This window comes from bacterium (genome assembly GCA_024224155.1).
Taxonomy (GTDB): domain Bacteria; phylum Acidobacteriota; class Thermoanaerobaculia; order Multivoradales; family JAHEKO01; genus CALZIK01.
In genome coordinates this window covers 1-56,928 of the sequence record JAAENP010000015.1, presented here as the reverse complement: position 1 = coordinate 56,928, position 56,928 = coordinate 1, and the positions used below count along the sequence as shown (strand labels likewise).

The window sequence follows — 56,928 nt, the reverse complement described above, 5'->3', positions numbered from 1 at the left end:
CTCCGGGGAGACCCGGCGCGTGCTGATCGGCCGGCCGGTGACGATCTCCGCCATGGCCGCGTCTTCGAGCGCCGCGAGCTGGGTCGCGGAGAGGTCGGGCGCGTCGAGCTCGATGTCACTGGTCTCGGGACCGAGATGGAAGGATCGGGTCGCCCATCCGAACCGGGCCAGGGCGAGGGCCGAGAACAGGTGCTGAGCCGTGTGCTGCTGCATGTGGTCGTAGCGCCGCCGCCAGTCGAGCAGCAGGACCGCGGTCCCGGTCTCGCCGGGAGACGCGAGGTAGTGACGGATCTCGCCTTCGACCTTCTGCACGTCGACCACCGCGATGTCGCCGAGGCGACCGTGGTCGGCGGGCTGCCCGCCTCCCTCGGGGTAGAGCAGCGTGTCGTCGAGCACCGCATAGGGTCGGCCCTCCGCCTCGCCGACGCCGAGAACCTCGACATCCAGCCGCCTGAGGTAGGGGTCCCTCTCGAAGGAGGGGATCGAAGTCATTCGGAGCGCTGGTAGCGGATGCCCCCGCCGAGAATCGTCGTGTCGACTTGCGCCGCCGGAATCTCTTCCTCGGGAATGGTCATGATGTCCCGCGACAGGATCGTGATGTCGGCCAGCTTGCCCGGCTCGATCGAGCCCTTGAGGTCCTCCTCGAAGGCCGCGTAGGCATTGTTCAAGGTGTACGAGCGGAGGGCCTCGTCTCGGGTCATGCGCTGGTCGGGGTAGAAGAGCTCGCCGTTGTTCATCCGGCGGGACACGGTCGAGTGAAAGCTGGCAATGGGGTCAATGTCCTCGACCGGCACGTCGGTGCCGTTGTTGATCACGACGCCGTGGTCGATGAGTGTTCGCCAGACGTAGGCGCCCTCGGCGGCGCGCTGGTCACCGATTCGCTCCGGCACCCAGGGCCCGTCGGAGGTGCAGTGCACACCCTGCATCGAGGCGATCACCCCGAGCTCGGCAAACCGTGGCACGTCGTCGGGGTGGAGGTGCTGGGCGTGCTCGATGCGCCAGCGCAGATCCGCCGGGTTGTCGTTGGCGGCGAAGACCTCTTCGTAGATGTCGAGCACGGCGCGGTTGGCCCGGTCTCCGATGGCATGGGTGTTGACCTGGAAACCGTGCTTGACCGCCACCTCGGCGGTACCCCGAATGTCGTTCTCGGGCTCTAGCACCAGGCCGACGCTTTCGGGCATGTCGCTGTAGGGCTCGAGCAGCCAGGCGCCATGCGCGCCGAGCGCGCCGTCGATTTGACGCTTGATCGAACGGACGGTGAGGAAGTCGTCGCCGTCGACCACCATCCGATAGCCGGGCAGGAGCTCGTCCATCTTCTCGTTGCTCTCCCTTCGCACCATGACGTAGAGGCGTACGGGGAGCTCGTTCTCGGCCTCGAGCTGGTTGAAGAAGTCGATCTCCTCGAACGAGGCGCCGGCGTCGTGGAAGCTGGTGACGCCTTTGGAGAGGGCGTCTCTGCCTGCGAGCTCGACGAACCGGAGCAGCTCGGCCTCGACCTCCTCGTCGCTTCGACCCTCGCGCGAGCGCGAGCGGGCCTCGGCGACCACGCGCTGAGCGGTCTCGCGCAGCAGCCCGGTGAGGTTTCCCGAAGCGTCGCGGACCAGCTCTCCTCCCGGAGGCTTCTCGGAGTCGCGGGTCAGGCCTGCGAGCTTCATCGCTTTGGCGTTGGCGAAGGCGGCGTGACCGCTGGCGTGTCCGAGGAGCACCGGGTTCTGCGGACTCGCCGCGGACAGCGATTGATGGACGGGGGAGCCGTCTATGGCCGGTGAGGGCGGCCGATCCCATTTCTCCTGGTGCCAGCCGCGGCCCGAGATCCACTCGCCGGGCTGCGCTCGTTCGGCGGCTGCGGCTACCATCGCAACGATCTCGTCCCAGGTTCGCGCCCGGGTCAGATCGAGAATGGTCTTGGCGTTGCCCAGGCTCAGGAAATGACCGTGGCCTTCGATGAAGCCGGGTACGGCGCGGCGGCCGTCGAGGTCGATGACCTGCGTCTCGGGACCGATCCAGGGCTCGATGTCCGCGTTGCTTCCCACCGCGACGATCCACGGCCCCCGGGCCGCCACCGCTTGCGCTTCGGGCCGATCTGCGGCCAAGGTCGAGACCACGCCGTTGCGCAGGACCAGGTCGGCCATCTGCTCAGGTCGATCCGACGAAGTGCAGCTCACCGCGACCAGCAGCGGTACCAGGATCCAAGATCCGCCCAGGGCGGAGTTCCGTTTTCGTTCCAGCATGCGGTCTCCTTCGCCGTGAGTCTACTCCGGCTCGGGTGCGACTCGCAGGCTCAGGCTCGCGCCGGCCGAGGAGGCGTTTTAGCGTCTGCGGCTCATGGCGTTTCGGTCTCGTCCGCGTAGACGCGCCAGCCGAGGGCTTCGTTGTCGACGTCCGCAATACGATCGAGGCGCAGGCGTGCGTAGCGGCCTTCGGCGGTCACGGCGACACTGCCGTCCGGCAGGTAGATCTCGGCGCTGCCTTCGAACAGCCGGCGGCGGTCCCGGGTGATGCGTCCACGCGCCGTCAGCGCGACGTCGAGCGGCACCGGCTGGAGAAACCTGGTCGAGAGATCCACGGCGACGCCCCAGACGGTGGCGTCGCCTTCGGCGTTGCCGGCGTTGATCGCCCGGCAAATAGCCTCGTCCAGAATGCCGGCCGCGAGGCCACCGTGGACTCGGCCGGGATAACCCTGGTGATTCGAGCGCGCGGTGAAGCGCACCAGGACCTCGGCTTGGCCGCCCTCGGAAACCGTGTCGTAGAAAGCGGCCTTGATGCCGGCGTCATTGCGAACGCCGCAGACCACGCAGTCGTAGCTGTTGGGTTGCTTTCGCATGGCGTGAATTGTACGGCGCTGCCACGAAGCTGCGACGGATCAGGTCCCCCGGAATTCCGCTGGCTCTGAGAGCAGTGGCCTTCGGGCGATGAAGAGACCGTAGTCCATCGCCTTCACGCGGTAGGCGAGAATGATCCGCCAGAGCGTCACGAAGAAGATCCAGTTCGAGGTTGGCCGTTTGAAGAGGAACTGTCGGTAGGCGGGTTTGGTCAGGACACCGGCTACGACCCGGCGCGCACAGATGTTCCAGGTTCTGCGCACTTGCCGGCGCAGGGACTGGAACTCGACGAGCTCCAAACCGGCGGCCTCGATCATCTGGCGGTACTCGCGTTCGGTGCCCAGGCCCGCCAGCCGACCCTCTCGGCAAATCGGCTCCAGCAGATGACGAACGTGCCAGCCCCTGGGCTCGAGGGCCGACAACCAGGCGGCGACGGCCGCCTTCTTCCCGGGTCGAAGGACTCGGAATATCTCGGCGAAGAACTTACTCTTGTCGTCGACGTGAGCCAGGCATTCGATCGACACGACGGCTGAGAAAGACATCGAGTCGAGGCCGTTGACCTCCCAGTCGCGGAGGAGGAATCGCAGCTTCGAGCCGGCTCGGGCTTGGCTGGTCGCAAAATCGAGCTGGGCCGGTGAGACCGTCAGCCCGACAACGTCGGATCCGTACTCCGTGGCCAGCTGGAGAGCGGTCGCGCCGTAGCCACAGCCCACGTCGCAAACGGTGTCGCCCACGCCGATCTCCGCTTTTTCCGCGATCAGGCGCACCAGCTCCTGAACGGCCTCTTCGGGATGCTCTCGACCCGAGGCCCAGAGGCCATGATGGACATGTCGCCCCCACACGTCTCGGTAGAATCGATCCAGGTCGTCGTAGTGGCCGGCGACATCGGCTACCGAAATCGACCGCGAAGGCCTGATCACGACTCTAGCCGCCGCCTCTCATTCGGCTCGCAGGCGAGCGACCAGGTCGGTGTAGGCGGGGAGCTCGCGCAGGCTTTCGAGATCCGAGTCCTGTTCCATGTACTCGAGGTTCGAGTATCCGGCGGCGACCGCACGCGCCAATGCCGACACCGCCCGCTTCTTCTTTCCCAGCCGCGCCCAGGCCGAGGCCAGGTTGTAGAGCACGAACGACCGCGGGGGTCCGACGCGGGTGGCCAGTTCCAGAACGACCGCGGCGCGCGCGTAGTCTCGGGCTTTGAAGTAGTCCTGCGGCAGGTAGAAGCCCAACTGCGCGGACATGGAGTTCAAGACCCGCCGAGCGGCGAAGCTCTTGGCCGTGTCCGCCTTGGCGGTCTTGAGCAGGCTCGGGATTCGCAACTCCCGCTCGAGCTCGGTGACCTCCATGACCTCTGTTGGGTCCGCCGCAGCGCCAGGTAGGTTGAAAAGACCGAAGGCGCGAGCCATCTGGTAGAGCTGGGCTCGTTCGTACTTGCGCGCCGAGTCCTCGGCGGCCAGGGCTCGGCCCACTTCGGGACTCTCCGCCAGCTCGGCGGCCCGCTCGGCTGCTTCCTCGACGTCCCGCAGACCCTCGAAGGTTCGCGCGACGGCGTCGAAGCGCCGCTGCGCTTTCAAGAGATCGCCCGATCGCTCCAGTGCCCGCGCTTGGTCAAGGTCCTTCGCGTAGAGCTCGGCGACGAGATTGGAGTCCGCCTCGCGGGCTCCCGAGCGCATCGCCTGGATTTCCATCCACTCGACGGCCTCGAGCGCCAACTCGGCCGGCATCCAGGCATGGGGTCCGGGGAAGGACTCGAAGCGATGGGGCGCGCCCAGTCTCTCGGCTGTACGGTCCAGCTCGCGAGTGGGCTCGTAGTTGAACTCCTCGTCGCCAGCGGCGCCGAAGTGAGCGAACGGTACTTCTGTATCGGGCACCGAGGGATTGACAGGCCGCCCACCACTGCTGATGACGCCGGCCACGCCCCCGGTCTGCTGGCCCCAGATCCATGCCAGCATCGCGCCGCCCGAAAAGCCGGTCGCATAGATGCGATCGGTGTCGAAGGCATAGCGCTTGACGTCCGGGCCCATGGCTCTGACGGCTCTGAAGTTGGGGTCCCAGGGCCCATCGCTTCGGGTGTTGTCGGAGCTCATCAGAATCCAGCCGTAGCGCTCGGCCGCGGCGCGAAAGATCTCCGCTGCCATAACGCTCCGACCGCGCGGATCGAAGATGAAGAGAACCGGCCAGCGGCGCTCGGTGGTGTAGCCGCTCGGGAGGTAGAGAGTGTAGGTCTGGGTCGGATCGCTGACGCAGGCGACGTTCTCGGTCAACTTGCCGAGCGCGACCCGGAACGAGTGCTCGTCGCCCTCGGCCGAACGCGTGTCCGATTCCCCGGCGCTGGCGGCGAGCGGTGGCGCCGGCCACGGCAACGCCAGCCACAGAGCGGCGATGACGAGCGCGGCCTTCCTGTTGAACAGAGTGCTCACCGCCATTCTCCTGGTCGTTACGTTATCGTGGCCGGAGTGTTGCGGTTGCAGGACGGACTCGGAGCAAAACCGAGTCGGCGCGCCTCCTGACTACCATGACCGAGCCCCTGGAGAGCTAGCGATCCGCCGAGGCCGTTTCGTGGTCCAGCGAACGAGCGCAACCCGGGGAGAATCCTCGGGAGGGGGTGTCTCGGCCCACTCCAGTCGGACTTTGAGATTCGGCGCCGGTAGCGCGAACCGCCGGGTCGAGAAGCGTTCGCCGTCCTGATCCCAGCCGGTCCCGAGGAAAGCGAGCTCCATGTCGCCGACGTTGACGCTGGTCAAAGCCCGGGTGTTTCTGGGTATGCGGGCTTCGAGCGAGATGGGCTGGCCGGCGCGCAGCCCCCGCGGAAGCCTTCCGACGTAGCCGCCCTTCTTGGGGCGCTCTTTCTGCCAGACGATTGGCTCCGGCGGCGACAACCAGTACCAGGGGTGGAGCAGCAGAACCCGGCTCGGCCCGATGGCCTTGAACCACTCGGGGCGGTGGATCACGATCGCCTTCGCGTCGAGGCGTTGCATGCGCCGCCGATAGAAATCGGCACGCGGCCCTTGCAGACGATCTTCGGCGAAGATCTCGAAATCGACCAGATCGAGCCTCTCTTCCGTGACTTCCGTGAGCGCCGTGACCTCTTGTGCCACCAGGATCTCCTTGTGTCCGGGGCGCTTGGAGCGCAAGTCGAGCGTGCCCTCGCCTGTTTCGTACACTGCCGTTCGCCGGCTGAGAGACGGGCTGAGGCGTCGGACCGTTTCCACGGCTTGATCGAATGTCGTCGTCCCCACGGTCTCCGAATAGATGTAAGCGTTCGCCGGCCAGACCTCGAGCAGCAGCAGTCCTGCGAGCGCGACCCAGAGCGTCGGCCGCCGGGCGGAAGCCGGGATGCGCTCGGCTAGCCAACGCCAGACCTCGTGAAGCAGCCACGCGGCCGCCAGCGAAGTGAAGGGCACGATGACCAGGTAGTTGTTGCCCTTGGGCCAACTCGTCGCAAGGGCGTAGATGACCGAGAATCCGAGCGGGAAGCTCAGGAACAGCGCCAGTTGCGGCAGGCGAAGGTTCGAACTGTCCGCTTGCGAAACACGAATCAACTGAAGGCCCAGTGCCCCGACTCCAACCAGGGCGACGACTCCGAGCCAGGGGCCGTGGAACGACCAATGGAGCAGATTCGACACCTCGGAAACCAGCATCGAGCCGAAGGAATGACCGCCTTCGGCAGAATAGAAGCGATCCTGCATTCGGAGAAAATGGAGGTAGAAGCCGAGGTCTGGATGGAGAAGCAGAAAGACGGCGGTGGCAGCGGCGCCGGCGATCGTTAGCCTCTCGAGCGCCCGGCGCCAGCCATCCCATGCGGCGAGCGCCGCAGCAACGACCGGAATGGAGGCCAGAGCTCCGGTGTACTTGGTCGAGACCGCCAGCCCGACTCCCAGCCCAGCGATGAGGAAGCTCACGCGAGAAGGGCGCTCCAACGCGTCGAGAGCCCAGTAGCTGGTGGCCAGGACAAGCAGTAGCACCAGCGCGTCGGGCTTGAATGTCACGAAGTGACGCAACACCCAGGGGCTGGTTGCGAGCAGAGTGGTTCCCAAGAGAGCTACCCCCGAAGAGAAGACTCGCCGACCGATCAGGAAGGTGAGAATCAGGCTGCCCGTTCCGTAGAGAACCGTGACCCAGCGCGAGACGAGGTAGGCCGAAGCGCTGAAGCGGCCGTCGCTTCGAAAGACCTCCAGCCGCTCGAGCCCAGTCAGCCGATAGAGCGATTGAAGCCCCGCGAGGATCGCCGTCTGCGGCAGGTAGGAGAGGCGTCCATACCAGCCGGTCTCGGGACGGAGTGTCCCTTCCACGAGGACGTTCTTGACATTGCCGACGCTGAAGCGCTCGTCCCAGTAGCGCTTGCTGGTCAATTGGGAGCTGGCCAACCAGGAGCAAGCCACGAGGTTCCACACCACGAGGGCGGTCAAGGCCCACCTGATGCTCCGCCGGCTCATGGGGAAGTCGTCGGCGGCAACTTCACCGCCCCTGGACCGAAGGGGTGGCGTTCTAAGAAAACGGCGCGCATGGATCCATGTTCCCTCGGGAGGCTAGTCTACCGACGAGCCGGTGGCCGCTCCTGCGCTTCCCTCCGGCAGCGGTCTCTGGGCTATTCTCTCGGGCATGCCGGCAAAGAAGGTCTCGAGCAAGGCCGAAGCGACGCTCACTTGGCTTCTGCGCTGTCTGGGCGGGCTGACGCTGCTGGCTCTCGTGCCGATGGTCATGCCCACCGACTGGATGGCGGTAGTCAACGACCGGCTGGGACTCGAGCCGTTGCCCCGTTCGCCACTCACCGAGTACCTGACGCGCTCGCTCTGCGCGATCTATGCGCTGGTGGGTGCGCTGACGCTCTACGTTGCCCGCGATGTCCGGCGCTACGCCGGGTTTGTAGCTTTCGCGGGCCGGTTGACCGTACTGCTGGGAGTCTTCTTGTCGCTGCTCGGCCCCTGGGCCGGACTGCCTGCCGTCTGGGTGTGGTGGGAGGGGCCGCCCACGATAGCGGTCGGGGTGTGGATGTACTGGCTGGCTCGGCGGGTAGGGGATACCTGAGCGAAAAGGGCCTGGCACGACTTCGAGACGCTCGAATCGGCGCAGGCCTTCGTGGAGTCCGCGCGTCTGCGCGAGGTGATGGCCGCCGCCGGCGTCGCCGGTGAACCCGCGATCTGGTTCACGACATCAGCATAGGTGAGTTTCATGGGTCGCTAACGTCCAGGGCCAGGTCGAGCCAGACGAGCCGGTGATCGGACGCTTGCTCGGCCCATTGGGCGCCTTCGGGATCCTCGGCCGGCGTGGGCCAAAAGACGCCGCCTCCGAGAATCTCGAGCTCGACGCTGGGCAGGACGTAGTCGATCCGGGCTCCGTCGCCGAAGACGGAAGTGGAGCGCTCGGGATAGCCAGGTGGGCCAGGTTCTCTCGGTGTTTCGGCGTTGTGGGTCAGACCGCCGGCGCTGGTCACGAATGGGCCGCTGTCCTGGATGCGCGGGTGGCTCAGGAGCTGATCGATCGAAGCTCTACCGTCGTAGATCGAGGTGCGGAAGGGCCCCTCTCTTTCGGTGCCCGGTACCAGCGGTCTTGCGTTGAGGTCGCCGACCACAACGAAGGGCTCTCGCGAGCCGAAGCCGCCGGTCTCGCCGCGATCGTTGGTGAGGGAATCGCCGCCGTCCAGATACTCGGTCCAGAGCTTGATCTCGTCGAAGTTACGCCGGCCGTTCTTGTCTTCGGGCCCATCGAAGCCCTGGGGTGTTGGGTGACTCACGAACAGATGCAGAAGGCTGCCGTCGATCTCGATCGGGACGTCCCAGTGCGACTTACTTGACAGGCGCAAACGCTCGGCGACCTCTGCGGAGAAGTGCTCAGCCGGCATGTGGTGTCCGGGCAGGTCCCTCCAAAGAAACCGTTGAAAGGTCCGAGCTTCCCGATGTCGAATTGGGAATCGGGAGAGCACAGCCATCGAGTACTCGCCGGGATAAGTGCCGTAACCCCAGGAGTCGTTGCCGTGAGTGCGGCCGCCGCGGTCAGCGTCCGTCGCCGCGTGTCCGTCACCGTCCAGGTCCAGCCCGGAAAGGAGTCCCGTGTTGTTGGGAGCCGCGTAGGAGTAGGTCAGTTCGAGAGGCTCCGAGCCACCGGCCAGATAGGCGTCGCGGAACCGTCGAGCGCTCCAATCCAGGCCTTCTGCCGAAGCTCGGTAGTCATGGTCGATCTCGTTCAGAACCAGGATGTCCGGTCGAATCCTCTGAATGATCTCCGCGGCCGCCAGGGCCTGCGGGTCGCGTCCGCGGCCGTCGGCGTCGACGTCGTAGATCTTGTCGGTCTTGAGCTCGCGTATGTTGAAGAGCGCGACCCTGACCCTGGTTGGCTCTCCCGATCGGCGATCGGGCGTCGGGCCGCCCGGAGGCGGTGCGTTGGTGCAGGCCGCGGACAGCACCAACAACACCAGGGCCGTAGAAAGATGCGAGCTCATGATCGGTCTTCGTCGGCGGGCACCGTGCGCTTCCAAAGCTCGGCGAAGAACGTGATCAAAGCGTTGTTGACGGCGTCCGGCGCGTCGATGGTGGACAGGTGCCCGGCGTTGGGAATGACCATGAGCTCGGCTCCGGGGATGCCATCGGCGATGCGACGCGCCCGTTCTGAAGGTTGGGGCCGATCGTCGGCGCCGACGATGACCAGCGTCGGAGTCTCGATGGCGCCGAGGTCCGGCAAGACGTCATCGCGCTTGAAGATGGCCCGTCCGAAGCGAACGATGGCGCGCCGGTCGTTCGCTCGCATTCGCTTCCGCCACAAGTCGACCTCGTCTTGTCGTTTGGGGTCGTTCAGGAACGCGGGGCTGAACATGAGTCCCATGACGCTCCCCATGAGCGGGCCGAAGCCGAACACGCGCAGAATCTGGAACATGGTCTCGTACTTGAGGCGTTTGAGGGCCGGCTCGAGCTCGGCGGAGGTGTCCATGAGCACCAGGCTCCGGAGCAGATGTGGCGAGCGAAGCGCCAGACGCAGACCGACGAACCCACCGGTCGAAAGACCCACGAAGTGACACGGGCCGGCTCCGGTGCGCTCGATGAGCGCCGTCGCGTCGTCGACGAGATCGTCCAGCGAGTAGTCGGTTTCGACGAGCGCGCTCTGGCCGTGCTCGCGATGGTCGAAGGCGATGACTCGATACCGGTCCTCGAGGGCCTCGATCTGGGCGCTGAATTGCCGGTGATCCACCAGATAGCTGTGGGAGAAGACCACGGTTTCGGGGCCTTCGCCGCACTCGTGGTAGGCGAGCTCGGTGCCGTTGACACGGATCTTGTGCATGAAGCGCGCGCAGTCTACCAGCGGCCGCCCGCTGGGCCCGTGGGTCGAGAGAGCATTTAGGGCGCCCAGGCCATGCCGTCGGGCTCACGGCCGGCGCTGAGCAGGCCCCGGACGATCAGGTCCTCGGTGCCGAGCACGACCACGGTGTCGGCCTGGGTCGCCGCGACCCAGGCGGTGTCGCCGTTGGGCGAAACGACCAGGCCGACCGGCACGGGGCTGGCGCCGAAGCGGTCGCCAAACAGCCGCTCTTCGTAACCGTCCACGGTACTCAGGTCGATCGCCTTACGAACCAGCTCCCGGCGCTCGGTCCGGTCGAAGACCACGACCTCTCCGGATCTGGCTGCCGAGACCAGTACCCGCGATCCGTCCGGAGTCACCCGGACTCGGATCGGAAAGCCCGGGCATGGCACGGTGGCGAGAATCTCGAGGCTCTCGGGGTCGATCACCGAGAGAGTGTCCGCGCCGCGGTTGCCGACCCAGACTTCTCGGCCATCGGGAGTTACGTCGATACCCTCGGCGCCCTCGCCGGTGGCGATGTCGGAGAGCTTTGTGCCGGTCTCGAGGTCGATGACGGTCACGGTACCGGAGCCGATGTTGGCGACGAACGCGCGGCTACCGGCAACGGCCACCATGTGAGAGATGTTTTGGCCGGTTTCCACCGCCTGGCGGATGGCTCCGCTCGACGGCTCGACGATGAGCAGATGCCGGCTGCCCTCGGTGGTGACCGCCACGGTTTCGTCCGACAGCCAGACGACTCCATGCGGCCGGGTGTGCTCGCCGAGGCCGATCGTGCGCAGGACTTCCGCGCGCCGGATATCGACCACGGTCAGGCTCGAGCCGGGCTTCTGTCGATCGCCGTAATTGGTGATCACGGCGGTTGTTCCGTCCGGCGAGACCGCGATCTCGTGGGGGGCGTTGCCGGTCGGCAGGGTGGCGCGCTTGGTGCCGCTGACAGGGTCGAGGAGATCGACCGTGGCGTCGGATTTGTTGGCGACCAACAGGGTCTCCGCCGGCAGGCTTCCGGAGGATGCGGTGGCTGTCAGAGCCGCCGCCAGCAAGATTGGCCCGATTCTGTTCTTCATGAAGCCAGTATAGTCACCGGTGAGAACGATGGCAGAGATCAGCCCTGACGATCCAATTCTCGCGAATCTGCTCTCGAGCGAATACGGGATCTCCGGCTCGATCACCGCGCTGGCGGGAGAAAACGACAACTTCCTGGTGGTCGACCCGAGCGGTGAGCGCTTCGTGCTCAAGCTCAATGGCGACCAGCAGTCCACCGCCACCCTGGAGCTCGAGCATCTGGCCGTGGAGACCCTGGCGGCGTCCGATCTGGATCTCGAGCTGCCGCGGATCGTCCCCACGCGCCGGGGCACGATCGAGTCGGCTCACGAGGCCGGCGAGCATGAGATCCGTGGCCGGCTGCTGCGTTTCGTCGCGGGCACGGCGTGGGGCGACGCGGGCCCGGCGTCGAGCGCGCTGCGCCGGGACCTCGGACGCTGCCTGGCCCGGGTCACCTCAGCGCTGGAGCAGGCTCACCCGAGCGGCCCGCGGCGCACGCATCGCTGGGACCTGACCGCGGCCGCCGGGCACCGCCGGGCGGTCGCTCGAGTCGACGACGCGGCCCGCCGCGCCCTGTTGGATCGCGCGTTCGTCCTCTTCAGTGCTTCGGCCAAGCCCTTTCTGGACGAGATGCGACATTCGCTGATTCACGGTGACCTCAACGACGAGAATCTCCTGGTCGCCGCGGGCCGGGTGGTGGGTCTACTCGATTTCGGGGATTGCCTGGTGAACCCGGCGGTCTGCGAGCTCGCGATCGCCCTGGCCTACGCACTGCTCGATGAGCCGCATCCGCTCGAGGCCGGAGCCGAGATCGTGGCGAGCTATCACCGAGAGCGTCCCTTGACGTCCCGTGAGCTCGAGGTTCTGTTTCCCTTGATCTGCGGCCGGCTGGCGGCGTCCCTGTCGATCGCCGCCGAGCGACGGCGAATCGACCCGGAGCGCGCTAGCTGGTTCGCGACCGAGGAAAGAGCATGGCGCGCGCTCGAGCGCTATGCCGAGATCGACCCACTAACGGCCGCCGACGCGCTCTCCGCCGGCACCGGCGTCGAGGTCTTCGCCGATCGGTCTCTGCCGCGAGACGAGATCCTCCGGGGCCGTCGCCGCCGCTTTTCCACTGCCCTTTCGCTTACCTATGCCGAGCCGATCGCCTTCTCGCGCGGTCGCCGACAGTTTCTCTTTGACGAACGCGAGCGACCCTACCTCGATATGTACAACAACGTCTGCCATGTCGGGCACTGCGACCCGCGGGTGGTCGAGGCCGGTTACCGGCAGATGCGGAAGCTCAACACGAATTCCCGCTACTTGTACGACCAGATGGTCGAGTACGCGGATCGTCTGTGCTCGCTGCTGCCGGCGCCGCTCGAGCGCTGCTTCTTCGTCAACTCGGGCTCCGAGGCCAACGAGCTCGCGCTGCGTCTCGCCCGAACCCATACCGGCAGGCGAGACATGCTGGTGGTGGACGGCGCTTATCACGGCCATACCAACACGATGGTCGAGATCAGCCCGTACAAGTTTCTGGGAGACGGTGGCTGCGGGCGACCTGAAGAGTGGGTCCACGTGGTGCCGATCGCCGATGGCTATCGTGGCGAGTTCAAGGGACTCGGACGCGAAACCGGATTGGCCTACGCCCGCCAGATCGAAGAGACGATTCTCTCTCTCGAACGACTCCTTGCCGGCTTCATCACCGAGTCGTTGCTGTCCTGCGGCGGTCAAGTCGTTCCCCCGGAAGGTTACCTGGAGGCCGCGTTCGCTCATGTACGCAACGCCGGAGGCGTTTGTATCGCCGACGAGGTGCAGGTCGGCTTCGGGCGCGTCGGTGCTCACTTCTGGGGCTTCGAGCTGTCGAACGTCGTTCCGGACGTCGTCGTCATGGGGAAGCCGATAGGTAACGGTCACCCTATGGCGGCGGTGATCACCACCCGGGAGATCGCCGATTCGTTTGCCGCGGCCGGCATGGAGTTCTTCACCACCTGCGGTGGCAATCCGGTCTCCTGTGCCATCGGAACCGCGGTCTTGGACGTTATCGAGGACGAAAGGCTCCAGCAGAACGCGCTCGAGGTCGGGACGCATCTCCGAGATTCCCTGCGCGAGCTGCTGGGTCGTCACCGCCTTGTCGGAGACGTTCGAGGAGTCGGTCTCTTCATAGGGATTGAGCTGGTTCTAGACCACGAGACTCTCGAGCCGGCTCCTGAGGAAACCTCCGTTCTGGTCAACCAATTGCGGCAGCGGGGCATCCTGACCGGCGTCGACGGCCCGTTTCACAACGTCGTCAAGATCAAGGGGCCGATGGTGATCGACCACGACGACGCCGACCTGTTCGTCCGGGCGGTCGACGACGTGCTCACGACCATGAGCTTCGCCTAGCTGGAGCCGAAGCTAGAGCGCACGCTGGGAGTAGACCGCGGGTTCTTCGAGACGGACCGCGGTCAGCGCCCCTCCCCACACGCAGCCGGTGTCGAGGGCGAAGAGCCCCGGCTGCACCCGAAGACCGAGAGCGGCCCAGTGGCCACAGACGACGGTGACATCGGCGCTTCGCCGGCCGGGGACCTCGAACCAGGGCATACACCCCTTGGGTGTCGCAATGGCCGGTCCGTCGTGGCTGCAGGATTTCCCCTTGTGGGTGCAAGAGCGCAGCCGGGTGAAGGCCTCCAGTGAGCGGTAGAGCTCGGCGGTCGCTTCGCTCATCTCGCTGGGGTGCACGGTTGGATCGAGTAGTTGGCGCGCCTTGCGCTTGCCCTGGCGGAGGGCAACTTCGACCTGGCGTGCCTGTTTTTCGGCCGCGCGTGCCGTCCAGTGGGGCCACAGACCGCCGTGCACGAGAAGGTAGTCGTTGCGGCGGTAGACCAGGGGCCTTTCGACCAGCCAGCTCAAGAGCTTGTCTCGATGTCGGGACTTCAGAACCTCATTCGAGGTATCCCAGGATCTCGGACGAACCAAGCCCTTTGCCATCGCCAACAGTCGCAGATCGTGATTGCCGAGAACGACTTGAAACCGCTTGCCCATTTCCTTGGATGTACGTCTCGCCCAACGCAGAACTCGAAGCGAGTCCGGTCCGCGATTGACGAGGTCGCCGACCATCCAGAGGCGATCGCGATCCCAATCGATCGGCATGACGGCGAGCAGCCGAGTCAGCTCCCGATAGCAGCCATGCACGTCCCCTATGGCGAAGGTAGCCATCGCGCGCACTATGCCCGATCGCGGGGCGCGTGCCAATCCCCCGAGTCATAAGGAGCGGACCGGCTTGGGTGATGAGCGCGCGGTAAGCTTCGACGGATGGACGGTTCGACAGTTGTCGAGAGTTTTGTTTCGGCCGGGCTCGTGCTCGGGTTGCCGATCGATTCGGACCGGCTTCTCGAGTTCGCGAGTCGGCCGTCAAAGTTCGACCGAAACGATTTCGAGCCGGGTCACTTTACGGTCAGTGCCGTGCTCGCCGACGCGGAGGCGCGGCAGGTCTACCTGATCTATCACGCCAAGCTCGAGCGATGGCTCCAGCCCGGCGGTCACATCGAGGCCACGGACACTTCAATAGCGGCGGCGGCGGTTCGAGAGGCCGAAGAAGAGACCGGTTTCCGCCTAGAGGAGGTGAGCGCGATTCCGGTGGCTCTCAGCATTCATCGCATCCCCGCATGGGGCGACGAGCCGTCGCATTTGCACCTCGATCTTCAGTACCTTTTCCGAACCGACGGCCGTGGAGCTGCCTCGCCGGCTCAGCTGGCCGGACGTTGGTTCGCTCTTGACTCTTCTGAAGCGGCTGGCGCGCTCGAGCACACGCGCCCGCGCGTGCTCGAGCTTCTTCACGGCTGAAGAGCCCGGGCTTCGGATCTCATGGCTCGAGCGGCGAGGATCAACTCGATCGCCGCCTGCGGTTCCCAGCGGTCCAGGTTGACGGTCAAGTCCGCCCGCGTCGGGTCTTCGGCCTGGGCGCGAAAATGATGATTCAGGAACTCGGCGCGGTCGCTCTCGATACGGTTCAACTCTCGTCTAGCCGCAGCGGCGCCCAGGCCGAGGTTCTCGGCCAGGGACTCGATCCGCTGCTGGAGTGGGGCCACCAAGCGAACTCTCAGGCCGAGAGTGCGTGGCAGCATGAGGTCGCAGCCCCGGCCCACGAAGATGCACGAGCTCTGGCGGGCGAGGGAAAGCACCGTGTGGCTGAGCCGGTGAAAGTAGTCGTTGACGTCGAAATCGCGTTCGACGAGCGATCTCAGCGCCTCTTCCCACCAGCGTAGGTCGCGCTCGTCCATCGAGTGATAGATGCGTCGTCGGACGTCGTCGTCTCCGGCCATCGCCTCGAGCAGGCCGCGCCCGAAAACCGGCCAGCCGAGTTGGCTTCCGAGGGACTGAGCGAGATCCTCGGAAGCGATTCCGACCTGCCTGGAAATGGTAATGAAGTCCTCGACTTCCTGCTGAACGGTCGCCGCGTTCCCGAGCCGCTGGAGTCTCGAGAGCTCCCAGTTCTTCATCTGACGCTCGAGAGCTTGCGCCGAGATTCGGCTATCGCTGCTGAGCTTCCAAGGCATGCTCTGCGCTCGTGGAGTTCCTCCTCGACCCTCGGTCAGTCTAGCGGCAACTCTTGGCCACAGCACCGCCCAAAGAGGCGGGTCGTCAAGGCGCACAAGAAGCTAGACTTCGTTGCAAGGAGGTCGTCATGTGTCGCTACGCCGCCTACCTGGGGCCACCGCTTCCGCTGAGCGAGCTGATCTACAAGCCGGCCAACAGCTTGGTGCATCAGGCGACCGACGCGTCGCTGAGCCGGACACGAATCAACGCCGACGGGTTCGGTGTCGGCTGGTACTCGCCGGAGATCAGCTCCGAGCCCGCGGTGTTCAAGGACACGAGCCCGGTGTGGAACAACTACAATCTTGGAGAGATCGCCGGCAAGGTCCGTTCGCCTTGTATTGTGGCTCACGTCCGATCGGCCAAGTCCTACGATCCGGTCAATCGGGAGAATTGTCATCCGTTCCGGCGCGGGCGGCTGCTGTGGATGCACAACGGCGACATTCCGGGCCGAGCCCGGCTCACGCGCCAGGTCAGCCTTCTCGCCGATGACGCCCTCCTGGCGCAAGTGCGTGGCAACACCGACACCGAGCAGGCTTTTACCTTGTTCCTGACCCATCTCGAGTGGGCGCAGGATTGCGATCCGACGACGGATCAACTCGCCCGGGCCCTGGAGGAAACCTTGAGCCAGATCGTCGCCTGGCATCTCGAGGCGAAGGACTCTCGTCCACTGGAGCTCAATTTCTGCGTCACGACGGGTAAGGCACTGGTGGCCAGTCGCTTTGCTCTCGCCGCAGACTCCTGTCCGACCCTGTACTGGAGATCGCTAACCGAGGAGTCGGCTGGAGATTCGGTCGTGGTCGCCTCGGAGCCGCTGTCCGACCTGGACGGTTGGAGCGCGGTCGAAAATGGCCAGATCCTCTTGGTGCACCCCGGTCTCTTGGTCGAAACGCGCCCTCTGAGTTTCTCGACTGAGGCCCGCCAGGAATCCGCTTTGGCCTGACTCCGGATCTCGAATCGAATAGCGAGGCTGCCCGGCGCGTAGTTAGGTAGGGCGCGCGGACTGGAAGCTCGGCCGGGGGGCTTGGCGGTTGACAGGGCGGGTGAAACTCCGTATCATGTAATACGTAATGTAGACGGAGGTAATTGTGATGCCCTCGAAGAAGCAAAAGAAGGAAAAATCCGGATTCGACTTCGGCGGCATTCTCGGAATGGTCGAAGACGAGCTCGAGAAAGTCGGTATCGAGGTCGATCTCGGGAGCGACGCCTCAGTGCAAAGCTGGCCCAAAGGGGACAGCAAGTTCAAGGTCGTTTGCGTAACGCCGGGTCTCCGGGACTCGGTGGAGGAAATGGGCAAAGCGCCCCGGGACCAGGTCGTGATGGTGCGGGTGGACTCGGAGACTTCCGCAGCTCTCGATGCCTGGGTCCAGACCGGCGCCGTAAAGAGCCGATCCGAGGCGGCGGCGCTGTTCATCCGAGAGGGTCTGAACCTGCGCGCCGACGAGCTCGGTAGATTAAAGGACGCACTGACCGAAGTGGAGGCGGCCCGCGAGCGCTTGCGCCAGCAGGCTCGTGAGGTGTTCGGGGAAGATGGCGGAGAAGAAGCGAAGAGCTGAGCGGAGCGACCCGCGCCGGCCTCGTTACCCCGGCGTGCGGATCTCTCTTCACAGCGACAATCCGTGGGTCATGGTGGCCGCCGTGCGCCATGAGCTGCGGCTGGCGGGAGCCCAGCCGGACGAGATTAGTGATTTCTCGGACCAAGCGCTTTCAACAGGGGTGGATCGCGAATTGGTCAGGCAGGTCGTCGATGAGTGGGTGGGAGCGGTGGGAGTGGATGCGGGTCAGGCCGAGCGGGCACCAGGCCCCGGTTGAGCTGCGCTCGTGCTGGCTTGGCTGGCCGGAGTGGGGTAGCCTTGGCCTTGATCTGAATGATAGTGGGCACTATTATTCATGAATGACCGTTGCGGACCCGACCTCGTTGAAGCCCCGCCAGTTGAGAAGCCGCAGGTCGCTCGATCGTCTTCTGGCAGCCTCTGAAGAGGTGATCTCGGAGGTGGGATTCGAGAAGGCGTCCGTTGCCTCGATCTGCCGGAGAGCCGGGCTTACGAGCGGGGCGTTCTACAGCCGGTTTGCGGGCAAGAAGGAGCTGGTGGGAGCGCTGGTCGAGAGGTTCGCCGCGGAGGCACGGGTGGTGATCGATGAGCTGGACGTCCCCCCGGCGTCTCTGCAGATGACCATCCGGCAATTCGTGGCCGGGCTCGTCTCTTTTTACCGCCGCCGCCGGCCTCTGGTTCGCGCACTGGCGGCGTGTGCTCATGTGGATGAGGTCGGCCGGGCTTCGATGCGCGAGCTTCATGGCGCCACGGTCGATTATCTTTGCGAGCTGCTGCTTATTCGAGAAAGGGACTTTTCCACTCCGCAGCCCCACGCCACGGCGCGCTTGGGAGTTCTTACCGCCCTGGCTACCGTCATGGAGATGGTGGTCGAGCAGAGAATGCTGCCCGCCGAGGCGTATCCGCTCACCGATGAGCAACTGACTGAGGAGCTGGCGCAGCTGCTGGATGCTTACTTCACCAAGACCTGAAGGACCGCGTCCCCGGCCAGAGTTGGCGACAGACCATGGCCCCTGCGCCTAGAATGACGGTTTGCCTGGAGGTCGATATGTATAAACGGCATGGATGGGTTCTACTGTGCGCAAGTTTGACGGCCGGGTGCGCATCGACGGCTCGTGTCCCTAGCCCGGCACCCGAAGCGCCGAAGCTGCCGCTCGAGATTCACTGGGTGCGAAATTCGGCGGAGTACCGAGCGGTCTATGAGCAGACGTTTCGGTTGGCCGGTGAGGTCATCGAAGCCCGAGCCACGGGCAGGGAGCGAGGAACCTGGGCGGTGGCCGTGGATGCCGACGAGACGCTGATCAGCAATTCACTGCAGAGCAAGGAGCGGGCTCTTGGCTCGCAAGAGTCCTTCGAGGAGGTGTGGGACGAGTGGGTCAAGCGCCGGGAAGCGCCAGCGCTTCCCGGCGCGAAGCGTTTCCTGGAGCGTGTCCACAGTCTTGGCGGCCGGGTAGCAGTCGTGACCAATCGGAGACAGCATCACTGCGAAGCAACGGCTGACAATTTGCGAGACCTCGAAATGGCCTACGACGTGATCCTCTGTCGGGCCGATGTCGGCGACAAACGGCCCCGCTGGCGCAGCGTGCAGCAGGGAACCACCGACGCGGATCTGCCGCCGTTGGAGATTCTGATGTGGGTGGGCGACAACATCCACGATTTCCCGGGTCTCGATCAGGAGCTTCGATTCGCCTCGCCCGAGGATTTCTCGGGTTTCGGCGATGTCTATTTCGTTCTTCCCAATCCGCTCTATGGATCCTGGGAGGAGAACCCGCCGGACTAGTACTCCGTGCGGAACACTAGCCGGTTGCCGCCTCGATCTCGACGGCCTCCGCGAGGCGCTCGAAGTCTTCGAGCTCGTTATAGACCTGAGCGCTGAGTCGCGCCCAGAGCCGGTCGTGCCAGGTGAAGATCGGGACTTCGATCCGGTAGTCGAACAAGAGCGTGTCGCGGAGCCGGTCTGCGGCGCCCTCGCTGGCCTCGAGGGAGGCCGGAAGCTGAACCGAGGTCATGAAAGCGGTCATCTCCTCACCGGCTGCGGTGGCCCCGCCCCAGCGCTCCATCAGGAGCTCGGCCGCCGACCAGACCAGCTCGTGGTTGTGGGCCCGCATGGCGTCGGCGCCGAGCCGCTCGAGAAAGTCGATCCCGGCGGGTGCGGCCAGCCAGGGAGAAGGATCGCGGGTGCCTGTCCAATCGAACTCGGCGGCAAGCCCTGGTCGAGATTCCAGGAGATGACAGGTGGGTGCAGGCTGGGCCGAGTCGTTTCAGAGGCCCAGAGAATTCCGCAGCTCCGTGGAGCGAAAGCCCACTTGTGGAGGTTGGCGGCGTAGTAGTCCGCTCCTAGCAAAGGGATATTCAGCGGCACCTGTGCCGGCGCGTGTGCGCCGTCGACGAGAACCAGGACGCCACGAGCATGGCAGAGCTCGATGAGCTCGGCGATCGGGAGCAGAGCTCCGGTTTCGGAGATGATGTGATCGAGAACGGCCAGCCGTGTGGTCTCGGTGATGGCTTCGTCGATCGCGCGCACGGCGGACTCGCGGCTCAGCGGGCAGGGAAGGCTAGCCGCAACCATGTCGGCGCCGGTCTGCCGGCAGGCGTAGCGGACCGCCTGGCGCACACCGCCATAGGTCTTTTCGGTGGTCAGGATCGCGTCGCCCGGTCCCAGATCGAGAGACCAAAGGACCGCATTGACTCCCTCGGTCGCGTTGCCGACGAAGGCCAGAGCGTCGTCCCGGGCGCCGACGAATCTGGCGACGCGATCCGCGGCCCGGCGCAATCTGCCGCCACCGCCGCCACTACCGCCACCACCGATCATGCCCGAGATCTCGCGGAGCAGCTGCGCCGAAGGGTTGGCCTCGATCTCGCGCCGAATAGCATCCTGGGTGTCGAGGACGACCGTCGGGGTCACGCCGACTGTGCCGTGGTTCAGGTAGACGATCTCGGGATCCAGCGGCCACTGGTGTCGGATCGCCTTGCCGAAAGTCACCTCGGGCGATGATTTCACGCCCGGAGCGTAACGCTTTCGCGCCTGCCCCGCTTGCGGCCGCGAAGCCTCGGTCGCGGTGTATTCTGGCTGGTGCTTGCCATGATCAACGACAAAACGCTTCCCATGGTTCTCGGATCGCGAGTGGTGCTGCGCCCATTGACCGAGCGGGACGTGCCGCTCTTGTTCCGGATCTTCTCGGATCCCGAGGTCATGAGGTACTGGAGCCATCCGCCCTTCACCAGCGAGTCAGAAGCGTTGGCGTATCTCGGGGACGTGCGGCAGGGATTCGAGAGCAAGACCCTGTTTCAGTGGGGCCTGTGCCGGCGCGGCGACCGCTCGGTCATCGGTACTTGTACCCTGTGGCAGCTGGATGCGTCGAACCGCCGCGCCGAAGTCGGCTTTGTGCTCGCTCGCGAGCACTGGGGACAGGGATTCATGACCGAGGGGCTGGCCGCGCTCATCGACTTCTCCTTCGGGGATCTGCGGCTCCGGCGCCTGGAAGCCGACGTCGATCCGGCCAACGAGGCGTCGATTGCACTCCTCGAGCGTCTCGGCTTCGTGCGCGAAGGCTACTTGCGGGAACGCTGGCTGGTCGGCTCCGAGGTCGCGGATTCGCTGTTCTATGGTCTCCTCGAGCGGGAGTGGAGCAAGAGGCGGAACGCTTGAAGTACAATGCGCGCCGTAAGGCAAATTGAAAGGAGGCCAACATGACACTCAGGATCAACGACATCGCACCGGATTTCACGGCGGAGACCACGGAAGGGACGATCGAGTTCCACTCCTGGATCGGAGATGGCTGGGCGATTCTGTTTTCACACCCGAAGGACTTCACGCCGGTGTGTACTACCGAGCTGGGTTCTGTGGCCAGCCTGAAGCCCGAGTTTGAAAGACGCAACTGCAAGGTCCTGGGCATCAGCGTCGACGGCGTCAGCGATCATATGGAGTGGTCCAAGGACATCGAAACGTCGCAGGGCCATGCCCTCAACTACCCCTTGATCGGCGATCCCGAGCTCAAGGTGGTCAGGCTCTACGACATGTTGCCCGCCGATGCCGGTGAGACCTGCGAAGGCCGAACGCCGATGGACAACGCCACCGCCCGATCGGTCTTCGTCATCGGACCCGACAAGAAGATCAAGGCCACACTCACCTATCCGATGAGTACGGGCCGCAATTTCTCCGAGATTCTGCGCCTGCTCGATTCCTGTCAGCTGACGGCGACCGAGCAGGTGGCCACTCCCGCGAACTGGGAGCAGGGCGATGACGTCATCATTCTCCCCGCGGTCTCAGACGAAGAGGCCAGGGCGAAGTACCCCGACGGTTGGCAGCAGCCACTCCCCTATATCCGGGTCGTGCCCCAGCCCGACTAGCAGGATAGACTCGCGTCGAATGTCGACCCTCGAGATCGAGTTTGATCCGGACGCCAGGGAGGCGACGGCGACGCTCAAGTTGGGTGGTCGGGCCGGCTACCGGGAGGCCCCGCAGCTTCGCAGGGCCCTGTTCGACGCGATCGCCGCCAGCGCCGGCAGGAACCTCGTGGTCGAGCTGGCCTTGGTCGAGAAGATGGACACCGCGGCCATGGCGGTGCTGGTGGAAGGCTGTATCGCGACCCGGGGCGGTGAGACGCCGATCTTTCTGATGTGTCCGAGCTCGTCGGTACGCAAGGTCTTCGAGCTGGCCGGGCTGGAGGAGGCGCTGACGCGCTGCTACACCTCCTGGGAGGACATCGCGACCGCGGCGGTGGCCTAGCCGAGAGCGACGCGAAATGCGAGTCGGCCTGCTGCGGCGCTCCGGTGCGGTTTTCCTGAACGAGCTGGTGAACGCGGGGCGGCTCTGGCGATTGGCCGCGGCCGCCACGATCGAGGCTTTCGTTGGACCGTTTCACGGCAAGCGATTCCGCTTCCGCGAATCCGTTCGTCAACTTCTCCGCGCCGGCAACGACACGTTACCGCTGGTGGCGTTGATCGCCGCTCTGATGGGTACGATTCTCGCGCTTCAAAGTGCCTATCAGCTCCGACAGCTCGGTGCCACGCATCTGGTGGCCGACCTGGTGGCGGTGTCCATCACTCGGGAGCTCGGTCCACTGATGACCGCCATTCTGGTGGCGGGGCGGGTCGGTTCGGCAGTCGCGGCCGAACTGGGGACGATGAAGGTGTCCGAGGAGATCGATGCGCTGACCGTGATAGGAGTCGACCCCTTGAGCTTTCTGGTCGTGCCGCGGCTCGCCGGATTGCTGATCGCGGTGCCATGCTTGACCCTCTTCGCAGACCTGGTAGGGATACTTGCCGGGTGCGGTGTCGGCGTTGTCGGACTCGGCTTCGGCGCGGCCGGTTTTCTCAACGACAGCATTCAGGCGCTAGTAGCCGAGGACCTCTGGGGTGGTGTGCTCAAGGCCTTCGCCTTCGGGGGCATCATCGGCCTCGTGGGTTGCGAGCAGGGGTTGGGCACCGTTGGAGGAGCCGACGAGGTGGGCCGTTCGACGACGACTGCTGTCGTCCGATCGATCGTGCTGATCATCGCGGCCGATCTCTTCGTAACCGCATTGCTCTATTTGAGGCACTGATCTTGGCAGCCGAATCAGCAATCGAAGTCCGTGGTCTCCGGCACTCGTACGGCGATCGCGTGATCCTGAACGGCGTCGACCTGACCGTCGAAGTGGGCAAGACCCTGGTGATTCTCGGCGGTAGCGGCAGCGGCAAGAGCACGCTGCTGCGCTGCATGGTGGGGCTGGAGCGCCCGGACGAGGGCTCGGTCTCGATTCTGGGTAGGGACCTTTGCTCGGCCGCGCCGGAGGAGGTGGCAGAGCTACGCCAGCGGATTGGGATGGCGTTTCAAAGCGGCGCTCTCTTCGGTTCGATGACCGTGGGTGAGAACGTCGATCTGCCGCTGGCGGAATTCACCGATCTGCCCGATTCGACGCGCGACATCATCATTCGGATCAAGCTCGCGCTGGTCGGGCTGGACGACGCCGTTGATCTCCATCCTTCGGAGCTGAGCGGCGGGATGAAGAAACGCGCGGCGTTCGCGCGGGCCATGGCGCTCGATCCGGAGGTGCTCTTCTGCGACGAGCCCTCCGCCGGGTTGGATCCGGTAACGGCCGCGGGGCTGGACCGACTGCTCAATCAGCTCAAGGAGGTCTTCGGGGTTACGATCGTTGTCGTCACTCACGAGCTCGACAGCGCCTTTGCCGTTGCCGACCGGCTGGCTTTGCTTCATCAAGGCCGTGTGCTGATCTCCGGTACACCGCAACAAGTGCGAGAATGTCCACACCCGATCGTGCAGGGATTCCTACGGCGCGAGCCCGAAGAGCAACCGGAACACGGCGAGCGATTCAGAGAATGGATGACAGAAGCGGAGGAGGCCGTTGACTAGAGAGTCCAGCGAGCGGAGCGAGGTCCGGGCGGGGGTGTTCGTGTTCGTTGCGCTCGTGATTCTCGGGGCCGGCATTCTCTGGATCGTCGGGTTCAAGCCGCTCGCGGGCCGGCAAGTGAGCTACGAGGTGTTGATGAAGGGGTCGAGCGGAGTCCGCCGGGGCGATCGAGTCAGGGTATCGGGCATCGAGGCTGGACGGGTCAAGAAGATCGAGCTTCGCCCCGGGCAGGAGTGGCCGGTGGTATTTCGAGTGGCACTGGACCGAGCATTGACGATCACCACCGGTAGTGCAGCCCGAATCACGACCGATGGTCTTTTGGGCGCGCCGTACCTGGAGATCGTGGCGGGGCCGGCGGACGCACCGCCGCTGCCGGAAGGCAGCCTGATCATGGGTGTCGAAGGTGGGACGCTTACCCACACCCTCGAGGGTTTGGGGCAGGCGACGGACCGGCTGCCCGAGCTGCTCGACCAGACGACCGTGCTCGTGGAGCGGCTCAACGGAACCATCGACCCGGTCATGGGCGGCCTGCAAGAGCTGCTCTCGGCGGAGAACCTGGAGGCCGTGGCCGAAACGCTGAAGGTGCTCCGCCCGACCCTCGAAGAGGTGGGGCCGGGTTTGGCGGAACTGGTCGCTCATCTCGACCTGCTGGCCGGGGAGATCGAGGAGGGCATCGGCGGAGTGCCGGAGGTGACCGCGGAGATCGGGTCCCTCGCGGGCGATCTGCGCCGCGCCGTCGGCACGGACGGAGAGCGGCTGTCGGGTTTGCTCGACTCGGTCAACCAGACGATGGGATCGGCGCGAGGTGCACTCTCCGCGGTGGAAGGGAACCGTGTCGAGATGGAGGCGATGGTGCGGGATCTGCGCGAAGCTGCGGCGAACTTGAAGTCGCTGTCTCAAACCCTCAAGGAACGGCCGAGCTTGCTGTTGCGGTATCCGCGCGCACCCGAGCGCATGCCGGAGGAGAAACCGGAATGATCCGTCGAAGGCGCCCTCGGAGCCCACGTTCCGGATTCCCGGCGAAGCTGTGGCCCAGGCTCCCGGCCTGGTTTCTCGCAGCGGCCGTATCGGGCTGTGCCGGCGGCTTGCCCGAGACCCACTACTACGTGCTTCTCGCTCCGCACGCGAGCGCCGCGGGTGTCGCGGGTGTCGCGGGTGTCGCGGCTTCCGACAGTGAGGGACTGGCGATCGGAGTCGAGTCCTTTGCGGTCGATCCGCCCTATGACCAGGACCGATTGGTATACCGGCCCGATCCAAGCTCCACCGAGGTGGGCTTCTACACCTACCATCGTTGGGCCTCGCCGTTGGGTCGCTTGGTTGCGGTGGCGCTCGGAGAAGGCCTGCGGCGAACGCCCGGTGTCGCGAGCATCGAGCCGACGAGCTCCATCGGCAGCTATACCGCGTGGCTCCGGGGGCGAGTGAAGCAATTCGAAGAAGTCGATTCGACTTCGACTCGCGAGGCCCGGATCGTGATCGAAGTCGAGCTGGTCGATACGGAAGGGGAGACCCTCTGGCAGGAGACCCTGACCGGCAGCGGCAACTCGGGCGGCGGCGAGGCGATCGGCCACTTCAACCGAGCCTTCGAGGGTCTGCTCGACCAGGCGCGGGCGAGCCTGGCGGCCGCCCTCGGGTGATTCCGAGACGTGTCGGTTCATGAACCAGGTTGGACCCGCCAACCCGGCCGCGAGGACTCCGAGCTGCCGAAGCAGGCGCTCGCGCTTCTGCTGCGGCTCCTGGGCACCTCGTCCTTGACGGCTCTGGTTTTCGTCGCGGCGCCGCACTCGTGGATGATCTCCATTCACTCGAGTCTGGGAATGGGGGCACTTCCCGAGGCGCCCGTTGTCTGGTATCTGGCGCGATCCACTTCGGCCTTCTATGCGCTCTTGGGAGGCCTGTTTTGGGTCGTCTCCTTCGACCTTCGCCGGTACCGCCCGATCGTGACCTACCTGGGAGGGAGCGTCATGCTGCTCGGCGTGGTGCTCCTGATCGTTGACTGGGCCGAGGGACTCCCCAGGCTATGGACCGCCTGGGAGGGACCATTCGTAGCCGCTTTCGGGCTTACGGTTCTAGTCCTGGCCAAGAAAATCCGAGAATAAGACCAGACCGTGGCCGCCGCGCTCGGCCTGAGCGCCTTAGAGCCACCGTCGGACCCTAGCCCTGTAGTCGCGGTAGGCATCGCCGAACTTGCGCTCCAAATAGACTTCTTCGGGCCGGATGGCGATCAGGTAGACGCCGAGCAGGGCGAGAGGCAACAGGCCGATGATCCAGCCATTCGATTTCCAGAGACCGGCGGCCCCTTGCAGGAGGGCCATGCCCAGATACATCGGATTGCGAGTCATACGATACGGGCCCTTGAAGATCATCTCGGGAGTGCTCTTCCAGGGTTCCGGATCTTGGCGGGTGCGGTGAAAGAGAGCCAGCGCAGTGACGATGAAACCGGTGCCGAAGAGCGCCGCTCCCCAGGCCGCAGAGACCCGGACGAGCTCCGGCAGCCCGAGCGGTAGGGGCAATAGCAGCCTGTCGAGAAGCACGCCGGCGCCTACGGCCAGTAGGAACACGAAGACCGGCGGGAACCGAACGGCGGCTCGATCTGGCTCGCGACGATTCACGGCGCCGAGTCTGTCAAGCGATTCGGGATCAATAGTCCTCGGGTGCCAGGCCCATGCCGGAGCGATCCGGGAAGGCCGGCGGCGTGGGCGGTTGATAGGCGTTGGTCTCGAGCTCTTCGAGCATGTGTGCGACGGCCGCTTCGAGCTGAGGATCCTTGCCGCCGACCATGTCGGCCGGGTCGTCGATGACCTCGATGTCGGGCTCGACGCCGTGCCCCTCGATACCCCAGGTTCCGTCCTTCTCGTAGAACCCGAAGTCGGGTGCGGTGATTCTGGTGCCGTCGATCAAAGGCGGTGTGCCGCTGTAGCCCACCAGACCGCCCCAGGTGCGGGTGCCGATGAGCTTGCCCAGTCCGGTTTCGCGAAACCAGAACGGAAAGTAGTCACCGCCCGAGCCCGCGAGGCTGTTGATCAGCATGCACTTGGGTCCGTGGTGGGCGTCCGGGGGCCAGACGATGTCTTCGCCCTCGCGCTGCGACCAGTAGTTCGCGACCGGCCGGTTCAGGAGCTCGATGAATCGCGTCGGCACCTGCCCGCCGCCGTTCCAGCGCTCGTCGATGATCAGGGCATCCTTGTGGAGCTGTCCGAAGAACTGGCGCACTAGCTCGTTTTGACCGTTGCGTCCGGTGTTGGGAACGTAGATGTAGCCGACCCGCCCCTCTGTGTGCTCTTCGACGTAGGCGCGGTTGGCTTCGACCCAGCTGCGATACCTCAAGTCGCTCTCGCTGCCGAGCAGCTCGACGACGACCTGCCTGGCCGAGTCGTCGACGGTCGGCTTGGCGCTCACGGTGAGGGTCACGGTGCGGTCACCCATTCCCTGAAAGGAAGCCCAGGGATCCTTGGTGGCGTCGAGGGGAGAGCCGTTGACCGCGAGAACGTAATCGCCGACAGCGACGTCCAAGCCCGGCTGGCTCAGCGGCCCGCGCGCGTCGACGTCCCAGGGTCCGCCTTCCACGATTCTTGCAATGCGGTAGGCGCCGTTCTCGAGCGCGAAGTCGGCGCCCAGAAGGCCCACCGACACATCGGGAGCTTCGTCGTCATGGCTCGGCCGGTAGTAGGCATGGCCGACGTTGAGCTCGGAGATCATCTCCCGGATGACGTAGGTGACGTCGTCCCGAGAAGCGCAATCTTCGAGCATCGGCTCGTACTGCCGACGCACGGCCTCCCAGTCGACACCGTGCATGTTGGGGTCGTAGAAGAAGTCGCGCTCATGGCGCCAGGCCTCGGTGAAAATCTGGCGCCACTCCTGGCGCGGGTCGATGGCCGTTCTCATCCCGGCGGTGGACAGGGGCTTCATCTTCTGGTCGACCTTGGCTTCCACGATCGCCATCTTCGAGTCCTCGAGCGCCAGGATCTTCTTGCCGTCGGCCGACATCGCGAATCTCTGCGGACCTTCGAGGACCGTCTTCTCGGGCTCGTCGTCGTCCTCGAGATCGAGGAGCTGGATCGCCGGTTTGCCGAGCAGATCGGCCGCCGGGAGCCGGGAGTACAGCAGTTGTCCCTCGTCGTTCACCGCCAGGAAGGCGAAGTTGCCCTGATCGACGGGAAGCTGCACTGCCCGACGCTCGAAGCCGTCGAGATCGACATTCACCGGCTCGGGTTCCTCGTCCTCCTCTTCGTTGGCCTCGCCGTCGTCCCTCTTTCTTTTCTTGCCTTTGTTCTTGTCGTCGTCCTTGTCCTCGTCTTCAGCCTCACCGTCGTCCCACTCTTCCCCGTCGCTCTCGGGTGCCAGCGGCGACTTCCCGTCGGCCTGGAGAGGCACGGCGTAGAGACGATCGAGATGGGAGTAGACCCAGGTGGTTCCCAGGTCTTCGTAGATCGGCTGGGAGAACTCTCTTTGAGAGGCGAGGTAGAGATACTTGCCCTCGCGGTCGAAGGTCGGCCAGCTGTCGTTGAACATGCCGCCGGTCACCGCGTGTAGCTCGCCTTTGCTCACGTTGTAGAGCCTCGTGCGGTTGGGTTGCCGCCGGGAATCGGGCGCCGAGAAGGCCAACCAGACGGAGTCGGACGACCAGCTCACGCTGGGTGTGTTCAAGCCGGGGTCCTCGAAGACCCGGGTCAGGGCGCCGTTCAGATCCGAGATCCAGAGGGTCGAAGACTGGTCCCAGAAGGCGATCTTCTTCGAGTCGGGGGACCAGACCAGACGGTAGAGATAGCGCAGCTTGTCGTCGGTCAGCTTGCGGCTCTCACCGAGGCCGTCCGATTGAGTGACGTAGAGCTCGTATTCGCCGGTTTCGTCCGAGATATAGGCGATCCATCGTCCGTCGGGACTCCATGCCGGCGAGTGCTCGGCGGCGCCGCTGGTGCGGGTCAGGTTGATCGGGGAGCCGTTCTCGGCCGGTATCGTCCAGATGTCACCGCGAGCATCGGCCACGGCTCTCTTGCCCGTCGAGGAGATGTTCTGCCCGCGAATCAGCTCGGCCACGTCCTCGGCCCGCTCCCGGAGTCGGGGCCGGTCACCGGGGATGACGACCTCGATCGCGCGGCTCTCCTCGGTCGCCAGATCTAGGAGCTTCAACTCGGCACCATGCTGGAAGACGATCTCACCCTGGCCCGAGGGGCCGGGACCGATCGAGGGCCACTTGACGTCGTAGTCGGAGTAAGAGGTCACCTGGCGATGTTGTTCGCTTTCGCTGTCGTAGACCCAGATGTTGAGCCGGTGATTTGGGCCGGCGTCCGAGAGGTAGTAGACCTTGTCTCCTTGCCACATGGGCAGCGTGTCGGTGCCTTCCCAGTCGGTGATCTTCTTCGAGCTGAAGTCCTCGAGGTTGAAAAGCCAGATGTCGGTAGCGGTGCCGCCGCGGTATCGCTTCCAAGTGCGGAAGTCGCGGGTGTGCGGGGTATAGGCGAGCCACTTGCCGTCGGCACTGATCGCGCCCACCGCGCCGTAGGGCACAGGCACTTTGGTGGGCAGTCCGCCCTCCACCGAAACGGTATAGAGTTCCTGCACGCGCGGATAAACGCCCCGGCCGCCGGCGTAGAAGATCAGCGCGCCTTCCGGTGTCCAGCCCGTCAGAATCTCGGTTCCCGGGTGGTAGGTCAGGCGCGTCGGAAGGCCGCCATCCACGGGCACCGTGTAGAGATCGGTGTTGCCGTCGTAGTTGCCCATGAAGGCCAGGGTGTCGCCGGCCGGGCTGAACTTGGGGTAGGCCTCCCGCCCGGGCGGGCTGGCCAACGGGGTTGCGACGCCTCCCTCGCGGGCTACCAGCCAGAGGTCGTTAGCGTAGAGAAACGCCACGTGGGTGGCCGAGACGTCGGGATAGAGGAGCATTCCCGCGTGCGGTTCTACGGTTGCATCGACTGAAACCGGAGCGAGTCCGCCGAGCGTGAGGGCAAGAATCAGAATACGGACGGACAGTTTCATCGACAATCTCCCATTTCTTGTTCGGATGAGGCGCGAGCGAGCCGCGGGCACGGCTTACTATAAGCCCACAGAGCAACCTGCGGCGCCGGCCGAGGGCTGTTTTTTCGGTTCGTGGACCGGGCAAGGCCGATCGTGGCCCAGGCCGTGCCCAAGCGACGTTCCCCTCACGCTTTGACTTACGCGAGAGATCAGGAGGAGTTCGGGTTTTCGGGGCGCGGTGCCCAAGGTCTTAGTGGACGCCGTCCGCAGGCCGGTAGGCGTTGAAGCTCGCCCGAGCCGAGGCGGTGGTGGGTCGAGAGTCGTGAGCGCCCGTCCTTGCGGCTCCGGCCCCACGAGCCCGCATCAGCATCTCGGCGGCCAGGAGCCGGTACGATCTGGCGCCCGTGGATGTGGGGTCGAACTCGAAAATCGTTTTGCCGGCCTCGGGCGCTTCCGCCAGGCGCACGTTGACTCGGATCTCGACGGCGAACACGGCATCGCCGAATCGCTCGCGGATTCTCGTGGCGTTGGTGCGAGCGGCTTTGGTCCGGTAGTCGACCTGGGTCATGACAATCCCGAGCAGTCGCGGTCGGACGCCGTAGGCGGCCGGGAGTCGCTCGGCCGCCCAGAGAAGCGGTTCCAGGCTCGTGACTGCTAGGTAATGGGGCACGATCGGCACCATGAAGTTGTCCGCCGCCACCAACCCGTTGAGAGACAGCAGCGAGTGATGAGGTGGACAGTCGAGCATGACGAAGTCGTAGCGAGAAACGATGGGCTCCAGGGCGTTCTTGAGGCAGGCTTCGCGGCCCGGCCGGTTGCCGATCTCGCGATCGAAGCTCTGCAGATCCGTCGAAGCCGTGATCAGGTCGAGCCCGAGGGTGGCGGTGGAGCGAATCGTGTCGGCGGCCGGACGGGAGCCGAGCAGGACGTCGGCGAGGCAGGGGAACAAGGCGGAGCGTGGCACGCCTAACGAAAGCGAGGCGGAGGCCTGGCTGTCGAGATCCACGAGCAACACACGCTTACCGATGCCGGCGAGAGCCGCCGCCAGGTTCACGGCCGTCGTCGTCTTCGAGACGCCGCCCTTTCTGGAGGTAACAGCTGTGATCACGCTCACTCCCTAATTGTCAGCCTGGAAATAATAGCGCAGGCTGACCGCGATACCGACCACATTCGCAGCGGTCGTTCGCGCATGGGCGAGCTACTGCAAGGGCCGATGGATCTCAGGCTCTACACCCTGGTCGGCTAGCTCGATCACCTTCCAATCACCCTTGGAGAGCTCCCGGGTGGCGAACTGGTAGACGACGACGCGCTTACCGGCCAGGCGATCGACGCCGGTGCTGCCGGTGCTGCCGGCGCTGGTGGAGACGCCGCGTGCCAGAGCCTGCCGCGAGGACCAGGCGCCGCCCGCGTTCAAGGCAATGCGATCGACGCTCCGGCCGAGCTCGAAGCTCAGCTGCTCGGCCAGGCCCGCGCCGGTACCCCAGCCCAGCGCCGTGTCCGAGTAGATGTTGGTGAAGCTGTCGCCCAGTAGGAGAACCTCCGATTCGCGATCCGGTTTCCAGGGCCGGCCTTGGTGAGTCAGGACTCTCGAAACTTCGGTTCGCTCCGAGGTCGAGGACTCACCCGTTCGGGGATGCTCGAGCATGCGAGCGATATCGCCGGGGCCAGAGACCGAGGCTCCGCGTCGGACGAACGGTTTGCTCGACGGACGGCTCAACTCAACCAGATCCTCCAGCAAAGAGGCGAGCGCTCGGGCCGAAAGCTCCACCGCGTGAGGAGCCCAGTGGGTATCCGTACGCAGATAGAGAGGTCCTTCGCCACGCGCTTTGGCATCGGCGAGAACGGTCGCCGGATCGAATACGGTCACGCCCTCCGCTTCGAGACGGTCAAGCAGATCGTCGAAGGACGGGTTGTGGATCAAGGCCTCGCCGCTCGCTCCGCTGGTCAGCAACTCGGGATAAAGGGTCGGCTTGACCGGTGTCGGCATGACCACCAGCTCGATTCCCCGGGCCGCGAGGTCGCTGTGAAGGCCGACGATCGCCGGCAGCGGGTTGGCTGTCCGAGAGCCCTCGACATGCTCGCTCTTCAACACCCGGGGCTCGAGGAATCCGCGGCCGGTGACGTGATCGAAGTCGTCGCGAAAGAAAAGCCAGCCGTCGCGACCCAGATATGCCTGCTCGTTACCGACTCCCAGAGACTCGGTGAGCAGACGCTGAGCGGGGGGCAGGACCCAGCGTCGGAGAAACGACTCCTCTTCGAGGGTCTCTTCGAACTGATCGATTTCCGCCAGAAGCCGACGGTTGGCTGCCACGAGACCTTCTTGTCGAGCGGTTCGGGCGACTTCGGGCAAAGCGCCCATGGCCACCTCCATGGCGCCGGCGCCGTCTGCCAGGACCGCCTGGAGCAGTGGAACACCCGAGATAGTCACAAGCAGGAGCACCACCAGCAGTGCGGCCACGGCTCGGGAGACCTCCGTGTGTCCAGCCTCTCTCAGGGCTTGCTGCTCGCGTTCGGGGATTTCGATCATCGGCATCAGAAGATGAAATAGATGAAGGGGTTGTATTCCTGAGTGGTCAGCAGGACCAGCGAGAGCCAGAGCAGGCCGAGACAGAAGAGGGCCTTCCACAACGGCAGCCGCCGGGTCCAGTCCCAGGTTTGGGGGCCGGCGAACGCGACGACGGCGGCACAGCCGAAACTCAGCAGATAGTAGGGACGGTAGAAGACCGCCCCGAGAAGCGTGGCGCCCTCGGCAATGGAGGCGGCGCCGACACCGAACATCGTGCCCAGATAGGCGAGCGAGCGCGAAAGATCCTCGGCGCGGAAGAAGACCCAGGATAGAAGAACCAGAAGAAATGTCGCTGCGATCCGCCCGGCGCGGGGCAGGCGCTCGAACAGCGCTCTCTTGCCGCGCGCTCGTTCGGCGGCGAGCAGCGCGCCATGAAAGGCGCCCCAGATCACGAAGTTCCAGGCGGCTCCGTGCCAGAGTCCGCCCAGCAACATGACGAGAGCCAGGTTCACGTAGGTGCGCCGCCGGCCGCGCCGATTCCCGCCCAAAGGCTTGTAGAGGTAGTCCCGGAGCCATGTCGACAGCGAGATGTGCCAGCGGCGCCAGAACTCGGTGATCGAGGCGGACTTGTACGGCGAGTCGAAGTTCTTCGGAAACACGAAGCCGAGCATCAGTCCCAGGCCGATCGCCAGGTCCGAGTAGGCGCTGAAGTCGAAGTAGATCTGGAACGAGTACGCTGTGACCCCGTACCAGGCGTCGAGCGGGAGCACCGCGGCGGCGTCGAATGCCGTGTCGGCAATCTTGCCGCAGGGATTGGCGAGCAGGATCTTCTTCGCCATGCCGAGAGATAGAAAGGCGACACCGCGCGCGAACTTCTCGAGCGTGTGTGTGCGTTTCAAGAGCTGGTCCTGAATCTCCGAGAACCGGATGATCGGCCCGGCGACCAGCTGGGGAAACATCGAGACGTAGCAGGCGAAGTCGATCGGGTTGCGCAAGGCGGACGCATGGCCGCGGTAGACGTCGATCGAGTAGCTCATCGACTGGAAGGTGTAGAAGCTGATTCCCAGGGGCAACACCACCCGGAGTACCGACTCGAGCGAGGCCTCGGGAAGGCCGATCCAGCCGACCAGGGCGTTGTAGTTGTCGACCGCGAAATTGAAGTACTTGAAGACTCCGAGCAGGGTGAGGTTCGAGATCACCGAGACCGTCACCGCAAGGCGCTGGCGGCGGCTGCGGGCTCCGCCGGGCGCGAGCGGTGCTATCGGTCCGGCTGACTTCGTCCAGTTCCCGAGCCGGCCGGCGATGGTCAGACCGCAAACGTAGTCGATTGCCGTCGAAGTGGCCATCAAGATCATGAACGCCGGGTTGGCCCAACCGTAGAAGGCGTAACTCAGGACCGTCAGGCCCAGGTGGCGCAGGACTCGCGGTAGCAGGTAGTAGGCGAGCAGGGCCAGCGGCAGGAAGCCGTAGACGAAGAGGTGCGAGCTGAAGACCACGGCCTAGCGCTGGGTGGAGTAGAACAGCGGATCGCTTCCCGGTTCGAGCGAATCGGCCAGGTACGTGCTCTCGAGCTGGCGATTGTCGGAGAACGGCTCGAGCGTCAGGCGCTGGCTCTGTTCGGTCATCGGGCTCCGATTGATCTCGAGGGTGTCGCCGTCGAGGATCGACCAGTGAGCGACACGGATTCGCTCGCCCGGGGAAGCCCCTGCGATCACCCGGTCGACGCGATACTCGAAGACCGCCAACGCTTCCCGATAGGGGCTGATCTCTTCCAAACTCGGCGCCTCGGACCGCGCCAGCAGGGTCGCGTCGACAACCAGCCTCGGCACGGTGGGCCGCGCTGCCATCGTCTTGCGGTAGCGCAGATAGTTCTCACGTGCCTCGCTCGCGTCGATGACGCGATTGTAGACGGCGACTCCTTCGACGCTGCCGCGCCAGATGTTCCCCGTGCCCGGTCCATCGCCGAACAGAAACGGCCGTCGCTTCCAGTGATGGAAGCCGCCGTGGATGGATTCGGTCTCGAGAATCGACTCGCCGTTCAGGTAGGCGGCCAGGTGGCCGACTTCGTAGGAGATCAGGACGTGGCTTGTCTGCTCCGCGGGGATTCGGGCGAGCTCGACTTCGGGGAAGGCCTTGGAGAAGGGGTTGCCGGCGCGCGGTTCGAAGATTAGCCGGTCTCCCCGCTGCGCGAGAACGAAGTTGCGGCTGTTCGGAGTTCCGCCCGAAAACGAGATGATCTTTCTGAAGCCGCCGGCGGTTCTCCTCTCCGGACGCAGAACGACTTCGAGTGAGAGCTCGTTCGTCTTCCTGCAGGCGTTGAGGACCGAGTCGACGTCGGCAGCGGAGGCTATGAAGATGCCACCGTCCAGGACCATGGCGAAATTGTGATCCAGAAACGCGCGTCCGGAAGCTTCCAAGGAGGAGGAGCGCTCGGATTCGAGCTCGGAATCCCAGACCAGGTTGTGCGCTTCGCCGGTCTCCCAGAGAAAGGCCAGACCTCTACGATCGCTCGGCCACAGCGGAGGCTCGATCTCGACTGTGAGTGGCTCGGTCCAGTTTGTTCTCTGAGCGCGGTCGCCGATTCCCTCGAGGTGGAGACGATCGAATCCGTCAAGGGCCTCCGTGAGCTCGATGACCAGAGACCGCCGTTCGCTGCCCAGCGACCACTTGGCTACTTTCACGCCGGACTCGAGTCGGACCTTTGGTCGATCGGCTCGAATCTCCTCGTCGAACTGGACGATCACGGCACGACCTTCTTCCCTGAGAAGCACTCGGACCGGCTCGGGCGGCGTCGCCGGTTTGACGACGACTTGCCCGCGGAGCAGGATCTCCTGCGAGTCGAGCGAGCCCGTTGCGCGAACCTCGTAGCGTCCCGGGCGATCGAAGGTGTGAGTCACAGCCGGTCCGGTGGCGGTGGTGCCGTCACCGAAGTCCCAGGCAACGGACGTCAAGCCGAGCTCGGAAGAGAACCCGACTTCGAACGGCGCCTCACCTCGGTGGCGGCCCAGGTCGAGCGGCTCGAGGAAGACGTCCGGGAAACGGTCGGTCCCCGGGTGCGAAGTCATGCGGACGGCGTTGCCCAGAAGCTCGAGAGTCTCCGGGTCACTCTCGGCCACGAAGATCTCGTAGTCGGCCAAGAAGTGGTTGTGCTGGTAGTCGGATGCCGCGAACGCGAACAGCCGACCGTCGCGCGAGAACATCGGGAAGTAGGCGTAGCCGAGTCCGTCCGGAATGCGAGCGTCACTCTTTGACAGGATTCTCGAGACCTCGTAGGTCAGCAGATCGATGCGGTTGATCGGACCTCCGGTGCCCGCCGCCCAGAAACCCCAGCGGCCGTCATGCGAAAAATAGGGTTGGCAGCCACCGTAGGTGGAGCGCGTGGCGATCGCGCGGTCGGCACGGTCGTAGGCCGAGAAGTCCGCGGCGCCGCTGGTGGCGTGGCTCAGCCGGCTGTTGATCAGCCAGGTCTTGCCGCTTGGATCGTTCGCCAGCACTTCGGTTCGATCGTCGCGCAAATTGTGGAGAACGGTCGAGCCGTCGCCGCGGATGTAGATCAGCTCGTCGGCGCTGCGCCACACCGCGGCTCGGCTCTCCCAGGACGAGCGCGCCCTCTCGGCGACGATCCGGTCCCCACTGCCGTCCGGCCGGATCAGGTGCAGGATGCCTTCGCTGCCTCCGTCGGCATATCCGGCCATGGCGTCCGGATAACTCAGGTAGGCGATCCAACGGCCGTCGGGCGAGATGTGAGCGCAGCAGTGCTGGCGAGTCCCCTCGTCGGGCGTCAGGCGTGTGGGTGTCGAGGCGGCCAGCTCGCGGGTCCAGATCCTCCAGTTGCGAGAGCGGTTGGATTCCCAGACCAGAAAACCGGTGCCGAGATCTGACGTCGGCTGATCTGAGGCTTGAGCGTCGAAGGCTGAGGCGTCGCGTCGCGCTTGGGACACCGGCCGGCCGCCGGAACGGTTCTCACCCCCCGATTCGGGTGGCGCGCAACCCGAAGTCAGACCGAAGGCCAGGGCCAGAAACACTCCGAGCGATCGGCGCATTGAGGCAGTCTACCGCCTCGAAAGGGGGTCGAAGAGCGCTCGACCCGGCCGTGAGGAGCTTCTTCGAACATCCCGCCGCCCGAGGCGGTCACCTGGATCGCGTCCGCGGGCCCGATCTACTCCTGGGCTTCGAGTGAGCCCAGCCAATCGATGATCGCCTGGAGCTCCTCGTCGGTGCCCTTGAACGGCTTCTTGTGCTGTTTGCCGTCCATGTCCGCCTCCTTGCGGACGTAGGCGGCGATTTCCGCGAGCTCGCCCTCGACCTTGCCGCCGAGGTCTCCGCCCTTCATCTTCTCGGATGTGGTCTTGGCTTCGATGTCGGCGGCGGGAACCGCGTGGCACATGTTGCACTTGTGGGTCTCGGTGAACAGCGCCTTGCCGTCCATGTCTTCCGCCGCAACACCCGTGGGTGCGATCACGAGAGCGGTGAACCCGGCCAGCGCGAGGATCAAGGTGAAGTTGGTCAGCTTGCTTGTCATGACAGATCTCCTGTTCTCAAGTCGTGAGGTCCGGCGGACGACCGTTCGACGTCCCGCCGGCCGGACTTAGCATCGGATGGCTGCAAAACCGGTGCAACACCCAACCGGGTAGGGCGACGGTCGAGCATGGTAGGTTGCAGAGGTTGGGATTGACTGCATGCGCCGGTTGAATAATTCGCGGATCTCGCGAGCTCTTGGCGGCGCTCTCTTGACCACTGTGCTGGCCGTCGCGCCCGGAGCACAGGCACAGCCGGGAACGACTCCGGGCAAGGGCAGGCTGCTCGTGGCCAGCGAGGGACTCCTGGACCCGAACTTCGAGAGAACGGTGGTCCTGTTGCTCGAGCATGGCCTTTCCGGCAGTCTCGGGCTGGTGCTCAATCGGCCCAGTCGTCTGCCCGTGAGCAGACTGCTGCCCGACCTCGAGGGCGTCGAGACCTTCGAGCAGCCGTTCTTTATCGGCGGGCCGGTCGAGATTCACCAGATGTCGATGCTGTTTTCGACCGGCGAGGAGCATGCCGGCCACCTGAACGTGCTCGGCAAGGTCTACGCCGGGTGGGACGAGGGGCTTTTCGAGAGGATGGTGCATGAGCCCCGGGAGCAAGACCGGTTCCGGCTCTACGCCGGCCATGCGGGTTGGGCTCCGGGCCAGCTCGAAGCTGAGATCGCGGCGCACGGCTGGCATGTGTTTCCGGGCTCCGAGTCGACGATCTTTGCCGCCGAGTCCGGCGGGAGTGAGGAGTTATGGCGCGAGTTCATTCGTCGCACTAGAACTCGGATCGCGGCGCTTCCGGCTCCGGATCCAGAATAAGTGAACGGAGAGCGGGTATGCGGACAGCTGCGAAGCGAGTGCGAGTCTGGTTACTGCTCTTCGCTGCGGCTCTGGTGGCGAGTACGGTTCTCGGCCAGCGCTCGGTACTCGAGGAGGAAGAACGGGTAACCGCCGTCGACATCTTCATCGAGCTCGACGCCGAGGTGCCGGGCAAGGTATCAGGACGGAGGGCGCTGCCCAGGGATCTGGGCCTCGAGGACTTCGAGGTGCGAGTCGACGGCGAGCTCCGGCCGGTCGTGAGTTTTTTCGATCAGCGGACGCGCACCGGCGCGGCCATGGATCCGCTCGTCGATCGGACATCCGAGCCCTGGACGATCGTCTTGTATTTCGATCTCGAGCTTGCCGAGCGCGACACCGTGCGCTGGGCGGCTGGCGAATTGGCGGAGCGAGTCCAGGAGCTCGTGAAGCTCGGCGAGGTCGAGCTCGTGATTGCTGAAGATGGAGGAGTGCGCTCGCTGGCGCCGACTCGCGACGTGCAGCTGCTCGAGGACGAGTTGGCCGGTATGGCACTCGATTCGGACGGCGTTCACGAGGTGATCGAGCTGCGTGCCGAAGTTCTCGAAGCGCTTCGAGGAGACCCCGAAGATCCCGGTGTCGCAGAGCTCGGACTGGCTTCCGTCGAGCAGGAAGCGTTCTTGATAGGCCGCCACCTGGATGAGCTCCTGGTTCACCTATCGCAGCGCGAAGTGAGCGGTTCGAAGCGGGTGCTGTTTTGGGTTAGCGACGGTTTCGATCTGGAGCCCGCCGAGTTCTATCGCTCGGAGGGCTTCGAGATGGCCTCGAGAGGGCCAGCGCTGGTCGATCGGACGAAGCAGCTGGCGGCCACCCTGGCGAGCTATGGCTGGGTGACGTTTGGTCTGTCGCCGCCTCCGTCCGGCCCGGGTCTGGTGCCTGGTTTCAGAATCGGCAAGTGGCTCTACCGGCCGCGGATGCCGCCGTTCAAGGGTATCGGCGGCACACTCATACGGGAGAGCCGCCGGGATCCGGAGAAGGCCGAGGCCTACCACGAGATTGGGGAGGCTCATCTGCAGAGTGGCGATGCGGAGTCGGCTCGAGAGGCCTTCGAGAAGGCGCTCTACCACTTTGCCGGAGACCCGCGAACCAGCAAGGAGCAAGCCGCGGCCAAGGCCGGTCTGGGGCGCGCGTTCGAGGCCCAGGGTGAAGCCGCCGAAGCTCGCGAGGCGTTTCGCCACGCCGTCGAGCTCGACCCCGACCTGGCCCAGGAATACCCGCAGTCCAGGCCGCGCCTTTTGGAGCCGTTGGCGCTTCAGGAAACTCTCGCCCTGGAAACCGCGGGGCGCACCGTGCTGGACTCCGACGCGCTTTCCGAGGCGGTGCTCAGTCTGGAGCGGCGTGCGCGGTTGACCTACCAGCTCTCGGGATGGCCGCAGGGAAGTATTCACAGTCTGGAGGTACGGCTCAGGGATTCAGAGCTCGCACTCAGGCACCCGAGCCGGACGCGGTCGGGGACGCCGCGGACTGTGGCCGCGGCGCTGGCTCGTCGACTCGCCGCGCATGATCAACTCGAGGGCGAGCTGAGCGTTCAAGCCGGCATCGACCCGAAGGGCCTGGTAGTCGAGTTGGACCGCGAGTCGCTGGCGGAGCGGGAGACCCAGGATCGGTCGATCAAGCTGCGTCTCACCGTGGCGAGGGCTCGGCTGGACGGCCTGGCCGCCGTGACGCACGAGCGACTCGAGATCGCGCCGCGATCCGACGACGAGGTCTGGGTCTACCGTATGCCGCTCGACGAGCTCGCCGATGAAGAGTGGGTCGCGGTGATCGTCGAGGACATAGAGACGGGTCGTTGGGGAGCCGACCTCGGGGACACAATACGTAACGCTGAGTGAAAGCGGAATCCGCGCCTCAGGTGAGGTCCTTTATTACGTATTGTGTCCCCCGCGTTTCGACTTGACGTAGTCGGAGACGTGGTCCCCGTAGGCTTCGACGAAATTCTGAAGATAGTCATCACCACGAATCGTGCCCCGGCAGTCGGGGCCGTCGCAGTCACACTCAAAATCCGGCATCTGTTCGTTGTGAAAGGTCGCGTAGTCGAGGGTGATCTCCTCGCCCTTCTTGATTCTCCGGCGAGCGGCGACGTCGAGACCCTCGAGCCAGGCGTTGGGGTTGCACGAGTGGCCGAACGGCGTCCATTCGTCGGGCTCCTGGCTCCAGGCCACGAATAACTCTTCGGTCACCGGCCAGGCGGTTCGGCGAAAGAACTCCAGCTGCTGGCTGTTCCAGTGCTCTGCTGCGTGAGAGCGGGTGACCAGCCGATGCGGGCGGCCCTCGGCGAGTAGGATTCTCTGGTTTTTTCGAATCGGCCGTCTGGCGAAGACCCCGTGCCGGTTCTCGGACCGAGGGCGAACCTCCCAGGCGGGAGAGTTGCGGGCGTGTCGCTTGATGGCAGCGTCGATGATGAGCCGGGTGAAACCCTCGTGGCCGTCGGGATCGGCCTGGAGGCAGAAATCCGCGCTGCTGGCATCCGCGGGCGGATAGAAGAGGCCGCAGTTGGCGTTGATCTCCAGCATGAAGGCTCGGCCCTCGGAATCGACTCGCAGATCACAACGGCCGTAGCCGGTGCCGTTGAGTTTAAGAAAGAGTCTCGCGGAGACATCGCGCAGCTTCGCGTCCATCTCTTCGTCCTGAACCGTGCCGCTATCCAAGTCTTCGTAGATAACCCACTTCATGTCGGAGTGCTTGAAGCTCTCGCCTTCGGGAAACCGGAACTGGATCGGCTGATAAACGATGGGATCGTCGGGGTCGTCGGGATTCTCGGCAACCAGGACCGTGCACTCCAGTCCTTCGATGAACTCTTCGATGAGCGCGCCACCGTAGGCCTTCAACATGATGCGCGCCTGTTTGAGCAGCGCCTTCGGATTCCCGACCTTCGAGTCCCGGGTGAGGCCGATGCTGGCGTAGCTCGAAGGATGCTTGACGAAGAGGGGAAAGCGGAGCTCCTCGGCGGCCCGCCGGACATCGGCCTCGGTGCGGGCCATCACGTAGGCCGGCGTGTCGATTCCCAGGGCGCGGCAAGCCCGCTTCGTGGCTTCGCGCGAGGGCTCGTAGAAATCGGAGGTGCCGCCGGTGAACGGGACGTCCAGTTTCTCGAGGGTCTTGACGACTTCGACCCCGGGGTTGTCTTCCTCGTCCCAGGATCCATCACAGAGATTGAAGTAGACGTCGAAGCGACGACGTGACAGCGCAATCACTTGTTCGACCGCGTTGGTCTTCTCCAGGACCGCTAGCTCCCAAGTCGCGTCCGGAAGATACGGCCTCGGGTCACATGGCCAGTCGTCGTCCGGAAGGTCGTTGAGATCCTGGTTGGTCAGCAGACAGATACGCATCGTTCAAGAACCGTCAGTGCGATCTCGGACCCATCAAGAAACGACGCCGCACAATAGCATGATGAGTGGATTACACTTGGTCGAGCGGACGAGTGTGTGTCCGTGAAGGGAGGTAGTCATCGTGTCAGTCAAAGCCGCCAGAATCGAGGCCCTCGGAACCGAGAACGCGTTCAAACTCGGAGAGGACATTGCCATTTGCTTAGAGCGCGGCATGGACGTCGTTAAGTTCAATCTCGGAGAGCCCGATTTTGACAGCGCTCCGCATATCAATCGCAAGGCGATCGAACAGATCGAGGCCGGCAACTCGCACTACTGTGATCCGGCGGGCATCCTTCCGTTTCGGCAGTCCATCGCGAAGCACGTCTCGCGGACCCGAGGTCTCGATATCGATCCGGGTCGGGTTGTGGTGACACCGGGAGCCAAGCCGCCGATCTGCTTTTCTCTGGAGACCTACGTCGATCCGGGCGACGAAGTCATCTACCCGAGCCCCGGGTTTCCGATCTACGAATCGTGGATCACGTTCGTCGACGCCAAGCCCGTGCCCCTGATGCTGTCCGAAGAGAAGGGCTTCGCCTTCTCGGCGGAGGATCTGGGCGAGCTGATCACCGACAAGACCAAGCTCATCATTCTCAACTCTCCGTCGAACCCGACCGGCGGCGTGCTCGCGAAGGAGGATCTCGTGGGAATTGCTCGGGTGATTCGTGAGCGGGCGCGACCCGACGTCCGCGTCTACAGCGACGAAGTCTACGAGCACATCCTCTTTGACGGCGAAGTGCACAACTCGATCGCCAGCGAAGAAGGCATGGAGGAGAGAACGGTCATCGTAAGCGGCCATTCGAAGGGATTCGCGATGACCGGTTGGCGTCTCGGCTGGGCCGTGTTGCCGACCAAGGAAGAGGCAGCCGTCTTCAAGCAGCTCAACATCAATATCGTCTCCTGCGTCCCGCCGTTTATCCAGGAAGCCGGCCGCGAGGCCTACGAGAGCAGTGAGACCGCGGCTACCGTGGCCGAGATGGTCTCGGCTTTCGAGCGCCGCCGTGATTGGGTGGTGGGCGCTCTCAACGACATCCCGGGGATGAGCTGCCAGAACCCGAAAGGCGCCTTCTACGTGTTTCCGAACATCGCGGGCGTCTGCGAGAAGCTTGACGTGATCAAGGCTCATCGGGAGATGCCGGCCGAGGTGGCGGGGCGCACCAGTCCGTCGAGCATGTTCCAGATGTTCCTCTTGTACAGCTATGGCGTGGCGACCATGGATCGCAACTCGTTCGGCTCGATCGGCGCCGAGGGCCGGCATTTCCTGCGGCTGTCGATCGCCACGAGCATGGACCAGCTCAAAGAAGGCGTGGCGCGCATGCGCAAGGCCTCCGAGGATGCCGCCGGATTCAGGGAGTTCCTCGAGAGAGAGAAGCTCTGGGATTGACCCGCGGCGAAGGGTTGCTCTCGAAGGAGGACAATTGAGTCGGGGCCACCCACCACCTCATCGGCGAGGCCGAGCTGCGCAAGATGAAGCCGACGGCGTATGTCGTCAACGCCTCTCGTGGACCCGTGATCGACGAGAAGGCACTGGTTCGGGCTCTTCGGGAGAACTGGATCGCCGGCGCGGGACTGGATGTCTACGAGGACGAGCCGGTGATGGCCGAGGGTCTGGCCGAGCTCGACAACGCGGTGCTTCTGCCGCACATCGCCAGCGCTTCGCACGACACCCGAGGCCAGATGGCCAGGATGGCGGCGACCAACGCTCTCGCTCACCTGATCCGCGAACCGGCTCCGAACGCCGTCAATCCAGAAGTCTACGAGACCGACGCGTACCGGGCGCGGTTGTCCCGAGCCTGATGCAGAGCGCGAGTTGACCGACGGGTCTCGCCACGACGATCTCGAGGCCGACGCGCGCGCCTGTTTCGAGGCGGCGATTCGGGCGGTCGAGCCCGAAAGCCTGGTGGCGAGCTTTCTGACCGGCAACGCGGGTTCGGTGGAATCCGCGGGACAGGTCTGGATCGCGGGCATCGGCAAGGCGGCATCGGCGATGGCGCGGGGCGCTACGGGCTTCTTCGGGGACAAGGTCGCCGGCGGAGTTCTGGTCGTGCCCGGGGGGCGGGGCTCGGAAGCCCCGACAGGGCTGAATATCTTCGAAGGCGGCCATCCAACGCCGAACGAGGAGGGAGTCGCCGGAGCCGAAGCGATTCGCCGGCTGGCCTCAGAGGCGGGCGCCGAGGATCTGCTCCTGGCATTGATTTCAGGTGGTGGATCGGCGCTCATGACCCTTCCCCCGGACGGGGTTTCACTGGCGGACGTTCAGGCCACGACCGCGGCTCTGCTCGAGGCCGGTGCCGACATCGGCGAGCTCAATACCGTTCGCAAGCACCTCGATCTCCTGAAGGGTGGACAGTTGGCTCGGTCCGCGGCGCCCACCCGGGTCCTGGCGCTGGTGCTCTCGGACGTCGTCGGGGATCCGCTCGACGTGATCGCCTCGGGCCCGGTATCACCGGATCCGTCGACGTTCGGCATGGCGATCGACGTTCTGAAGAAATTCGACCTGTGGTCCGAGGTGCCCCGGGCGGTGCGCAGGCGCTTCGAGAGCGGTCTCGCCGGAACGATCCCGGACACGCCGGACGCCGGAGACGATTGCTTCCGCAATAGCTCCGCGCGCATTGTCGGCAACAACCTAATGGCGGCCGAAGCAGCATGCGCCGAGGCGGTACGACTCGGCTACGCGACCGAGTTGTCTTCGATCTCGGTGACAGGCGAGGCGAGAGAGGTCGGCGCCGCCCTGGCGCGCACCGCCGTTCGAATCGCGAACGGCGAACACCCGCTGGCGGCACTCGCGTGTGTGGTCTCGGCGGGCGAGACCACCGTGACCGTCAAGGGCAAGGGCAAGGGCGGTCGCAACCAGGAGCTGGCGCTGGGCGCCGCGCTCGTCCTCGGCGCGGGCGGCGCGCGGAATCCGATGCTGGTCGCATCGGTGGGTACGGACGGTATCGACGGTCCGACCGACGCGGCCGGCGCGGTGGCGACGGCCGATACCCTGGCTCGCGCTGAGAGCCGGGGTATCGATGCCAGGGCCGCGCTGGCCGACAACGACTCCTATCCCTTCTTCGCGGCGCTCGATGGTCTGATCGTCACCGGGGCAACCGGCACCAATGTGATGGACGTACAGCTGGTCATGGTCGGCCCGAATCGCGATTCGTAGTCGCTGGTACGATACGGACGTCATCGGGGGGACTAATTCGAATGAAGAGAATCCTGGTTACCGGCTCGCTTGGCCAGATCGGCTCCGAGCTCGTGACCGCTCTGCGCGGGCGCCCGGGCGTCGAGCTGGTGGTGGCCTCGGACATCAAGATGATGCCTCAGAGTGCCGCCAACGCCGCCGGTCCCTTCGAGTACCTGGACTGCACCAACCAGCGCCAGGTCGAGCAGGTGGTTCGCAAGTACGGCATCGACACCATCTACCACCTGGCGGCTCTGCTTTCGGCCGTGGCCGAGGAACGACCGCAGGTAGCGTGGGACGTCAATCTGGGCGGGCTCTATCGAGTGCTCGAGGTGGCCCGTCAGAACAAGTGCTCGATCTTTTTTCCCAGCTCGATCGGCGCCTTCGGGCCGAGCACTCCGCGTGACGAGACACCGCAGGACACGATTCAGAGGCCAACCACGATCTACGGCGTGACCAAGGTCGCGGGCGAGCTGGTGTGCGACTACTACCACCTCAGGTTCGGCGTTGACACCCGTGGCGTGCGCTTCCCCGGGATCATCTCTCACGTCGCCATCCCTGGCGGTGGCACGACCGACTACGCCGTCGAGATCTTCTATGAGGCGACTCGAAATCGGCGCTACACGTGTTTTCTCGAGCCGGACACGCGGCTGGACATGATGTACATGCCGGACTCGATCAAGGCGGCGATCGAGGTGATGGAGGCCGATGCCGGCCGCCTCGCGCATCGCAACGCCTTCAACGTGACCTCGATGAACTTCGCTCCGGAGGACCTGGCCGCGGAGATCAAGAAGCACCTGCCGGAGTTCAGGATCGAGTATCAGGTCGATCCGGTGAGGCAGGCGATTGCCGACAGCTGGGCGGGGGCTATAGAGGACAGCGCGGGGCGCCGGGAATGGGACTGGAGGCCGGAGCACGACATCGGCAGCATGACTCGCGACATGCTCGAAAACCTCGAACGCAAGCTCCGCATCGCGGGGCCGGCCCGAGACCAGGGATAGGAGACGGACGGGATGCCAACCGAGCGATTGCAGGAGGTTCTGGCCGGAGAACTGGCCGAGCTCGAGACCCAGGGACGACAGAAGGGAGCCGAGACCGTGTTCACGCGGGTGTTGCCGGCAGCGGGAGACCTGGGGCCGCGCTTCGAGTTGGCTGGAGAGGGCGGCAAGCAGTTCTTGCGCATGAACTCGAACAGCTATCTGGGTATGTCGCTACGCCCGGAGGTGATCTCGGCCGAGGAAGAGGCGACGCGCGCCTACGGAACCGGCCCGGGCGCGGTTCGGTTCATCAGTGGGACTTACGACATCCACCTCGAGCTGGAACGACGACTGGCTGGGTTTCACGGCCGCGAGGGAGCGATGCTGTTCAGCTCGGCCTATGCCACCACCATGGGCACGCTGCCGCCGCTCTTGACCGGCGAGGCCGCCGTCATCAGCGATTCGCTCAATCACAATTGCATCATCAACGCCATCCGGCTGGCGCGGCCGAAGGAGAAGTACGTCTATTCACATCTCGACATGGGCGAGCTCGAAGCCGCGCTCGACAGAGCCTCGGAGAACTGTCGGCGGGCGGTGATCGTCACCGACGGGATCTTCAGCATGCGCGGTGATCATGCGCCGCTGCCGGAGATCGTCGAGCTGGCGAGGAAGTACGACGAGGCTTTTGCCGAGAACGCGCTGGTCGTAGTGGATGACTCGCACGGTGTCGGCGCGTTCGGCGAGACCGGGCGCGGTACCGAGGAGTACACCGGCTGCGAGGGTGTCGATCTTCTGATCGCCACCCTGGGCAAGGCGCTCGGGGTCAACGGCGGTTACGTGGCCGGCAGCAGCGTGATTCTGGGCTTTCTCCGTGAGCAAGCGGCTTTCTATATCTACTCGAATCCGATCACTCCGGCGGAATCCGCGGCCGCGCTCGCGGCGGTCGACCTGCTCGACAGCCAGGCCGGCCGGCAGCTTCTCGAGCATCTGCGCGCGATGACCCGGCGCTTCGAGACTGGTCTCGTCGAGCGCGGTTTCGAGACCATCCCCGGCGCGCATCCGGTGGTGCCGCTCATGGTGCGCGACACCGCCCGGACCTCGGCCTTGGTGGCGCATCTCAAGAACCACGGCATCCTGGCGACCGGGTTGAATTATCCAGTGGTTCCGAAGGGTGACGAGGAGATCCGGTTTCAGATCTCGGCCGACCACACCGCCGGCGACATCGACACCTGTCTCGAGGTCCTGAGCGGCTTCCCGGGATAGCCCCTTCGGCCGCCGGCTCTCCCGCGGACCGCCTAGAGGCTAGGTGGACGCAGCTACCGGGGCGTCGTGGCCCACGGCCTCCCACGCCCGGTGCGTCAGCATGCCCAGACCCAGGAGCAGAACCGCGAACTTGATCAGGCCCCCGATCCAGGGAATCGCGCCCGCCACCGCCAGGATGGCGAGACCCGTCAGCAGCGCCACGAATACCCTTGGCCGTGACCCGTTCGAGCTCAGGACCGACCGTCCGAGCCAGTCGGCGACCAGGATCTTCGCGAGGTACAGCGCCATCAAGAAGAGCGCACCGCCGACCAGCGCTACCGGGAGCCCGACCAAGGTGATCGCGGCGAGAACCAGGGCCACCGGAGTGGCGATCAGAGCCAGAAGGCCGGCGCCGGCGCGCAGAAGCCCGGCTCCGACGGAGGCCAATTCGTGACCGAACAATCCGGGCAGCGCCCAGAATAGAAGCGCGCCGAGGAGAAATGCGCCGGCCAGCTTGATCAGTCCCCAAACATAGAATCCCGGCTTGCTGTACCGACTCTTCCGGACGTCTGGGGTTGCATGCCGGATTTCGGTCGATCCACCCACGGTGGCGCCTTCGGCCACCGTGAGATTGTCGTCGGCCGGGAGCTCGGTATCGATCGAGCCGACGATCTCGCTCGAGGGTGTCAGTTCGAGCTCTTCTCCCTGCATCTCCAGGTTGCGCCCGATCCGGCCGCCGACCGTGAGTTTGCGCCCGCCGGCGGTCAAATCCCGACCAACCGTGCCGCCGGCATCGAGCAGTTCGCCGAACATCATGGCGTCACGGCCGACAGAACTTTCCTCCAAGAGGCGGATGTTCTGCCCGAAGGAATAGAGATTCCCCGAGACGGCTCCGCCGACGCGTACCCACTGTCCAAATCCGGCGAGGGTTCCTCCGACGTTGCCGTTGGCATCGACGCTTTGCGCTGCTATGAAGACGGTGCCGGTCACCGTGCCCGAAACCTCGACCTGGCGCCCAACGGCGATCAGGTCGCCGTTGATGTCGCCGTCGATCCGTACGACCTCGCCGGTCGCAATCAGAGAGTCCTCCAGCATCTCGCCCTTCGGAATCGTCAGATTCGTTTCATTGCGCAACTCCCAGGCACCCGCGCTGACGGGCAGGACAGTCAGGGCCGAGGCCAGAGCGACAGCCACCGGCAGACCTCTCGATAGTACTTTCGCCATCAATGTACCTCCGATCCATGCTTGTTAGAACGGCGGGGAGAAGACGACTCGTCTCACCCTCAGAGTACTACGGGACTCCTGCCCTGTAACAACACTTGGCTCGGAAAACCGTCGCGTCATTCAGTGGTTTGAAGATGACCGGGCGAGCCTGGACAGCGGAATGCGCCACGGCGGCCCTCCTTGCTAGAGTCGGCGGGCCAACGAGCCGCTTGAAGAGGAGGTCAGGCATGCCCGCTAACCGCAAGGCGCGGCAGAAAGAGGCTAGCGTAACCAACGCGTCGGGTGACAACCGGGAAGAGCTGAATCCATTTCGGATCGCCCAGATGCAGTTCGACAAGGCCGTCGAGTACTTGCCCGACCTCGGGCCGGGGTTGATCGAGTTCTTGAAGAGCCCCAACCGGACCGTCATGGTGGAGTTTCCGATCGAGACCGAGCGTGGCCGGGTCAAGAACTTCGTCGGCTACCGGGTGCTCCACAGCAACATCCGCGGGCCGGGCAAGGGCGGCATCCGTTACCACCCCGACGTGACGGCAGACGAGGTTCGCGCTCTGGCCTCCTGGATGACCTGGAAGTGCGCTGTGGTCGATATCCCGTTCGGCGGCGCCAAGGGCGGCGTGGTCTGTAAACCCAAGCGATTGTCGAGGAAGGACCGTCGGCGGATCACGCGCCGCTTCATCTCAGAACTGGGAGACCTGATTGGCCCCCATACAGACGTTCCGGCTCCCGACGTCAACACGAATGCCGAGACCATGGCCTGGATCTACGATACTTATTCGATGCTTCACCCGGGCAGGAACAACTTGCCCGTGGTGACCGGCAAGCCGGTGAACATTGGTGGCTCGCTGGGAAGGCGCGAAGCGACCGCCCGCGGCGCCCTGTTCGTTACCCAGAAGGCGTTACAACGTGGGTTGGTCAAGGGTATGTCTTCGGTCAAGGGCCGGAAAATTGCCATTCAGGGCTTCGGGAACGCCGGTTCCATCGCTGCTCAGCTCTTCTCTGAAGCCGGCGCCACCATCGTGGCGGTGAGTGATTCCCAGGGGGGCGTGTACCGGGAGCGGGGTCTGGACATCGCCGCCGTCAAGCGACGCAAGACGAAGGTCGGATCTGTGGTCGGGACCCGTGCCACTCGCAAGCTGACCAATGAACAACTCTTGGCACTGCCTTGCGACATCTTGATTCCGGCGGCGCTCGGGAATCAGATTCGGGGGGACAACGCCGAGGACGTCAAGGCAAGGCTGGTGGTCGAGCTAGGCAACGGGCCGACGACCCCGATGGCCGATCGGATCCTGTTTCAGCGTGGCATTCCAGTCCTGCCCGACATCTTGGCCAACGCCGGTGGCGTGACCGTGAGCTTTTACGAGTGGGTACAGAACGTCGAGAACGAGCAGTGGGACGAGGACGAGGTCAACCGTCGTCTGCAGCGAAAGATGATTCGGGCCACCGATGCCGTTCTCGACTCGCAGGCACGGGTCGAAAAGGAGCAGAAGGCCAAGGTCGACCTTCGCACCGCGGCCTTCGTTCTCGCGGTCGGGCGAGTGGCCCGTGTGGCCATGGACCGCGGTATCTGGCCCTAGGGCCGAAACTCCCGTCGGTTTTCACCGTAATTGGAGCTAACCCCGCGGGAGAAAGCTCCTTCGATTACTCGGGGATTGCCTCATGCTGCGCCTGGCCGATATCAACAAATCGTACTCTGTGGGTCAGAGCCGGCTACATGTCCTCAAGGGCATCGATCTCGAGATCGCCGAGGGCGAGATGGTGTCGATCATGGGGCCGTCGGGCTCCGGCAAATCCACCTTGCTCAACGTTCTGGGCATCCTGGATAAGTACGACAGCGGCGAGTACCACCTGGCGGGCACGCTGATCAAGGACCTCTCAGAGACCGAGGCGGCGTACTACCGAAACCGGCTTCTAGGCTTCGTCTTTCAGTCCTTCAACCTGATCCCGTTCAAGACCGCGGTCGAGAACGTTGCGCTGCCGCTCTATTACCAGAAGATCGGGCGGCGCAAGCGCAACCGCATAGCGCTGGAGTATCTCGACCGGGTCGGAATTGCCGATTGGGCAGGTCACTTGCCCGGAGAGCTCTCGGGCGGCCAGCAGCAGAGGGTCGCGATCGCGCGGTCCCTGATTACGAAGCCGAAGGTCATGCTTGCCGACGAGCCCACGGGCGCGCTCGACAGCCAGACCTCGCGCGAGGTCATCGAGATACTCCGCTCGATCAATGAGAAGGGCACGACGGTCGTCGTGGTGACCCACGAGCACGAGATCTCGGAGATGACCGATCGGGTGATTCATCTGCTCGACGGAGTGATCGGTCACGAGCAGAACAACGGAGCGGGGGGCAACGGAGCGGGTGCGAAGGACGATCCGAAAGTAGAGTCCAACGGAGCGCTGGGGTCGGGCGTCTCCGCGATGGCGGACTGACCGATGTTCGACCTCGACAAGTGGCAGGAGATCCTGGCGACGATTCGCCAGAACAAGCTACGGACCTTCCTGACCGGATTCAGCGTGGCGTGGGGAATCCTGATGCTGGTCGTCTTGATGGGCTCCGGCGAGGGCTTGGCCAACGGCATCGAGTATCAGTTTCGCGACGACGCCGTGAACTCGATTTGGGTTCGGAGCGGGCAGACCTCGGTGCCGCACGCCGGCCTCCAGCCCGGTCGGAACGTGCGCTTCACCAACGAAGACCACGAGATCATCGCCCGTGATATCGATGGCGTCGAGTACATCACCTCTCGCTTCTATCCGAGGGGCCAACTGACGGTCGCGTACCGCGGTGAGACCGGGAGCTATGACATTCGGTCCGTACACCCGGACCACCAGCACCTCGAGAAGACGATCGTCAGCGAGGGTCGTTTCCTGAACGATCTCGATATCGCCGAGTACCGCAAGGTGGCCGCCATCGGCGAGCGGGTCAAGGAGGGATTGTTCGGCAAGGACAGAGCCGTCGGCGAGTACATCAATATCAACGGCATACCCTTTCGAGTCGTCGGTCTCTTTCGTGACGCCGGCGGAGAATCCGAAGAGGAGAAGATCTACCTGCCGATCTCGACCGCTCAGAAGGCGTTTGCGGGCGGCAATCGGATCCGGATGTTCATGCTGACGACCGGTGAGGCCGATCTGGAGACGACCGACGCCATGGCCACCGAGATTCGGGAGACTTTGGCCCAGCGGCACAGGTTCGCGCCGGAGGATCGCCGAGCCGTGTTCGTGAACAATTTGAACGAGTTCTTCGAGCGCTTTGTCAACCTGATGTCGGGCATCAGGATCTTCGTCTGGATCATCGGCATCGGGACCATCCTTGCCGGCGTCGTGGGTGTTTCCAACATCATGATAATCGTGGTGAAGGAGCGGACGCAGGAGATCGGTGTGCGCAAGGCGCTGGGAGCGACACCGGGCTCGATTCTGGGCTTGATTCTGCAGGAGTCGGTTTTCATCACGGCCGTTGCGGGCTACGTCGGACTGGTCCTGGGGGTCGTGCTGTTGGAGCTGGGAGCGGCCTTTCTGCCCGATTCGGAATTCTTCGTCAATCCCGGGATCGATTTGCGTCTGGCCTTGGCGGCGACCGCGCTTCTGGTGCTGGCCGGTACGCTGGCGGGGTCTGTTCCGGCGTACCGCGCGGCGAGAGTTCAACCGGTGGAGGCGCTCAAGGATGAGTAGGCGAGTCGACCGACTGTTCGACCTCGCTGCTCGGCCAGCGCTTCTGGAGAGGGTTTTGGGCGATGTTTGACCTGGACAATTGGCAAGAAATCTACTCCTCCCTGGCAAAGAACAGGCTGCGCACGGCCCTCACCATGTTCGGAGTCTTCTGGGGCATCTTCATGCTCATGCTGTTGTTGGGGTCCGGCCGCGGTCTCGAGAACGGGGTCAACGGCGACTTCACCGGCAGCGCCACCAACAGCTTCTACGTTTGGACCCAGCGCACCAGCAAGCCCTTCCGGGGGCTTCCGGCAGGGCGCAGGTTCGAGCTCTCCAACCAGGACACCGAGGCAATTCGACGTGAGATCCCCGAGGCCGCGGTCATCGCCCCTCGCAATCAGCTGGGTGGATTTCGAGGTGGCAACAACGTCACTCGCGGAGTCAAGGCCGGAGCCTTCAACGTCATGGGGGACTACCCCGAGATCGTCGACATTCAGCCGATCAAGGTCCTCCAGGGCCGCTTTCTGAACGATCACGATTTGGCAGAGAGCCGAAAGGTCGCCGTGATCGGGGAGCGAGTGCGCGAGGTGCTCTTCGAGGACGGCGAAGATCCTATCGGCGACCACGTCAAGATCAACGGCGTCTACTTCAAGGTCGTCGGCGTGTTCGGTCCGAGATCGCGGGGTGAACAAGCTATTCGAGACGCGGAGACTATCTATGCCCCGTTCACGACGTTCCAGCGCGCCTTCAACTATGGAGATGAGCTCGGCTGGTACGCGATCACCTCGCAACCTGAGCACTCGGCGGCCGAGGTGGAGGAGAAGGTCCTGGCCTTGCTCAAGCGGCGTCACCGGGTGCATCCCGACGATACGCGTGCGCTGGGCAGCTGGAATACCGAGGAGGAGTTCCGCAAGGTCCAAGGGCTCTTCGGCGGGATTCGGATGCTGATCTGGATTGTCGGCGTTGGAACCCTCGCCGCCGGGGTCATTGGTGTTTCGAACATCATGCTGATTGTGGTCAAGGAGCGGACCAAGGAGATCGGCCTGCGACGGGCGATCGGCGCCACACCGGTGGGCATTGTGGGGCAGATCCTCCTCGAGTCGATCGTGCTGACCGGGCTCGCCGGCTATCTGGGGCTCCTCGGCGGAGTCGGCCTGGTGGAAGGCGTCAGAGTCGGTCTCGAGACCGCGGGCATGAACGCCCAGATGTTCCAGAACCCGGGCGTGAGCTTCGGCAACGCCACTTTTGCGCTGTTGGTCCTCGTCGTTGCCGGTTTTTTGGCTGGCATGATTCCGGCTCGGCGCGCGCTCTCCATCAGTCCGGTCGAGGCACTTCACGCCGTTTGAACAGAGGAATCCCCATGATCAAGAAAGTTCTGCTCTCTCTCCTTGGCGTCGTTCTGCTCGCGAGCTTCGCGGGCACGCTCTATTTTCTGTGGGCGAAATCTCAGGAAGAGCCGGTGGCCTACGAGACCAACCAGCCGTTCGTGGCTTCGATCGTCAAGAAGACCGTGGCCACGGGGTCGGTCGTGCCGCGCAAGGAGATCGAGATCAAGCCCCAAGTCTCCGGGATCGTCGACCAGATCTACGTCGAGCCCGGCAACATCGTCAAAGAGGGTGACTTGATCGCCAAGGTCACGATCATCCCAAACATGGTCAGTCTGTCCGGCGCGGAGAGTCGCTTGAATCGCTCGAGGATCAGCCTGGAGAACGCCGAGACCGAGTACAAGCGAAACCGCCAGCTCTTCCAGGAAGGCGTCGTCTCCGAGGCGACCTACAAGGTGTGGGAGATCGAGCTCAAGAATGCCAAGGAAGAGGTGGCGGCCGCGGAAGACAACCTGGCGGTGATCCGCGAGGGCGCGCGTAAGAAGTCCGCCTATGCTGGCAATACTCTGGTCAGAGCGACCGCGGCGGGTATGGTGCTCGAGGCCGAGGTGGAGGAGGGCGACTCGGTCATCGAGGCCAATACCTTCAACGACGGCACCACGATCGCGACGGTTGCGGATATGACCGAGATGATCTTCGAAGGCAAGGTCGATGAGAGCGAGGTCGGCAATCTGCGCGAGGGCATGGAGCTTCAGCTGACGGTCGGTGCCGTCGAAAAGGAGCAGTTCCGAGCAACTCTCGAGTACATCGCGCCCAAGGGGGTCGAGGAGGACGGCGCGATCCAATTCGAGATCCGTGCCGCCATGGATCTGAAAGCGGACGTCTTCGTGCGCGCGAACTACAGCGCGAATGCCGACATCGTCCTCGACAAGCGGGATGAGGTGCTGGCGATTCAGGAAAGCTGGCTGCAGTTCGATGACGATGGCACCTTCGTCGAGGTCGAGAACGGCGGTCAGGATTTCGAGGTTCGGCGAGTAGAGACGGGCCTTTCGGACGGTATCGTCATCGAGGTGCTGGCCGGGTTGGGCGAAGAGGATTCGGTTAAGGATCCTGGCAGCGCCCAACGGGCACCACCCGGTAGCGAAGTTCGACCAATAGACTGAATTAGCAAGGCAAGAAAAGCTGGATGTTGGTTGCTTTGACCCGAGAGGTCAGCCCCGCCTTCGACCGCTGTGAGCTGACCCACGTCGAACGGCGGCCGATCGACGTCGGGCGCGCGCGAGAGCAGCATCGGGAATACGAGCGGTGCCTGGAAGAGCTCGGCTGTGTGATCGAGAGACTGCCGGCTCAGCCGGATCTCCCGGATTCGGTGTTCGTCGAAGACGTCGCCGTGGTCTTGGACGAGATGGCCGTGATCACCCGGCCGGGGGCACCGTCGCGGAGGGGGGAAAGGCCTTCGATCGCCGATGCGCTCGAGAAGCACCGGCGGCTGGCGCAGATTGGAGCACCCGGAGTGCTGGACGGAGGCGATGTCCTTCAGGTGGGGAAACACCTCTACGTCGGCTTGTCGAAGCGCACCAATACGGCCGGGATCGATCAGCTGCGCCGGCTGTTGGAGCCGGGTGAGTACTCGGTGACCACGGTCGAGTTCTCCGGGTGCCTGCATCTGAAGTCCGCGGTGACGCGAGTGGCTCCAGGGACCTTGCTCATCAACCCCGATTGGGTGGACGCTGCGGTCTTCGATCGCTTGGAAGTTATCTCGATTGATCCGGACGAACCGGCGGCTGCGAACGCGCTTCTTGTGGGAGACCGAGCGCTTCTACCCCGACAGTATCCGCGGACCCTGGCTCGGCTCGGGCGAGTGGAAATCGAGGTGCGCGCGGTCGACGTCTCGGAGTTGATCAAGGCGGAGGCGGGGGTCACCTGCTGCAGCCTCGTCTTCCGGGCCTAGCCGCCAGGCGACGGAACTTTGCTCGGTCTGAAGGCGTAGGGGAGTATGGGAGGAAAGCAATGACACAAAGAGCGCTAGCGATGACTCTCGGCCTGAGCCTGAGTCTGTCTCTGATGCCGGGAACGGCTCGTGGCGAGGTCCTGGAGCGTGAGTTTCACGAGAGCTTCGCGATCGCGCCCGGGGCGCGCCTGGAATTGATCCATGGGGACGGCGACGTTTCTCTGCGGCCGTGGGATCGAGACGTCATTGACGTCCAGGTGCGTTACAAGGCGGAGTTCCGAGGTCTCGGCCTGGCCACAGAACCTGATTTTGAAGTCGACTTCGAGCGCAAGGGCGAGACGATTCTCGTTCAGGGCCGCGAGATAGGCAGCATGGGAATCGGTTTCTTCTTGAACCGGGAACGAGACTACGTGTACACGATTCAGGCCCCTGACTGGGTGGTTCTGGACACCAGCGGCGATGACGGTGACGTCGATATCGAAGGTTGGCGAGGGAATATCGACTGCGTTCTCGACGATGGCGATCTGACCCTTGCCGACGTCCGGGCGAAGACCACGCGGCTCGAAGCCGAAGACGGCGACATCGAGATAGACGGTTTCGAAGGCGCGCTCGAGATCCGGGTCGATGACGGCGACGTCGACATTCGGGAATGTAGCTCGGACGAGCTTCAGATTCGAGCCGCCGATGGGGATGTCTCACTGGTTCGCTGCAGCGGGAACTTCAAGCTCATGGTCGATGACGGTGGGGTCGTCGTGGACAGGGCTGACGTCTCGAAGCTCGAGATCCGCTCGAGCGACGGCGATGTCGATGTCGCTCTGCTGTCGGCGACCGATCTGGATCTCGAGATCGAGGTCGAGGATGGAGATGTCACGCTCGAGCTCGGCCCCGAGATCTCGGCGACCTATACGATCGAGACCGACGACGGCAGCATCCGCTTGTCTCGTGGGGACGCCGCTCGTTCGGAACGCGCAGATCGGGTAACCGGCAAGATCGGCGACGGGGCGGGCAGGATTCGAATCACGACCACCGACGGCAACGTGATCTTGCGCTGAAGGTACCGCCACATCGAAGAGCGACCATTTGCCTCGAAGGAACGCATCGCGAGACCATGCCCGGTCGCGCTCGAAGAACAGGCACCTTGACGCTGGCCCAGGAAGTCGCCGGCTCTTGATCACCCGGTAGACTCCGTCCGTGCCAGACCCAGCATTCGAGTTGCTGACCCGAGAGCGGTGCCATCTTTGTGACCAGATGAAGGCCGTTCTGGACGAGGTCCTGCCGGCGCTGGGCCTGAGCTACGAGCTGATAGACGTTGACAGGGATCGGGTGTTGAGCGACCGCTTCGGAGACACCGTGCCGGTCCTGATGCGGGAGGGCAAGCCGGTTGCGAAGGTCCGGCTCGACCGCCGGCAGTTGCTACGGATCGTGCGCCGACGGCGCTCGTAACGTACCGTCGGGGTTTTTCAGGTCCGCCTCTGCGGTGTACGCTCTGCCGATGTCCGATCTTCGCCAGCCAAGACTGACGACCGAGCGCCTCGTATTGGTCGCGGGTGACGGAGAATGTGGGCGGGCCGAACTGGTCGACAGGAAACGCTTGGCGGACCTGATTGGGGCACGCGTTCCCCCGGAGTGGCCGCCGCCCCTCAATGACGAGGCCTCCATGACCTGGTTCACCGAGCACGCCGAGGCCAATCCGGATGCCATCGGTTGGGGTATGTGGTACTTCCTGCGGCGCGATTCGGACGGTGAGCTCGTCGCAGTCGGAAACGGTGGCTTCAAGGGCAGGCCCGATCCCGACGGCAGCGTAGAAATCGGCTATTCCGTCCTCGAAGCCCACCAGCGTCAGGGCTACGCGTCCGAAGCCGTCCGGGCGTTGGTCGGCTGGGCGTTCGGCCACAGCCAGGTCAAGCGGGTCCTCGCCCATACGCTGCCGGACTCGCAGCGGTCGATTCGTGTTCTCGAGAAATGCGGATTTGTGCTTCTTGGAGTCGGTGCCGAGGAGGGGACGGTTCTGTTCGAACTTGGCGCGCCCGGAAGCGTAGAATAGGTAGGGAGACCGAGAAATGTGGACTTTCCTGCTTTGGCTGATTTTGCTCGTGCTCTGCTGGCCGTTGGCGCTTCTGGCTCTGATCGCCTACCCGCTCGTTTGGCTGCTTCTCCTGCCCTTTCGCCTGCTCGGAATCGCTGTGGACGGCGTCTTCCAGTTTCTCAAGGCGGTCGTGCTCTTGCCCGCCCGCATCCTACGCGGGCCCAAGGCAGTCGCCAGCGGCTGAGGGTACGAGCGATCTGACAGACCGGTCCATGGCGAGACGAGGCTTTGCCCAGACTCCACAGTGGCTCAAGCTCGTTGTCGGGCTGGGCGTGATCACAACGGCTGTCGTTGCCGTCTTGTCGGGTCTGAAGGCGGCGGTGGTGACGGCGACGATCACTTTCGTCGCGCTGGGAGCGGAACTGGCGATGGCCGGCGTTCTCGACGACGAGCCGAGCGAGTCTCGGCGGATCAGCGAGTAGGACATCACGAGGCGTCGAAAAAGGAGGGAATCCATGTCTGCACAAGCAGCCGTCACGTTCGCGATCGAGGGTTGGGAAGAGTCCTTAGTCGAGGAGGTCG

Annotated in this window: 54 protein-coding genes and 1 pseudogene (1 of these 55 only partly in view); 34 read left to right on the top strand and 21 right to left on the bottom strand. The window is 64.5% G+C overall.

Annotated elements, in window-relative coordinates; genetic code table 11:
* The 6 genes from GY769_01630 to GY769_01605 form a co-directional block, all read right to left on the bottom strand.
* Positions 1-492, bottom strand: partial view of an alanyl-tRNA editing protein gene (locus GY769_01630; GenBank protein MCP4200618.1) — the 5' portion only. The gene continues 708 nt to the left of window position 1, outside the view; only the first 492 of its 1,200 coding nucleotides appear in the window; its start codon is at positions 490-492; its stop codon lies off the left edge, out of view.
* Positions 489-2,231, bottom strand: coding sequence for an amidohydrolase (locus GY769_01625; protein MCP4200617.1), 1,743 nt, complete (start codon positions 2,229-2,231; stop codon positions 489-491). The genes GY769_01630 and GY769_01625 overlap by 4 nt, the downstream gene beginning before the upstream one ends.
* A gap of 92 nt (positions 2,232-2,323) precedes the next feature.
* On the bottom strand, positions 2,324-2,824 hold the full coding sequence (locus GY769_01620; protein ID MCP4200616.1) for a PaaI family thioesterase: 501 nt from the start codon (positions 2,822-2,824) through the stop codon (positions 2,324-2,326).
* A 39-nt stretch (positions 2,825-2,863) separates the two neighbouring features.
* Positions 2,864-3,742 carry a methyltransferase domain-containing protein gene (locus GY769_01615; protein MCP4200615.1) on the bottom strand — a complete coding sequence of 293 codons (879 nt, stop codon included), beginning with the start codon at positions 3,740-3,742 and terminating at the stop codon, positions 2,864-2,866.
* Between the two features lie 18 nt (positions 3,743-3,760).
* Positions 3,761-5,239, bottom strand: a complete 1,479-nt coding sequence (locus tag GY769_01610; protein ID MCP4200614.1) for a hypothetical protein — start codon at positions 5,237-5,239, stop codon at positions 3,761-3,763.
* A gap of 90 nt (positions 5,240-5,329) precedes the next feature.
* Positions 5,330-7,255 carry a glycosyltransferase family 39 protein gene (locus GY769_01605; GenBank protein MCP4200613.1) on the bottom strand — a complete coding sequence of 642 codons (1,926 nt, stop codon included), beginning with the start codon at positions 7,253-7,255 and terminating at the stop codon, positions 5,330-5,332.
* Between the two features lie 166 nt (positions 7,256-7,421).
* Here GY769_01605 and GY769_01600 point away from each other — a divergent pair, with 166 nt between their 5' ends.
* Positions 7,422-7,847 (top strand): hypothetical protein, encoded by a 426-nt coding sequence (locus GY769_01600; protein MCP4200612.1) that lies wholly within the window; start codon positions 7,422-7,424, stop codon positions 7,845-7,847.
* A 142-nt stretch (positions 7,848-7,989) separates the two neighbouring features.
* On the opposite strand, the gene GY769_01595 is transcribed toward GY769_01600, so the two are convergent.
* Genes GY769_01595 through GY769_01585 form a run of 3 tightly spaced genes read right to left on the bottom strand, consistent with a single transcriptional unit; the run spans position 7,990 to position 11,173 of the window.
* On the bottom strand, positions 7,990-9,258 hold the full coding sequence (locus GY769_01595; protein ID MCP4200611.1) for an endonuclease/exonuclease/phosphatase family protein: 1,269 nt from the start codon (positions 9,256-9,258) through the stop codon (positions 7,990-7,992).
* Positions 9,255-10,091, bottom strand: coding sequence for an alpha/beta fold hydrolase (locus tag GY769_01590; GenBank protein MCP4200610.1), 837 nt, complete (start codon positions 10,089-10,091; stop codon positions 9,255-9,257). Before GY769_01590 ends, GY769_01595 begins: the two co-directional genes overlap by 4 nt.
* 56 nt (positions 10,092-10,147) lie before the next feature.
* Positions 10,148-11,173 carry a beta-propeller fold lactonase family protein gene (locus GY769_01585; GenBank protein ID MCP4200609.1) on the bottom strand — a complete coding sequence of 342 codons (1,026 nt, stop codon included), beginning with the start codon at positions 11,171-11,173 and terminating at the stop codon, positions 10,148-10,150.
* A gap of 28 nt (positions 11,174-11,201) precedes the next feature.
* Here GY769_01585 and GY769_01580 point away from each other — a divergent pair, with 28 nt between their 5' ends.
* Positions 11,202-13,514: an aminotransferase class III-fold pyridoxal phosphate-dependent enzyme gene (locus GY769_01580; protein ID MCP4200608.1), complete on the top strand. Its 2,313-nt coding sequence runs from the start codon at positions 11,202-11,204 to the stop codon at positions 13,512-13,514.
* A gap of 12 nt (positions 13,515-13,526) precedes the next feature.
* Here GY769_01580 and GY769_01575 read toward each other — a convergent pair whose 3' ends face one another.
* A complete protein-coding gene (locus GY769_01575; GenBank protein MCP4200607.1) occupies positions 13,527-14,327 on the bottom strand; it encodes a symmetrical bis(5'-nucleosyl)-tetraphosphatase in 801 nt (266 codons plus the stop codon).
* A 96-nt stretch (positions 14,328-14,423) separates the two neighbouring features.
* On the opposite strand from GY769_01575, the gene GY769_01570 reads away from it, so the two are divergent.
* A complete protein-coding gene (locus tag GY769_01570; GenBank protein MCP4200606.1) occupies positions 14,424-14,954 on the top strand; it encodes an NUDIX domain-containing protein in 531 nt (176 codons plus the stop codon).
* On the opposite strand, the gene GY769_01565 is transcribed toward GY769_01570, so the two are convergent.
* Positions 14,945-15,667 carry a cytidylate kinase-like family protein gene (locus tag GY769_01565; GenBank protein ID MCP4200605.1) on the bottom strand — a complete coding sequence of 241 codons (723 nt, stop codon included), beginning with the start codon at positions 15,665-15,667 and terminating at the stop codon, positions 14,945-14,947. The genes GY769_01570 and GY769_01565 overlap by 10 nt on opposite strands.
* Before the next feature lie 128 nt (positions 15,668-15,795).
* On the opposite strand from GY769_01565, the gene GY769_01560 reads away from it, so the two are divergent.
* The 5 genes from GY769_01560 (at position 15,796) to GY769_01540 (ending at position 19,037) form a co-directional block, all read left to right on the top strand.
* Positions 15,796-16,647 (top strand): class II glutamine amidotransferase, encoded by an 852-nt coding sequence (locus GY769_01560; GenBank protein ID MCP4200604.1) that lies wholly within the window; start codon positions 15,796-15,798, stop codon positions 16,645-16,647.
* 148 nt (positions 16,648-16,795) lie between these two features.
* Positions 16,796-17,260: a hypothetical protein gene (locus GY769_01555; GenBank protein MCP4200603.1), complete on the top strand. Its 465-nt coding sequence runs from the start codon at positions 16,796-16,798 to the stop codon at positions 17,258-17,260.
* Positions 17,235-17,516, top strand: coding sequence for a hypothetical protein (locus tag GY769_01550; protein MCP4200602.1), 282 nt, complete (start codon positions 17,235-17,237; stop codon positions 17,514-17,516). Before GY769_01555 ends, GY769_01550 begins: the two co-directional genes overlap by 26 nt.
* Before the next feature lie 82 nt (positions 17,517-17,598).
* On the top strand, positions 17,599-18,228 hold the full coding sequence (locus GY769_01545; GenBank protein MCP4200601.1) for a TetR/AcrR family transcriptional regulator: 630 nt from the start codon (positions 17,599-17,601) through the stop codon (positions 18,226-18,228).
* A gap of 197 nt (positions 18,229-18,425) precedes the next feature.
* Positions 18,426-19,037, top strand: coding sequence for an HAD hydrolase-like protein (locus GY769_01540; protein MCP4200600.1), 612 nt, complete (start codon positions 18,426-18,428; stop codon positions 19,035-19,037).
* Positions 19,038-19,053: 16 nt separating this feature from the next.
* On the opposite strand, the pseudogene GY769_01535 reads toward GY769_01540, so the two are convergent.
* Positions 19,054-20,468, bottom strand: a pseudogene (locus GY769_01535) (aminotransferase class V-fold PLP-dependent enzyme).
* On the opposite strand from GY769_01535, the gene GY769_01530 reads away from it, so the two are divergent.
* From GY769_01530 to GY769_01495, 8 genes are read left to right on the top strand one after another with little or no spacing between them, the layout of a single operon-like run.
* Complete coding sequence (locus GY769_01530) at positions 20,364-20,906, top strand: GNAT family N-acetyltransferase (protein ID MCP4200599.1); 543 nt, start codon at positions 20,364-20,366, stop codon at positions 20,904-20,906. The pseudogene GY769_01535 and the gene GY769_01530 overlap by 105 nt on opposite strands.
* Positions 20,907-20,947: 41 nt before the next feature.
* Positions 20,948-21,607, top strand: a complete 660-nt coding sequence (locus tag GY769_01525) for a peroxiredoxin (protein ID MCP4200598.1) — start codon at positions 20,948-20,950, stop codon at positions 21,605-21,607.
* A gap of 19 nt (positions 21,608-21,626) precedes the next feature.
* On the top strand, positions 21,627-21,986 hold the full coding sequence (locus GY769_01520) for an STAS domain-containing protein (protein ID MCP4200597.1): 360 nt from the start codon (positions 21,627-21,629) through the stop codon (positions 21,984-21,986).
* Between the two features lie 16 nt (positions 21,987-22,002).
* Positions 22,003-22,800, top strand: coding sequence for an ABC transporter permease (locus GY769_01515; GenBank protein MCP4200596.1), 798 nt, complete (start codon positions 22,003-22,005; stop codon positions 22,798-22,800).
* A gap of 2 nt (positions 22,801-22,802) precedes the next feature.
* On the top strand, positions 22,803-23,609 hold the full coding sequence (locus GY769_01510) for an ABC transporter ATP-binding protein (GenBank protein ID MCP4200595.1): 807 nt from the start codon (positions 22,803-22,805) through the stop codon (positions 23,607-23,609).
* Positions 23,602-24,585, top strand: a complete 984-nt coding sequence (locus tag GY769_01505; protein MCP4200594.1) for an MCE family protein — start codon at positions 23,602-23,604, stop codon at positions 24,583-24,585. Before GY769_01510 ends, GY769_01505 begins: the two co-directional genes overlap by 8 nt.
* Complete coding sequence (locus GY769_01500; GenBank protein MCP4200593.1) at positions 24,582-25,241, top strand: hypothetical protein; 660 nt, start codon at positions 24,582-24,584, stop codon at positions 25,239-25,241. Before GY769_01505 ends, GY769_01500 begins: the two co-directional genes overlap by 4 nt.
* A 9-nt stretch (positions 25,242-25,250) precedes the next feature.
* The gene (locus GY769_01495; protein MCP4200592.1) at positions 25,251-25,703 is read left to right on the top strand and encodes a hypothetical protein; all 453 of its coding nucleotides are present in this window, start codon (positions 25,251-25,253) and stop codon (positions 25,701-25,703) included.
* A 36-nt stretch (positions 25,704-25,739) separates the two neighbouring features.
* On the opposite strand, the gene GY769_01490 is transcribed toward GY769_01495, so the two are convergent.
* From GY769_01490 to GY769_01460, 7 genes are all read right to left on the bottom strand, one after another.
* A complete protein-coding gene (locus GY769_01490) occupies positions 25,740-26,216 on the bottom strand; it encodes an isoprenylcysteine carboxylmethyltransferase family protein (protein ID MCP4200591.1) in 477 nt (158 codons plus the stop codon).
* Between the two features lie 28 nt (positions 26,217-26,244).
* Positions 26,245-29,580 carry a peptidase S41 gene (locus GY769_01485; GenBank protein ID MCP4200590.1) on the bottom strand — a complete coding sequence of 1,112 codons (3,336 nt, stop codon included), beginning with the start codon at positions 29,578-29,580 and terminating at the stop codon, positions 26,245-26,247.
* Between the two features lie 229 nt (positions 29,581-29,809).
* Positions 29,810-30,667, bottom strand: a complete 858-nt coding sequence (locus GY769_01480) for a ParA family protein (GenBank protein MCP4200589.1) — start codon at positions 30,665-30,667, stop codon at positions 29,810-29,812.
* Positions 30,668-30,757: 90 nt separating this feature from the next.
* Positions 30,758-32,086: a hypothetical protein gene (locus GY769_01475; protein ID MCP4200588.1), complete on the bottom strand. Its 1,329-nt coding sequence runs from the start codon at positions 32,084-32,086 to the stop codon at positions 30,758-30,760.
* Positions 32,087-32,091: 5 nt separating this feature from the next.
* Complete coding sequence (locus GY769_01470; GenBank protein ID MCP4200587.1) at positions 32,092-33,561, bottom strand: MBOAT family protein; 1,470 nt, start codon at positions 33,559-33,561, stop codon at positions 32,092-32,094.
* A 3-nt stretch (positions 33,562-33,564) separates the two neighbouring features.
* A complete protein-coding gene (locus GY769_01465) occupies positions 33,565-36,108 on the bottom strand; it encodes a PKD domain-containing protein (protein MCP4200586.1) in 2,544 nt (847 codons plus the stop codon).
* A 116-nt stretch (positions 36,109-36,224) separates the two neighbouring features.
* On the bottom strand, positions 36,225-36,587 hold the full coding sequence (locus tag GY769_01460; protein ID MCP4200585.1) for a hypothetical protein: 363 nt from the start codon (positions 36,585-36,587) through the stop codon (positions 36,225-36,227).
* 157 nt (positions 36,588-36,744) lie between these two features.
* Here GY769_01460 and GY769_01455 point away from each other — a divergent pair, with 157 nt between their 5' ends.
* Both GY769_01455 and GY769_01450 read left to right on the top strand, forming a co-directional pair.
* Positions 36,745-37,395 carry a YqgE/AlgH family protein gene (locus GY769_01455; GenBank protein ID MCP4200584.1) on the top strand — a complete coding sequence of 217 codons (651 nt, stop codon included), beginning with the start codon at positions 36,745-36,747 and terminating at the stop codon, positions 37,393-37,395.
* A gap of 17 nt (positions 37,396-37,412) precedes the next feature.
* The gene (locus tag GY769_01450) at positions 37,413-39,263 is read left to right on the top strand and encodes a tetratricopeptide repeat protein (GenBank protein ID MCP4200583.1); all 1,851 of its coding nucleotides are present in this window, start codon (positions 37,413-37,415) and stop codon (positions 39,261-39,263) included.
* A 33-nt stretch (positions 39,264-39,296) separates the two neighbouring features.
* Here GY769_01450 and GY769_01445 read toward each other — a convergent pair whose 3' ends face one another.
* Positions 39,297-40,760, bottom strand: a complete 1,464-nt coding sequence (locus tag GY769_01445; protein MCP4200582.1) for an SET domain-containing protein-lysine N-methyltransferase — start codon at positions 40,758-40,760, stop codon at positions 39,297-39,299.
* 121 nt (positions 40,761-40,881) lie between these two features.
* On the opposite strand from GY769_01445, the gene GY769_01440 reads away from it, so the two are divergent.
* From GY769_01440 to GY769_01420, 5 genes are all read left to right on the top strand, one after another.
* On the top strand, positions 40,882-42,180 hold the full coding sequence (locus GY769_01440; GenBank protein ID MCP4200581.1) for an aminotransferase class I/II-fold pyridoxal phosphate-dependent enzyme: 1,299 nt from the start codon (positions 40,882-40,884) through the stop codon (positions 42,178-42,180).
* An 83-nt stretch (positions 42,181-42,263) separates the two neighbouring features.
* Positions 42,264-42,593: a hypothetical protein gene (locus tag GY769_01435; protein MCP4200580.1), complete on the top strand. Its 330-nt coding sequence runs from the start codon at positions 42,264-42,266 to the stop codon at positions 42,591-42,593.
* A gap of 13 nt (positions 42,594-42,606) precedes the next feature.
* A complete protein-coding gene (locus tag GY769_01430; protein ID MCP4200579.1) occupies positions 42,607-43,947 on the top strand; it encodes a DUF4147 domain-containing protein in 1,341 nt (446 codons plus the stop codon).
* Positions 43,948-43,988: 41 nt separating this feature from the next.
* Positions 43,989-44,966, top strand: a complete 978-nt coding sequence (locus tag GY769_01425; protein ID MCP4200578.1) for an L-threonine 3-dehydrogenase — start codon at positions 43,989-43,991, stop codon at positions 44,964-44,966.
* Positions 44,967-44,978: 12 nt separating this feature from the next.
* Entirely contained in the window at positions 44,979-46,205 is a 1,227-nt protein-coding gene (locus GY769_01420) for an aminotransferase class I/II-fold pyridoxal phosphate-dependent enzyme (protein MCP4200577.1), read from the top strand.
* 39 nt (positions 46,206-46,244) lie between these two features.
* Here the strand turns inward: GY769_01420 and GY769_01415 are convergent, their stop codons facing one another.
* The gene (locus GY769_01415; protein MCP4200576.1) at positions 46,245-47,408 is read right to left on the bottom strand and encodes a hypothetical protein; all 1,164 of its coding nucleotides are present in this window, start codon (positions 47,406-47,408) and stop codon (positions 46,245-46,247) included.
* Between the two features lie 227 nt (positions 47,409-47,635).
* On the opposite strand from GY769_01415, the gene GY769_01410 reads away from it, so the two are divergent.
* The 11 genes from GY769_01410 to GY769_01360 all read left to right on the top strand — a co-directional run bounded on the left by GY769_01410 (position 47,636) and on the right by GY769_01360 (position 56,828).
* A complete protein-coding gene (locus GY769_01410) occupies positions 47,636-48,982 on the top strand; it encodes a Glu/Leu/Phe/Val dehydrogenase (GenBank protein ID MCP4200575.1) in 1,347 nt (448 codons plus the stop codon).
* An 82-nt stretch (positions 48,983-49,064) separates the two neighbouring features.
* Positions 49,065-49,829: an ABC transporter ATP-binding protein gene (locus GY769_01405; GenBank protein MCP4200574.1), complete on the top strand. Its 765-nt coding sequence runs from the start codon at positions 49,065-49,067 to the stop codon at positions 49,827-49,829.
* 3 nt (positions 49,830-49,832) lie between these two features.
* Entirely contained in the window at positions 49,833-51,065 is a 1,233-nt protein-coding gene (locus GY769_01400; protein MCP4200573.1) for an ABC transporter permease, read from the top strand.
* Between the two features lie 62 nt (positions 51,066-51,127).
* On the top strand, positions 51,128-52,390 hold the full coding sequence (locus tag GY769_01395; GenBank protein MCP4200572.1) for an ABC transporter permease: 1,263 nt from the start codon (positions 51,128-51,130) through the stop codon (positions 52,388-52,390).
* A gap of 17 nt (positions 52,391-52,407) precedes the next feature.
* On the top strand, positions 52,408-53,532 hold the full coding sequence (locus GY769_01390; protein MCP4200571.1) for an efflux RND transporter periplasmic adaptor subunit: 1,125 nt from the start codon (positions 52,408-52,410) through the stop codon (positions 53,530-53,532).
* 23 nt (positions 53,533-53,555) lie between these two features.
* Entirely contained in the window at positions 53,556-54,320 is a 765-nt protein-coding gene (locus GY769_01385) for a dimethylargininase (protein ID MCP4200570.1), read from the top strand.
* 59 nt (positions 54,321-54,379) lie between these two features.
* The gene (locus GY769_01380; GenBank protein ID MCP4200569.1) at positions 54,380-55,372 is read left to right on the top strand and encodes a DUF4097 domain-containing protein; all 993 of its coding nucleotides are present in this window, start codon (positions 54,380-54,382) and stop codon (positions 55,370-55,372) included.
* A gap of 139 nt (positions 55,373-55,511) precedes the next feature.
* A complete protein-coding gene (locus tag GY769_01375) occupies positions 55,512-55,763 on the top strand; it encodes a glutaredoxin family protein (GenBank protein ID MCP4200568.1) in 252 nt (83 codons plus the stop codon).
* A gap of 49 nt (positions 55,764-55,812) precedes the next feature.
* A complete protein-coding gene (locus GY769_01370) occupies positions 55,813-56,364 on the top strand; it encodes a GNAT family N-acetyltransferase (GenBank protein MCP4200567.1) in 552 nt (183 codons plus the stop codon).
* 16 nt (positions 56,365-56,380) lie between these two features.
* Complete coding sequence (locus GY769_01365; GenBank protein MCP4200566.1) at positions 56,381-56,590, top strand: hypothetical protein; 210 nt, start codon at positions 56,381-56,383, stop codon at positions 56,588-56,590.
* A gap of 28 nt (positions 56,591-56,618) precedes the next feature.
* On the top strand, positions 56,619-56,828 hold the full coding sequence (locus GY769_01360; GenBank protein MCP4200565.1) for a hypothetical protein: 210 nt from the start codon (positions 56,619-56,621) through the stop codon (positions 56,826-56,828).
* Positions 56,829-56,928 lie beyond the last annotated feature (100 nt).

Bases quoted from the DNA above. Each gene is read 5' to 3' on its own strand.
- GY769_01385 (MCP4200570.1), top strand. From the start codon at position 53,556: ATGTTGGTTGCTTTGACCCGAGAGGTCAGCCCCGCCTTCGACCGCTGT.
- GY769_01380 (MCP4200569.1), top strand. From the start codon at position 54,380: ATGACACAAAGAGCGCTAGCGATGACTCTCGGCCTGAGCCTGAGTCTG.
- GY769_01465 (MCP4200586.1), bottom strand. From the start codon at position 36,108: ATGCGCCGATCGCTCGGAGTGTTTCTGGCCCTGGCCTTCGGTCTGACT.
- GY769_01605 (MCP4200613.1), bottom strand. From the start codon at position 7,255: ATGAGCCGGCGGAGCATCAGGTGGGCCTTGACCGCCCTCGTGGTGTGG.
- GY769_01595 (MCP4200611.1), bottom strand. From the start codon at position 9,258: ATGAGCTCGCATCTTTCTACGGCCCTGGTGTTGTTGGTGCTGTCCGCG.
- GY769_01565 (MCP4200605.1), bottom strand. From the start codon at position 15,667: ATGCCTTGGAAGCTCAGCAGCGATAGCCGAATCTCGGCGCAAGCTCTC.
- GY769_01585 (MCP4200609.1), bottom strand. From the start codon at position 11,173: ATGAAGAACAGAATCGGGCCAATCTTGCTGGCGGCGGCTCTGACAGCC.
- GY769_01415 (MCP4200576.1), bottom strand. From the start codon at position 47,408: ATGGCGAAAGTACTATCGAGAGGTCTGCCGGTGGCTGTCGCTCTGGCC.
- GY769_01600 (MCP4200612.1), top strand. From the start codon at position 7,422: ATGCCGGCAAAGAAGGTCTCGAGCAAGGCCGAAGCGACGCTCACTTGG.
- GY769_01530 (MCP4200599.1), top strand. From the start codon at position 20,364: ATGGTTCTCGGATCGCGAGTGGTGCTGCGCCCATTGACCGAGCGGGAC.
- GY769_01555 (MCP4200603.1), top strand. From the start codon at position 16,796: ATGCCCTCGAAGAAGCAAAAGAAGGAAAAATCCGGATTCGACTTCGGC.
- GY769_01590 (MCP4200610.1), bottom strand. From the start codon at position 10,091: ATGCACAAGATCCGTGTCAACGGCACCGAGCTCGCCTACCACGAGTGC.
- GY769_01395 (MCP4200572.1), top strand. From the start codon at position 51,128: ATGTTTGACCTGGACAATTGGCAAGAAATCTACTCCTCCCTGGCAAAG.
- GY769_01460 (MCP4200585.1), bottom strand. From the start codon at position 36,587: ATGACAAGCAAGCTGACCAACTTCACCTTGATCCTCGCGCTGGCCGGG.
- GY769_01475 (MCP4200588.1), bottom strand. From the start codon at position 32,086: ATGATCGAAATCCCCGAACGCGAGCAGCAAGCCCTGAGAGAGGCTGGA.
- GY769_01500 (MCP4200593.1), top strand. From the start codon at position 24,582: ATGATCCGTCGAAGGCGCCCTCGGAGCCCACGTTCCGGATTCCCGGCG.
- GY769_01485 (MCP4200590.1), bottom strand. From the start codon at position 29,580: ATGAAACTGTCCGTCCGTATTCTGATTCTTGCCCTCACGCTCGGCGGA.
- GY769_01570 (MCP4200606.1), top strand. From the start codon at position 14,424: ATGGACGGTTCGACAGTTGTCGAGAGTTTTGTTTCGGCCGGGCTCGTG.
- GY769_01625 (MCP4200617.1), bottom strand. From the start codon at position 2,231: ATGCTGGAACGAAAACGGAACTCCGCCCTGGGCGGATCTTGGATCCTG.
- GY769_01425 (MCP4200578.1), top strand. From the start codon at position 43,989: ATGAAGAGAATCCTGGTTACCGGCTCGCTTGGCCAGATCGGCTCCGAG.
- GY769_01445 (MCP4200582.1), bottom strand. From the start codon at position 40,760: ATGCGTATCTGTCTGCTGACCAACCAGGATCTCAACGACCTTCCGGAC.
- GY769_01580 (MCP4200608.1), top strand. From the start codon at position 11,202: ATGGCAGAGATCAGCCCTGACGATCCAATTCTCGCGAATCTGCTCTCG.
- GY769_01450 (MCP4200583.1), top strand. From the start codon at position 37,413: ATGCGGACAGCTGCGAAGCGAGTGCGAGTCTGGTTACTGCTCTTCGCT.
- GY769_01365 (MCP4200566.1), top strand. From the start codon at position 56,381: ATGTGGACTTTCCTGCTTTGGCTGATTTTGCTCGTGCTCTGCTGGCCG.
- GY769_01515 (MCP4200596.1), top strand. From the start codon at position 22,003: ATGCGAGTCGGCCTGCTGCGGCGCTCCGGTGCGGTTTTCCTGAACGAG.
- GY769_01525 (MCP4200598.1), top strand. From the start codon at position 20,948: ATGACACTCAGGATCAACGACATCGCACCGGATTTCACGGCGGAGACC.
- GY769_01620 (MCP4200616.1), bottom strand. From the start codon at position 2,824: ATGCGAAAGCAACCCAACAGCTACGACTGCGTGGTCTGCGGCGTTCGC.
- GY769_01435 (MCP4200580.1), top strand. From the start codon at position 42,264: ATGAAGCCGACGGCGTATGTCGTCAACGCCTCTCGTGGACCCGTGATC.
- GY769_01560 (MCP4200604.1), top strand. From the start codon at position 15,796: ATGTGTCGCTACGCCGCCTACCTGGGGCCACCGCTTCCGCTGAGCGAG.
- GY769_01575 (MCP4200607.1), bottom strand. From the start codon at position 14,327: ATGGCTACCTTCGCCATAGGGGACGTGCATGGCTGCTATCGGGAGCTG.
- GY769_01410 (MCP4200575.1), top strand. From the start codon at position 47,636: ATGCCCGCTAACCGCAAGGCGCGGCAGAAAGAGGCTAGCGTAACCAAC.
- GY769_01545 (MCP4200601.1), top strand. From the start codon at position 17,599: ATGACCGTTGCGGACCCGACCTCGTTGAAGCCCCGCCAGTTGAGAAGC.
- GY769_01360 (MCP4200565.1), top strand. From the start codon at position 56,619: ATGGCGAGACGAGGCTTTGCCCAGACTCCACAGTGGCTCAAGCTCGTT.
- GY769_01420 (MCP4200577.1), top strand. From the start codon at position 44,979: ATGCCAACCGAGCGATTGCAGGAGGTTCTGGCCGGAGAACTGGCCGAG.
- GY769_01405 (MCP4200574.1), top strand. From the start codon at position 49,065: ATGCTGCGCCTGGCCGATATCAACAAATCGTACTCTGTGGGTCAGAGC.
- GY769_01370 (MCP4200567.1), top strand. From the start codon at position 55,813: ATGTCCGATCTTCGCCAGCCAAGACTGACGACCGAGCGCCTCGTATTG.
- GY769_01455 (MCP4200584.1), top strand. From the start codon at position 36,745: ATGCGCCGGTTGAATAATTCGCGGATCTCGCGAGCTCTTGGCGGCGCT.
- GY769_01400 (MCP4200573.1), top strand. From the start codon at position 49,833: ATGTTCGACCTCGACAAGTGGCAGGAGATCCTGGCGACGATTCGCCAG.
- GY769_01520 (MCP4200597.1), top strand. From the start codon at position 21,627: ATGTCGACCCTCGAGATCGAGTTTGATCCGGACGCCAGGGAGGCGACG.
- GY769_01550 (MCP4200602.1), top strand. From the start codon at position 17,235: ATGGCGGAGAAGAAGCGAAGAGCTGAGCGGAGCGACCCGCGCCGGCCT.